The 57,671-nt window shown below is 68.4% G+C and carries 46 protein-coding genes and 5 tRNA genes (1 of these 51 running past the window's edge); 29 read left to right on the top strand and 22 right to left on the bottom strand.

Annotated features, from left to right (window positions below; genetic code table 11):
- The 6 genes from HNQ52_RS13385 to HNQ52_RS13360 form a co-directional block, all read right to left on the bottom strand.
- On the bottom strand, positions 1-375 hold the 5' end (the start) of the coding sequence (locus HNQ52_RS13385; RefSeq protein ID WP_183961680.1) for an FAD:protein FMN transferase. 543 nt of this gene lie to the left of the window's left edge; 375 of the gene's 918 nt are visible here — the first part of the coding sequence; its start codon is at positions 373-375; its stop codon lies off the left edge, out of view.
- 336 nt (positions 376-711) lie between these two features.
- Positions 712-1,518, bottom strand: a complete 807-nt coding sequence (locus HNQ52_RS13380; protein ID WP_183961679.1) for a DUF4198 domain-containing protein — start codon at positions 1,516-1,518, stop codon at positions 712-714.
- Positions 1,519-1,567: 49 nt separating this feature from the next.
- Complete coding sequence (locus HNQ52_RS13375; RefSeq protein WP_183961678.1) at positions 1,568-2,134, bottom strand: DUF2271 domain-containing protein; 567 nt, start codon at positions 2,132-2,134, stop codon at positions 1,568-1,570.
- 22 nt (positions 2,135-2,156) lie between these two features.
- On the bottom strand, positions 2,157-2,792 hold the full coding sequence (locus HNQ52_RS13370) for a PepSY-associated TM helix domain-containing protein (RefSeq protein WP_183961677.1): 636 nt from the start codon (positions 2,790-2,792) through the stop codon (positions 2,157-2,159).
- A 16-nt stretch (positions 2,793-2,808) separates the two neighbouring features.
- Positions 2,809-3,498: a Fe2+-dependent dioxygenase gene (locus tag HNQ52_RS13365; protein ID WP_183961676.1), complete on the bottom strand. Its 690-nt coding sequence runs from the start codon at positions 3,496-3,498 to the stop codon at positions 2,809-2,811.
- 102 nt (positions 3,499-3,600) lie between these two features.
- The gene (locus HNQ52_RS13360) at positions 3,601-5,901 is read right to left on the bottom strand and encodes a TonB-dependent receptor (RefSeq protein ID WP_183961675.1); all 2,301 of its coding nucleotides are present in this window, start codon (positions 5,899-5,901) and stop codon (positions 3,601-3,603) included.
- 270 nt (positions 5,902-6,171) lie between these two features.
- Between HNQ52_RS13360 and HNQ52_RS13355 the strand changes: the two genes are divergently transcribed.
- Positions 6,172-7,938 carry a BamA/TamA family outer membrane protein gene (locus HNQ52_RS13355; RefSeq protein WP_183961674.1) on the top strand — a complete coding sequence of 589 codons (1,767 nt, stop codon included), beginning with the start codon at positions 6,172-6,174 and terminating at the stop codon, positions 7,936-7,938.
- Positions 7,935-11,720, top strand: a complete 3,786-nt coding sequence (locus HNQ52_RS17575) for a translocation/assembly module TamB domain-containing protein (protein WP_183961673.1) — start codon at positions 7,935-7,937, stop codon at positions 11,718-11,720. Before HNQ52_RS13355 ends, HNQ52_RS17575 begins: the two co-directional genes overlap by 4 nt.
- Positions 11,721-12,015: 295 nt before the next feature.
- Here HNQ52_RS17575 and HNQ52_RS13345 read toward each other — a convergent pair whose 3' ends face one another.
- The 3 genes from HNQ52_RS13345 to HNQ52_RS13335 all read right to left on the bottom strand — a co-directional run bounded on the left by HNQ52_RS13345 (position 12,016) and on the right by HNQ52_RS13335 (position 15,130).
- Positions 12,016-13,236: an RtcB family protein gene (locus HNQ52_RS13345; protein WP_183961672.1), complete on the bottom strand. Its 1,221-nt coding sequence runs from the start codon at positions 13,234-13,236 to the stop codon at positions 12,016-12,018.
- Between the two features lie 55 nt (positions 13,237-13,291).
- Positions 13,292-14,416 (bottom strand): slipin family protein, encoded by a 1,125-nt coding sequence (locus tag HNQ52_RS13340; protein WP_183961671.1) that lies wholly within the window; start codon positions 14,414-14,416, stop codon positions 13,292-13,294.
- A 645-nt stretch (positions 14,417-15,061) separates the two neighbouring features.
- Positions 15,062-15,130, bottom strand: a tRNA-His gene (locus HNQ52_RS13335).
- A 700-nt stretch (positions 15,131-15,830) separates the two neighbouring features.
- On the opposite strand from HNQ52_RS13335, the gene HNQ52_RS13330 reads away from it, so the two are divergent.
- The 6 genes from HNQ52_RS13330 (at position 15,831) to HNQ52_RS13310 (ending at position 21,629) form a co-directional block, all read left to right on the top strand.
- Complete coding sequence (locus tag HNQ52_RS13330) at positions 15,831-16,694, top strand: YbaY family lipoprotein (RefSeq protein WP_183961670.1); 864 nt, start codon at positions 15,831-15,833, stop codon at positions 16,692-16,694.
- Between the two features lie 573 nt (positions 16,695-17,267).
- Positions 17,268-18,221, top strand: coding sequence for a cytochrome c oxidase subunit II (gene coxB, locus HNQ52_RS13325; RefSeq protein WP_183961669.1), 954 nt, complete (start codon positions 17,268-17,270; stop codon positions 18,219-18,221).
- Positions 18,222-18,274: 53 nt separating this feature from the next.
- Positions 18,275-19,912, top strand: coding sequence for a cytochrome c oxidase subunit I (ctaD, locus tag HNQ52_RS13320; protein WP_183961668.1), 1,638 nt, complete (start codon positions 18,275-18,277; stop codon positions 19,910-19,912).
- 55 nt (positions 19,913-19,967) lie between these two features.
- A complete protein-coding gene (locus tag HNQ52_RS17480; RefSeq protein ID WP_281378038.1) occupies positions 19,968-20,099 on the top strand; it encodes a hypothetical protein in 132 nt (43 codons plus the stop codon).
- Positions 20,096-20,689: a cytochrome c oxidase assembly protein gene (locus HNQ52_RS13315; protein ID WP_183961667.1), complete on the top strand. Its 594-nt coding sequence runs from the start codon at positions 20,096-20,098 to the stop codon at positions 20,687-20,689. The genes HNQ52_RS17480 and HNQ52_RS13315 overlap by 4 nt, the downstream gene beginning before the upstream one ends.
- 64 nt (positions 20,690-20,753) lie before the next feature.
- Positions 20,754-21,629 carry a cytochrome c oxidase subunit 3 gene (locus HNQ52_RS13310; protein ID WP_183961666.1) on the top strand — a complete coding sequence of 292 codons (876 nt, stop codon included), beginning with the start codon at positions 20,754-20,756 and terminating at the stop codon, positions 21,627-21,629.
- 130 nt (positions 21,630-21,759) lie between these two features.
- Here the strand turns inward: HNQ52_RS13310 and HNQ52_RS13305 are convergent, their stop codons facing one another.
- Positions 21,760-21,969, bottom strand: a complete 210-nt coding sequence (locus HNQ52_RS13305; protein ID WP_183961665.1) for a twin transmembrane helix small protein — start codon at positions 21,967-21,969, stop codon at positions 21,760-21,762.
- A gap of 90 nt (positions 21,970-22,059) precedes the next feature.
- On the opposite strand from HNQ52_RS13305, the gene HNQ52_RS13300 reads away from it, so the two are divergent.
- The 5 genes from HNQ52_RS13300 to HNQ52_RS13280 all read left to right on the top strand — a co-directional run bounded on the left by HNQ52_RS13300 (position 22,060) and on the right by HNQ52_RS13280 (position 26,807).
- Positions 22,060-22,776: an SURF1 family protein gene (locus HNQ52_RS13300; protein ID WP_183961664.1), complete on the top strand. Its 717-nt coding sequence runs from the start codon at positions 22,060-22,062 to the stop codon at positions 22,774-22,776.
- A complete protein-coding gene (locus HNQ52_RS13295; protein WP_183961663.1) occupies positions 22,773-23,348 on the top strand; it encodes a hypothetical protein in 576 nt (191 codons plus the stop codon). Before HNQ52_RS13300 ends, HNQ52_RS13295 begins: the two co-directional genes overlap by 4 nt.
- Positions 23,349-23,448: 100 nt before the next feature.
- Positions 23,449-24,594: a COX15/CtaA family protein gene (locus tag HNQ52_RS13290; protein ID WP_246387840.1), complete on the top strand. Its 1,146-nt coding sequence runs from the start codon at positions 23,449-23,451 to the stop codon at positions 24,592-24,594.
- Positions 24,591-25,481 (top strand): heme o synthase, encoded by an 891-nt coding sequence (gene cyoE, locus HNQ52_RS13285; protein WP_183961661.1) that lies wholly within the window; start codon positions 24,591-24,593, stop codon positions 25,479-25,481. Before HNQ52_RS13290 ends, cyoE begins: the two co-directional genes overlap by 4 nt.
- Positions 25,482-25,628: 147 nt before the next feature.
- Positions 25,629-26,807: a Fic family protein gene (locus HNQ52_RS13280; RefSeq protein ID WP_221282091.1), complete on the top strand. Its 1,179-nt coding sequence runs from the start codon at positions 25,629-25,631 to the stop codon at positions 26,805-26,807.
- 24 nt (positions 26,808-26,831) lie between these two features.
- Here the strand turns inward: HNQ52_RS13280 and HNQ52_RS13275 are convergent, their stop codons facing one another.
- Positions 26,832-28,790 (bottom strand): S9 family peptidase, encoded by a 1,959-nt coding sequence (locus tag HNQ52_RS13275; RefSeq protein WP_183961660.1) that lies wholly within the window; start codon positions 28,788-28,790, stop codon positions 26,832-26,834.
- Positions 28,791-28,901: 111 nt separating this feature from the next.
- Between HNQ52_RS13275 and HNQ52_RS13270 the strand changes: the two genes are divergently transcribed.
- Positions 28,902-30,047, top strand: coding sequence for a dipeptidase (locus HNQ52_RS13270; RefSeq protein WP_183961659.1), 1,146 nt, complete (start codon positions 28,902-28,904; stop codon positions 30,045-30,047).
- A gap of 195 nt (positions 30,048-30,242) precedes the next feature.
- On the opposite strand, the gene dnaG is transcribed toward HNQ52_RS13270, so the two are convergent.
- The 4 genes from dnaG to hemA form a co-directional block, all read right to left on the bottom strand.
- On the bottom strand, positions 30,243-31,982 hold the full coding sequence (gene dnaG, locus HNQ52_RS13265) for a DNA primase (RefSeq protein WP_183961658.1): 1,740 nt from the start codon (positions 31,980-31,982) through the stop codon (positions 30,243-30,245).
- A 37-nt stretch (positions 31,983-32,019) separates the two neighbouring features.
- Positions 32,020-32,541, bottom strand: coding sequence for a molybdenum cofactor biosynthesis protein B (moaB, locus tag HNQ52_RS13260; protein WP_183961657.1), 522 nt, complete (start codon positions 32,539-32,541; stop codon positions 32,020-32,022).
- 377 nt (positions 32,542-32,918) lie between these two features.
- Positions 32,919-34,001: a peptide chain release factor 1 gene (prfA, locus tag HNQ52_RS13255; protein ID WP_183961656.1), complete on the bottom strand. Its 1,083-nt coding sequence runs from the start codon at positions 33,999-34,001 to the stop codon at positions 32,919-32,921.
- Positions 33,961-35,289, bottom strand: coding sequence for a glutamyl-tRNA reductase (gene hemA / locus HNQ52_RS13250; protein ID WP_183961655.1), 1,329 nt, complete (start codon positions 35,287-35,289; stop codon positions 33,961-33,963). The genes prfA and hemA overlap by 41 nt, the downstream gene beginning before the upstream one ends.
- An 82-nt stretch (positions 35,290-35,371) precedes the next feature.
- On the opposite strand from hemA, the gene HNQ52_RS13245 reads away from it, so the two are divergent.
- The 8 genes from HNQ52_RS13245 (at position 35,372) to ychF (ending at position 42,906) form a co-directional block, all read left to right on the top strand.
- Positions 35,372-37,018 carry a tetratricopeptide repeat protein gene (locus tag HNQ52_RS13245; protein ID WP_183961654.1) on the top strand — a complete coding sequence of 549 codons (1,647 nt, stop codon included), beginning with the start codon at positions 35,372-35,374 and terminating at the stop codon, positions 37,016-37,018.
- Positions 37,018-37,668, top strand: coding sequence for a lipoprotein insertase outer membrane protein LolB (gene lolB / locus HNQ52_RS13240; protein ID WP_281378043.1), 651 nt, complete (start codon positions 37,018-37,020; stop codon positions 37,666-37,668). The genes HNQ52_RS13245 and lolB overlap by 1 nt, the downstream gene beginning before the upstream one ends.
- Before the next feature lie 455 nt (positions 37,669-38,123).
- Positions 38,124-39,002: a 4-(cytidine 5'-diphospho)-2-C-methyl-D-erythritol kinase gene (gene ispE, locus HNQ52_RS13235; RefSeq protein ID WP_183961652.1), complete on the top strand. Its 879-nt coding sequence runs from the start codon at positions 38,124-38,126 to the stop codon at positions 39,000-39,002.
- Positions 39,003-39,060: 58 nt separating this feature from the next.
- Positions 39,061-39,135 (top strand) — tRNA-Gln (locus HNQ52_RS13230).
- A 90-nt stretch (positions 39,136-39,225) separates the two neighbouring features.
- Positions 39,226-40,212 carry a ribose-phosphate diphosphokinase gene (locus HNQ52_RS13225; protein ID WP_183961651.1) on the top strand — a complete coding sequence of 329 codons (987 nt, stop codon included), beginning with the start codon at positions 39,226-39,228 and terminating at the stop codon, positions 40,210-40,212.
- 170 nt (positions 40,213-40,382) lie between these two features.
- Positions 40,383-41,075: a 50S ribosomal protein L25/general stress protein Ctc gene (locus tag HNQ52_RS13220; RefSeq protein WP_183961650.1), complete on the top strand. Its 693-nt coding sequence runs from the start codon at positions 40,383-40,385 to the stop codon at positions 41,073-41,075.
- Between the two features lie 48 nt (positions 41,076-41,123).
- Entirely contained in the window at positions 41,124-41,705 is a 582-nt protein-coding gene (pth, locus tag HNQ52_RS13215) for an aminoacyl-tRNA hydrolase (RefSeq protein WP_183961649.1), read from the top strand.
- 112 nt (positions 41,706-41,817) lie between these two features.
- Positions 41,818-42,906 carry a redox-regulated ATPase YchF gene (ychF, locus tag HNQ52_RS13210; protein ID WP_183961648.1) on the top strand — a complete coding sequence of 363 codons (1,089 nt, stop codon included), beginning with the start codon at positions 41,818-41,820 and terminating at the stop codon, positions 42,904-42,906.
- A 48-nt stretch (positions 42,907-42,954) separates the two neighbouring features.
- On the opposite strand, the gene hsdR is transcribed toward ychF, so the two are convergent.
- The 7 genes from hsdR to HNQ52_RS13175 form a co-directional block, all read right to left on the bottom strand.
- Positions 42,955-45,303 carry an EcoAI/FtnUII family type I restriction enzme subunit R gene (gene hsdR, locus HNQ52_RS13205; RefSeq protein ID WP_183961875.1) on the bottom strand — a complete coding sequence of 783 codons (2,349 nt, stop codon included), beginning with the start codon at positions 45,301-45,303 and terminating at the stop codon, positions 42,955-42,957.
- Positions 45,296-45,595: a type II toxin-antitoxin system RelE/ParE family toxin gene (locus HNQ52_RS13200; RefSeq protein WP_183961647.1), complete on the bottom strand. Its 300-nt coding sequence runs from the start codon at positions 45,593-45,595 to the stop codon at positions 45,296-45,298. Before HNQ52_RS13200 ends, hsdR begins: the two co-directional genes overlap by 8 nt.
- Position 45,596: 1 nt before the next feature.
- Positions 45,597-45,881, bottom strand: a complete 285-nt coding sequence (locus HNQ52_RS13195) for a CopG family ribbon-helix-helix protein (protein WP_183961646.1) — start codon at positions 45,879-45,881, stop codon at positions 45,597-45,599.
- 206 nt (positions 45,882-46,087) lie between these two features.
- Positions 46,088-47,095 carry an Abi family protein gene (locus HNQ52_RS13190; protein WP_221282090.1) on the bottom strand — a complete coding sequence of 336 codons (1,008 nt, stop codon included), beginning with the start codon at positions 47,093-47,095 and terminating at the stop codon, positions 46,088-46,090.
- A gap of 4 nt (positions 47,096-47,099) precedes the next feature.
- The gene (locus tag HNQ52_RS13185) at positions 47,100-48,326 is read right to left on the bottom strand and encodes a restriction endonuclease subunit S (protein ID WP_343059371.1); all 1,227 of its coding nucleotides are present in this window, start codon (positions 48,324-48,326) and stop codon (positions 47,100-47,102) included.
- Positions 48,323-50,122, bottom strand: coding sequence for a class I SAM-dependent DNA methyltransferase (locus tag HNQ52_RS13180; RefSeq protein ID WP_246387838.1), 1,800 nt, complete (start codon positions 50,120-50,122; stop codon positions 48,323-48,325). The genes HNQ52_RS13185 and HNQ52_RS13180 overlap by 4 nt, the downstream gene beginning before the upstream one ends.
- Before the next feature lie 256 nt (positions 50,123-50,378).
- Positions 50,379-52,355 (bottom strand): glycosyl hydrolase family 18 protein, encoded by a 1,977-nt coding sequence (locus HNQ52_RS13175; protein WP_183961644.1) that lies wholly within the window; start codon positions 52,353-52,355, stop codon positions 50,379-50,381.
- Between the two features lie 223 nt (positions 52,356-52,578).
- Between HNQ52_RS13175 and HNQ52_RS13170 the strand changes: the two genes are divergently transcribed.
- The 7 genes from HNQ52_RS13170 to HNQ52_RS13140 form a co-directional block, all read left to right on the top strand.
- Positions 52,579-53,565, top strand: coding sequence for an OmpA family protein (locus HNQ52_RS13170; RefSeq protein WP_221282089.1), 987 nt, complete (start codon positions 52,579-52,581; stop codon positions 53,563-53,565).
- An 83-nt stretch (positions 53,566-53,648) separates the two neighbouring features.
- Complete coding sequence (locus HNQ52_RS13165; RefSeq protein ID WP_183961643.1) at positions 53,649-54,212, top strand: ECF-type sigma factor; 564 nt, start codon at positions 53,649-53,651, stop codon at positions 54,210-54,212.
- Between the two features lie 7 nt (positions 54,213-54,219).
- Positions 54,220-57,060 (top strand): tetratricopeptide repeat protein, encoded by a 2,841-nt coding sequence (locus HNQ52_RS13160; protein ID WP_183961642.1) that lies wholly within the window; start codon positions 54,220-54,222, stop codon positions 57,058-57,060.
- 93 nt (positions 57,061-57,153) lie between these two features.
- Positions 57,154-57,239, top strand: a tRNA-Tyr gene (locus HNQ52_RS13155).
- A 48-nt stretch (positions 57,240-57,287) separates the two neighbouring features.
- Positions 57,288-57,361, top strand: a tRNA-Gly gene (locus tag HNQ52_RS13150).
- A gap of 57 nt (positions 57,362-57,418) precedes the next feature.
- A tRNA-Thr gene (locus HNQ52_RS13145) sits at positions 57,419-57,494 on the top strand.
- 82 nt (positions 57,495-57,576) lie between these two features.
- A partial coding sequence (locus tag HNQ52_RS13140; RefSeq protein ID WP_038054197.1) for a GTP-binding protein occupies positions 57,577-57,671 on the top strand: 95 nt, incomplete at its 3' end.

The raw sequence follows: 57,671 nt of genomic DNA, 5'->3' as shown, positions 1-57,671 counted from the left end.
GGCGGCGTCGAGTTCGATGCGCCGCCAGCCCACGTGTGCGCTGGCCTGCGCGATCTGCGCCGGTGTCGGTGGCTGCGTGCGCGGTGCGCCGTCGGGCCCAAAGCCCCACAGATTGACGAGCGGGCCCACGGTGGGGTCGTAGGCGCCGTCGGTGTCCCGCGTGAGTTCGAGCGCGAAGGCGAGCACGGTGAAAAGATCGTCAGGCAGCGCGTGCCAGGTGTCGGCGTCGGCGCGATTGAAGCGGCTGAGGTTCGAGTCCGGTTCCCAGGTGCTCATCTGCGCGACGAGGCTGGCGAGTTCGGAGTCGATGCTGCTGCGGATCGGTGCCAGCTGCGGCGCGGGGGCGACGAGTTTCACCGTCCAGGTGGTGCCCATGGTGGTGCCGGAGAGGGTCTGGACCGGGGCAGGGGTGCTGCACGAGACGAGCAGAACGAACGCCAGTGCCCACCAGACGCACCCCCTTCCGCCTGCCGGCACCTTCCCCCGCTGCGCGGGAGAAGGGTTTCTTCGATCCAAGCCCGGGTACGCGGAGGGGTCGCGACACTCCCATGCGCTCACAGACACGTTCCTTCTCCCGCGCAGCGGGGGAAGGTGCCGGCAGGCGGAAGGGGGGGTGAGCGGCCCCAACTGCCGCTCGCACGCCCCGCCGTGCACGCCCAGCCGTCCCCTCCGCTCAAACGACCACCGCTGAACACGCTCCCCACGACGCGCTTACTGCGGCAACACCTCCAGCGTCACCGCATAACTCGCGCGGCGCTGTGTTGCCGGCGGCGTGCTCGCCTTGTCGTCCTGCAGCGACGCTTCCAGCCAGTACATGCCCGCCTCCGGCCAGGTCACGCTGAACTTGCCGTCGGCGTCGGTCGTCGCCTTGATTTCGTTCTGCGCGTCGCGGTAGCGGATGCCGCCGGGGATCACTTCGAGTTCCAGGCCCGCGGCGGGCGCACCGTCGATCAGCAATTGAAAGGTCGCGGTCTCGCCGGCGAACAGATCGTTCGGGTGCGTCACGGGCACCAGTTCCAGCCCCTTGTTGCTCGCCTTCAATGCGCCCGTGCTCGGTGCGCCGTTGGTCACGAAGGTTTCGATGCGGCCCGCGGACTGCGTGACCTGCAGGTTCTTCGCATCCTTCGGCACCTCGGTCTTGAAGCTCTCGGCGTTGCCGCGCCAGCGCCTGGGCTGGCCGTTGTCGTCCCAGCTCGCGAACAGGCCCGCGTTCACCACCGCGATGCGGTAGGTGCCGGCCTGCTGCAGCTGCACGTCGAACACGCTGCGGAACTTGCCGGTGGCGCCGTTCTGCGGCTGCACGACGCTGCCGTCGGGCGCGGTGATGACGGCGTTGTCCAGGCGCAGCGGCACGTGATTGAAGTAGAACAGGTCGTTCGACACCGCGGCGTCGACGGTGACCCACGGATCGTTGCCGGACAGGACCGTCTGCGACGGCAGCAGCCACGCCTTGTGGGCCTGTGCGGCGAAGGGAACGGCGAGCGCCAGCGCGAGCGCAGCGAGTTTGGTCGGCTTCATGAGGGGTCCTTGTCGGTATGGGAAGGGGGTGCGGCGCACCGCAGCGGGATCAGGGCGTCAGCGCCAGCGCGACGCGGCCGAATTCGGTCTTGCCTTGCACGTCGGACTGCGCGGCGTCCGTCGGCGGCCACGCAAACGGCAGCTTCAGCAGCTCGCGCCCGCCGACTTCGCGCGCGGCCTCGACCACCAGGCGATAGCTGCCGGGCGCGAGATCGGCGAGCTGCGGCGATGTGGAATCGAACGTCAGCGTGTGCGTGCCGACCGGACGCGTGGCGCCGGTGACGCCGTCCACCGGCAACGTCAGCGCGCGGCCGCTGCGGCGCCACCACTGGCGCAGGTCCGGCAGCCACTTGGTGCCGGCCTCGCCGCCGCCGTCGCCCGTCTCGGGTTTCTTGCCGTCCTTCTGCGGGCGCGGTTTGCCGCGTTCCTGCTGGTACCAGACCGACAGGTTGGCGGCGACGCTGCTGTCCTCGCGCTCGATCCACACCGCCACGTACGGGCGGTGGTACTCGGCCACGTCGAGCTGCGGCACTTCGATATCGACCTTGAGGCCGGCGGCGGCCGCGGGCAGTGCGGCGACGGACAGCAGGGCGGCGAACAGCAGCGAACGTTTCATCGAATGGTGACCTCGAAAAGAATCAGTGGATGAGCAGCAGCGCGAGCAGCGCCGGCACGACGACGCCGAGTCCGACCATCGGCCATGTCATCGCGCGCTGCCCGGCGTGCATCTGCAGCAGCACGAGGCCGGTGATGCAGAACACGAGACAGGCAACGGCGAACACGTCGATGAACCAGCTCCACGCCGGACCGGCGTTGCGGCCCTTGTGCAGATCGTTGAAGTAGGAAATCCAGCCGCGGTCGGTGGATTCCGATTCGACGGCGCCGCTCGCAAGATCGATCGCGAGCCAGCCGTCCCCGCCGGGACGCGGCAGCGAAAGATAGATTTCGTCGGGCGACCATTCGGCCTCGCGCGCGCCGGGACGCACATCGATGGTGTCGGCGAGCCAGCTGCGCACGCGTGGCGGCAGCGGCTCGCTGCCGTCGCTGTCGTCGGCCTGCGCGACGAGCGCGGCGAGCAGATCGCCCGGCAGTTGCGCGGTGCGCGTCTGCGTGTCCGGCGTCGCCGGAATCTGCGCGGCGTGGTTGAGCGTGATGCCGGTGATGCTGAACAGCAGCATGCCGACCAGGCACAGCGCCGAGCTGATCCAGTGCCACTGGTGCAGCGTGCGCAGCCAGAAGCCGCGGCGGCGGGCGGATGCCGTGCCCGGACTCATTGCGGCGACACGGCGGTCATGTGTCGGCCCAGCGCCGCAGCAGGTTGTGGTACACGCCGGTCAGGCGCACCAGCGCGGGGTGGTCGGGCGTGGCCTGGGTGAGCTGGCGGATCGAGAGATCCAGATCGAACATCGTGCGGCGTTGTCCGTCGTCGCGCAGCATGCTCTGCAGCCAGAAGAAACTCGCGATGCGCGCGCCGCGCGTCACCGGCGTGACCTGGTGCAGGCTGGTGCCGGGGTACAACACCATATGCCCGGCCGGCAGCTTCACGCGTTGCGTGCCGAAGGTGTCTTCGATGATCAGTTCGCCGCCGTCGTAGTCGTCCGGTGCGCTCAGGAACAGCGTGGCGGAAACATCGGTGCGCACAGGCTCGGGTCGCGGCCCGGCGCTGCGGTCGTACCGCACCGCGTTGTCGACGTGGAAGCCGAACGATTGCCCGCCGCGATAGCAGTTGAACAGCGGCGGGTAGATGCGCCGCGGCAGCGCGGCGGAAAAGAACGTGGAATTCTTCGCGAGTGCATCGAGCACCAGTGCGCCGAGCTCGCGTGCCACCGGCGAGTTCTCGGGCAGCTGCAGGTTGTCCTTGGTCTTCGCCGACTGGTAGCCGGCGGTGATGCGTCCGTCCGCCCAGTCCGCGCCATCGAGCTTGCTGCGGCACAGGGCCACCTGCTTGGGCGTCAGGATGTCGGGAATCTGCAGCAACATCGGGGGACTCGCGATAGGGCGGTGAAGGTGAATGGGGCGTGTTGCTCCCGGCGCGTCCCTGCGCCGGGTCCGATTGTGCAACGTGCCGGTGGGATGGCGAAATCAGAAGTTATAACTTGCCGTCAGCACCACCGAACGCGCTTCGCCCGGCGTCGACCAGCCGTTGTTGCGCGGACGGGTGTAGTACTCCTTGTCGAACAGGTTGGTGGCGTTGAGCTGCAGCGACAGCTGCTGCGTCGCGCGCCAGTTCACCATTGCGCGGTGCACGGTGTAACCCGGGGCCGTGACGAGCGGGCCATCGGGGTTGTCGGCGTTGTGCTGCGTCAGCCAGACCTTGCCGAGGTAGGTCACGCCGTACCCCACCTGCCACTGCGACGAAAGGTCGTACGTGGTCCAGAGGCTGGCGGAGTCTTCCGGGGTGTTGGTCAGGCGGTCGCCGCGCGCGAAGTCGCTGCCGAGTGCGGCGTCGTTGTCGGACACGCCCTGCAGCACTTCGCTTTCCAGGCGCGCGTAGTTGGCGTACACGTACCAGTTTTCGCTGATGCGGCCGACCGCGCCGAGCAGCAGGCCGTCGACGCGCGCGCTGCCGTCGAGCTGCTGTTCCTGCGACGGATTGTCGGGGTTGTTGTTGTCCTGCACCTTGTAGTTCTCGCGCTCGTTGCGGAACACGGCCGCGGTGAGCGACAGCGCGCCGTCGTACAGGTCCCACTTGGTGCCGAGCTCGGTGATGACGGCCGATTCGGGATCGACGTTGCAGGTGGTCGCGCTGCACGCGCCGTTGACCGACGCCTTCGACGGCGTTTCGGAGTTGCCGTACGAGAGGTAGATCGTGCCGTTCTCGGCCGGCTTGAAGACCAGGCCGCCGCGGTAGGACAGCAGGTCGTCGTTGTTCTGCGCCTCGACGCCCGGCGTGACCGTGCCGCCGTCGGCGGGGATCGCGATGGTGTCGCTGCGATGCGTGCCCTCGTTGCGCTCGTAACGCACGCCGAGGTTCAGGTGCAGCGCGTCGCTGAACTTCATCGTGTCCAGTGCGTACAGGGCGCGGTTGTCGAGTTCGCCGGCCTGCTTGGCGGTCTGGATGAAGTTGACCGGGCCGGTCCAGATCGAGTCCGGATCGTGCAGGTCCATCACCGGGTAGGGCACGGTGGTGCCGTCGGCGTTGCGCAGCGAGCTGCCCGACCGCAGGTCGTAGGTTTCGTGCGAGATCGAGAAACCGGTGACCAGATCGTGCTCGATGCCGCCGGTGCGGAAGGTCGAGAGGAAATCGGTCTGGTTGATCGCGATCTGGTTTTCCGAGTCGCGCGTGTTGCCGCGCGGGCCGCTGGGCTGGTACGTGCCCGGTGCGTCGCAGGTGCTTCCGTTCGCGGGATTGATGCCCGAATCGAGGCACCACGTGCCCTGCGGCGGGTTCACACGCGAGAACTGCGTCGTCGTCGACTGCCGCGTCACGTTGGAGACGGAGAAATTCTCGCTGAAGCTGTGGTTGATCTTCGCGGTGAACGCGTCGACCTCGATTTCCTGCGTGTCGATGTTGCGGTAGCCGAAGTAGTCCGACGGATCGACGCCGGGCAGCGGGCCGCCATTGCCGATGCCGGGGAAGTACGGCACGCCGTACTGCGGAATGTTGTCGTCTTCCTGGTGCAGGTAGGACAGGCTCACGACGGTGTCCGTGCCGAGGCCGAACGCCACCGACGGCGCAATGCCCCAGCGCTCGTTTTCCTCCACGTCGCGGCCGGGGATGTCATTCCGGTGCCACATCGCGTTGATGCGGAACGCGCTGTTCTCGCCGAAGGTGGTGTTGGAATCGACCGTGGCGCGGCCGTAACTGTCCGTGCCGGCGCCGAGCTGCGCACGGGTGAAGTCCTGGTCGTTCGCGACCTTGCTGACGAGGTTGATCGTGCCGCCCACCGCGCCGGCGCCCGAGTTCACGGAGTTCGCGCCGTTGATCACTTCCACCGTCTCGAGGTTGAAGGTGTCGCTGCGGGTGTACTGCGCGCTGTCGCGGATGCCGTCGACGGTGATGTCGTTGTTGGCCGAGAAACCGCGCAGGTTGATGCTGTCGCCGTAGCCGCCGCCGCCTTCGCCGGCGCCGAAGGTGATGCCCGGCAGGGTGCTGAGGATGTCGCGCAGGCCGAGCAGGTTCTGGCCTTCGATCACTTCGGTCGGCACCTGGGTGATGGACTGCGGCGTGTCGAGCAGCGGCTGGGTGTACTTGGGCGAGGCGGCCTTCGGCACGCTGCGGCCCTCGACGACCATCTCGTCGAGCGTCCGCGCGTCGGCGCGTGCCGGCGCTCCGGCGTCCGCCACCGCGGCAGCGTGCGACGGCGGTGCCATGAGGCACAGGGCGGACGAGACGGCGAGCGCGAGCAGCGCCGGACGGGGCAGGGAGGTGCACGATGTCATGACAGGATCTCGGAAAACGTAAGGACCGGGGAGTGGCTCGCGTCGATGCGCTGGCTGTTCTTGTGTAAACAAGAATCAATCTTATTCGCAGCCGTTGATTTGTGCAATGCGGCGATCGGCAGCACCCACGCTGGCCGGATCGTGGAAAGCAACCGCGCCGGCGCGAATGAGAACGTTCCTCGCGGCGCGCTGCGTTGCAACCTGCACGCCTCCAGTCGGTGTTCTGCCGGTATGCTGGGGCGCCCGTTGCCGCACACCCGCAAGGATCGCGTGATCGCACGTCGTGCCCCGCCCATCGCCACCGCGCTCTGGCTGCTGCTGGTCGCCACGCCGACGTGGGCGGAGGCGCTGCGTGGGGTGAATGTCACGGGCGTGGACGGCGACGAGCGCACCAACATCATCGGGTCGCTGTCGCTCAATCGCCTGTCGGACGCCGATCGCGCGAATCTCAGCGAGGCGCGCCTGTCGTACCTGCTGCGACAGGCGCCGGACGAAGCGCGGCTGGCGGTGGAGCCGTACGGCTACTACGACGCCCAGGTCGACACCGACGTGGTGCGCGCCGACGGCGGCATCACCGTGACCGTCAACGTGGTGCTCGGCGAGCCGGTGATCCTGCGCGAGACCGCCATCGAAATGAACGGCGCCGCGCAGGGCGACAACGAGGTGCAGCGGCCGATCGAGCGCTTCCGTCCGCGCATCGGCCAGACCTTCGATCACCGCCGCTACGAGGCAAGCAAGCTCGCCGTGCAGCGGCGCCTGCTCGAACGCGGGTATTTCGATGCCGAGCTGCAGCAGCATCGTGTCGAAGTTTCGCGTCAGCTGCGCGAGGCCGCGATCAGGCTCACCTGGGACAGCGGTGCGCGCTACCGCTTCGGCAAGACCACCTTCACCGGCTCGCAGATCCACACCGCGCTGATCGAACAGGCCGTGCCGTACGACGACGGCGAGTACTACCACCAGGACGCGCTGCTCAAGCTGCACCAGCGCCTGACCGATTTCGATTATTTCGGCTACATCGACGTGCGCCCCGACCTCGAGAACGCAGAGGGCGACCGGGTGCCGATCGCGGTGTCGCTGACGCCGGGCAAGCGCAGCGTCTACACCGCCGGCGTGAACTTCGGCACCGACTCGGGCGCCGGCATCGAGCTGGGCCTGGAGCGGCGCTGGGTCAACGACCGCGGCCACAAGCTCGAAGCCAATCTCGACGTGGCGCAGCGGCGCCGCAGTTTCGGCGTGGAATACCGCATCCCCGCGTTCGCGTGGGCCGAGGGCTGGTACGCGTTCGGCGCGAATCGGCGCGACGAGGAAAGCGACGTGACCAAGTCGCGCATCTCCGAGCTCGTCGCCTCGCGCACCGGCACGTACCGCGGCTGGCAGCTCGGCGTGGCGCTGCACGCGCGCAACGAGGACTTCGTGCTGGGCCTGGACCAACCCGAAGCGGACCGCATCCGCGGCGAGAGCAGGCTGGTCTATCCGGCGCTCTCGGCGCAGCGCGTGGTGGCCGACGATGCGTTGTATCCGACGCGCGGCTTCTCGTTGCGCGGCGAGTTCAAGACCGGTGCATCGGCGCTGGGATCGGAGACGAATTTTGCCCAGTTTGTCGTCGATGCGAAGCTGATCCGCAGCATCGGGCCGCGCAACCGCGTCCTGTTCCGCGGCCAGATCGGGCGCACGCTGACCGACGAGTTCGACGAGCTGCCGCCGTCGCTGCGGTTCTTCGCTGGCGGCGACCGCAGCATCCGCGGTTATGGCTATCAGGAAGTGGGGCCGCGCACCGACGACATCGCAACCGGCGGCAAGAATCTGCTGGTCGGCAGCGCCGAATACGAACGCATGTTCAGCCGCAGCTGGGGCGGCGCGGTGTTCGTCGATGCGGGCAACGCCTTCAACGATGTCAACGAGGGTGCGTACGTCGGCGCCGGCATCGGCGTGCGCTGGCGGTCGCCGGTGGGGCTGGTGCGTTTCGATCTGGCGCGCGGGCTCAAGGATCCGCAGGACGCGTTCCAGATCCATATCAACATCGGGCCGGATCTGTGAGTACGCCGGCGCAGATCGCCGCACCGCGTCGCGCGCGCTGGCCGCGCGTGCTGGCGTGGCTCGGCGGCGCGATCGTGCTGCTGGTGCTGCTCGGCGTGCTGCTGCTGTGGTGGTTGCTCGGCAGCGGCAGTGGGCGCGATTTCCTGCTTGCGCGCGTGGCGGCGACGCTGCCCGACGGCGCGCTGCAATACGGCGTGGCGGAAGGCAGCGTGGCCGGGCCGCTGGTGCTGCACGACGTGCGCTACAGGCAGGACGACGGCCTGCTGGTGGAGCTGCGCCGCGTCACGCTGGATCTGTCGCCGCGTGCGCTGGTCGGCCGGCGTCTGGTGATCGAACAATTGACACTGGAGGACGGCCGCGTGGTGCTGGCGCCGTCGGCCGACGAGACGACGCCGTCGTACGACCTCGTCCTCCCCGAATCCCTGCCGACCCTCGACCTGCCGCTGGCCGTGACGGTGGAGGCGCTCGACGTGCGACGCCTGCGCGTCGAACAGGCCGACGTGACCCTGCTCGATATCGCCCGCCTGCAACTGCAGGGCGCGCTCGAACAGGGACGCCTCGCGCTGCAGTCGCTCATCCTCGACAGCGACAGGCTCGGCATCGACGCGCGCGGCGATTTCGACAGCGAGCGCGGCTGGGCCAGCACGCTCGATGCCACCATCACGCTGCCGCGCGCGGACGCGGATCCGCTGCCGTTGGCGATCACGCTGCGCGGCGACCTCTCGGATCTGCACCTGAGCGCGCGCGGCGACGTGCCGCAGCCGGCGACCGTCGACCTGCGCCTCACCGGCGGCCTGCCGTCGCCGCAGTTCGCGCTGCGCGTGGTCGCACCGGAGATCGACGCGGCCTATCTCGGCCTCGACGGCGAGCCGGTGTCGGCCAACCTGCGCGCCGACGGCACGCTGCAGCGGGTGCAGATCGAGGGTGATGTCGCACAAGGAATGCAGGCGTTGCGCATTGCGCCGTCGACCGTGGGATATGCCGGCGGTGTGGCCGAGCTGGCGCCGCTGTCGCTGGAGCTGCTGTCCGGCAGCGTCGCTGCGCAGGGCACGGTCGACGTGCGCAGCACTGCCCCGAGCGTCGCACTCGACCTTGTCTGGCGCGACATCACGCTGCCGGCCGACACGCCCGAGGCCGTCGTGCGCACCGGCGGCAGTGCGCGCGTCGACGGCCCGCTCGCCGACTATGCGGTCACGCTCGACGGCGATCTTGCGCGTGGCGATGACGCCGCGACGATCGCCTTGCGCGGCCGCGGCACGCAGGAACGCATCGCGTTCGAATCGCTGGACGTGACGATGCCCGGCGGCGGCCTCGCCGCGAACGGCTCCGTGGCGTGGGCGCCGCAGGTGGCGTGGACGCTCGACGCCGAACTGCGCGACTTCGATCCCGCGTGGTTCGTTGCCGATTTTCCCGGCGCCATCGACGCCACGCTGCGCAGCGAAGGTCGCCTCGAAGACGCCGGCCCGGCGGCCACGCTGCAGGTAGCGACACTCGGCGGCACGCTGCGCGGACGCGCGCTCGCCGGCACGCTCGACGCCACGCTGCAGCCCGATGGCAGCGGCGAAGGCAAGGCCGACCTGCGCATCGGGCAGTCGCGCATCCGCGGCAACGGCCGCTGGGGCGAACGCATCGCCGCCGACCTCGAGCTGTTGCCGCTCAATCTCTCCGACGTGCTGCCCGACGCGCGCGGCCGCATCGAAGGCACGTTCACCGCCAGCGGCACGCAGGACGCACCGACGCTGGTCACCGATCTGGCCGTCACCGACCTCGTCATCGCCGACATTACGGCGGCGAGCGCCGATGTGCGTGCCCGCATCGACGCCTTGCAGCGCGGCAGCTTCAGCGTCGAAGCGGTGGGGCTGGACGCCGCTGGCCAGACCTTCGCCACGCTGTCGCTCTCGGGCGAAGGCACGCGCGAGCGCCACACGCTGACGCTTGCGCTCGACGGCGAACCCGCGCGCGCCAGCGTGGAGCTCGCGGGCGGCCTGATCGCGCCCGACGGGGGTGGCGCGCGCTGGCGCGGCCTGCTGAATGCGCTGACGCTGGAGCCGGCCGAACGCTCGCCTTGGCGCCTGCGCGCGCCGGCCGAGATCGCCTACGACAGCGGCGACGGCGCCATTCGCGTCACGCAGGCGTGTCTTGCGTCCGAGCCGTCGGCGCTGTGCGTGTCGGCCGACTGGCACGGCGCGGGTGGCAACGCCGATCTTTCGCTGCAGGCGTTTCCGCTGTCGGACCTCGATCCGTTCCTCGCCGACGCGCTCGGACACCCGGTCGCGGCATTCGGCGAAGTGAATGCCACCGCCCGCGCCACGCGTGCGGCGAACGGCGACATCGATGCCACCGCACAACTCGACATCGCACGCGCCGGCGTGCGCATGGACGCCGAGTCCGAACGCGAACTGATCGATCTGCAGAACCTGCAACTGCGCGCCACGCTCGACCCGCAACAACTCGTCGCCACCGTCACCGGCGGCGTCGGCAACGGCGGCCGCATCGACGCACGCCTGACCACGGCCACGCCGCTGGCCGACGACGGCGCGCTCGACGGCAATCTCACCCTGTCGCTGCCGGATCTCACCGTGCTCGAGCTTGTCACCGACCAGGTGGTGGCGCCGTCCGGCACGCTCGATGCCAACGTCGCCATCGCCGGCACGCGTGCGTCGCCGCAGATCGAAGGCCGTGCCAGCGTCGCAGGGTTCAGCGGCGAAGTGCCTGCCGCCGGCCTGCTGCTGAGCGACGGCGAACTCGTGTTGACCAGCGCCGGTGCGCGCGCAGCCACGCTGGCCGGCACGGTGAAGTCGGGCGACGGCACGCTGCGCATCGAAGGGCGCGTGGACGGCAACGCCGGCGCGGAAGAAACGGTGCGTGTTGCGCTGCAGGGCGAGAATCTCACCATCGTCAAGATTCCCGAGGCAGAGGCACGGGTGTCGCCCGATCTAACCATCGTCCTGGCCAACGAACAGCTCAGGCTGCGCGGCACGGTGACGGTGCCGTTTGCGCGCATCGATCTGGAACAGTTGCAGGGCACCACCAAGGCGTCGTCGGACGTCGTGGTGATCGACGCGCAGACCGACGAAGGCGCCGGGCTCGGCCTCGACAGCGACATCAGCATCGTGCTGGGCGACGACGTGCGCCTCAACGGCTTCGGCTTGAAGAGCAAGCTCGACGGCCAGCTCGCCGTGCGCGACCGGCCGGGGCGCGCGACGCTCGGCGCCGGCGCGATCCAGGTCGGCGGCGCCTACAAGGCGTACGGCCAGGACCTCACGATCACGCGCGGCCGCCTTTCGTTCGCATCGACGCCGATCGACAACCCCGCCATCGACCTGCGCGCCGAGCGCAAGATCGACGAGGTGACCGTCGGCGTGCAGGTGCGCGGCACCGCGCTGGCGCCGGAACTCACGCTGTGGTCGGAGCCGTCGATGGAGCAGGCCGAGCAATTGTCGTATCTGGTGCTCGGTCGCCCGCTGCGCTCGGCCTCCCAGGCCGACGGCGCCCAGCTGAGCCAGGCCGCGGCGGCGTTCGGCGGCAACTTCCTCGCCAAGCGGCTCGGCGCGCGCATGGGCCTGGATGAAGTGGGCGTGGCCGACAACCGCGCACTCGGCGGCGCCGCGCTGACGGTCGGCAAGTTCCTCTCGCCGCGGCTGTACGTAAGCTACGGCGTGGCGCTGTTCGGCAGCGGCCAGGTGGTGACCTTCAAATACATCCTGAGCCGGCTGTGGAGCGTGCAGATCGACTCGGGCACCGAGAACCGTGCTGCGTTGAATTACCGGCTGGAGCGCTGACGCAGCTCCTTTACCGAAGAAAAAGGTGCCGGGCGCCCAATGATGTTCCTTCTCCCCGCGGGAGAAGGTGCCGAAGGCGGATGAGGGACGGGCCTGGCATGCGCCCGAGGGTCTGTTCGAAGCGGGTTTTCTGCTTCGGGAATGTTCGGTCAGACCGGGGCGTCCGTCCCTCATCCGCCCTGCCGTTCGGCCGGCGGTAGCCGCCTCACCCTTCTCCCGCGGGGAGAAGGAAGGTTTCATGTGACGGTGTCGAGGATGGACACGGGCGCCGGTGTTGGGCGCCCGGTTCGAAGCATCACCCCTTGATGCACACCACTTGCCGCAGCGTATGCACGATCTCCACCAGATCCTGCTGCGCCGCCATCACCGCCTCGATCGGCTTGTACGCGGCCGGCGATTCGTCGACCACCGAGGCATCCTTGCGGCACTCCAAGTGCGCGGTGGCCTCGCGATGCTGCGCCAGCGTGATCTCCTGCCGCGCCCGCGTGCGGCTCATCACGCGTCCGGCACCGTGGCTGCAGCTGTGGAAGCTGTCCGCGTTGCCGAGGCCACGCACGATGTAGCTGCGCGTGCCCATGCTGCCCGGAATCATGCCGAGTTCGCCTTCACGCGCACTCACCGCGCCCTTGCGCGTGACGAGCAGCGATTCGCCACCATGCGTTTCGCGGTTGACGTAGTTGTGGTGGCAGTTCACCGCCATCTGCGTGAGCTGGAACTTCGGCAAGCGCTGGCGCATGTCGTGCAGCACGCGCGCCATCATCGCCTCGCGGTTGTGGCGCGCGTAGTCTTGCGCCCACGACACCGCCTCGACGTAGTCGTCGAACAGCGGCTCGCCCTCGAGGAAGAACGCGAGGTCCTTGTCCGGCAGTTGGAAACCGAGCACGCGCCGGCCGAGTTCCTCGCGCGCACGTTCGATGAAATACGTGCCGATGAGGTTGCCCGTCCCGCGCGAGCCCGAGTGCAGCATCACCCACACGGCATCGCTCTCGTCGAGGCAGAGCTCGATGAAGTGGTTGCCGCCGCCGAGCGTGCCGATCTGGCGATCGAGCTTGTCGGTGCGGATCTTCCGATGCTTCGCCTTGATCGCATCGAGGCGCTGCACCAGCCCGGACTGCGCAACACGCGTCTCGATGCTGTCGGGAATCTTGTGGTGCTCGCCGAAGCGGCCATTGCCCACCGGCACGCCGCGTTCGATGCTAGAACGCAGCTGCGCGAGGCTGTCCGGCAGGTCGTCCGCGCGCAGCGTGGTGCGCACCGCCGCCATGCCGCAGCCGATGTCGACGCCGACCGCGGCCGGGATGATCGCGCCGCGCGTCGGGATCACCGAGCCCACGGTCGCACCCTTGCCTAGATGCACGTCCGGCATCACCGCCACCCACGGGCCCACGAACGGGATGTCCGCGATGTTGCGCAATTGCTGGTGGGCTTCGGCTTCCAGCGGCACGCCCCGCACCCAGCCCTTGATCGGTGTGCGCGAACCTTCCGCATGCAGCAACTCGTAGTTGTTCGTGTCCATGTCCTTGCTTCCATCGAGGCCGCGCGCGGTGGTTCCGTCCGCCGCGCGCGGGGTGCTACTTCATCGTCACCAGCTGCTTCAGCACGCCGTCCAGGCCGCCGAACACGGTGAGCTTGTCGATCTTCTCGGTGACCTTTTCCAGCGCCTCCAGTTCCTTCAGCCGCATCAGCACCGGACTCTCCTCGATCAGCTTCGCGGTGTTGAGCAGGGAACGCGTGGCGTTCGCCTCCTCGCGACGGCGGATGACGTTGGCCTGCGCCGACTTCTCCGCCTGCACCACGCCGTTGAGGATCTCCTTCATCTCGCCCGGCAGGATCACGTCCTTGACGCCGACACCGAGCATGTCGATGCCGAACTCGCCGACGCGGCCGTGCACGTAGGCGTAGATGTCGGCGTCGAGCGAGGCCTTGTCGCCGAGCAGTTCGTCGAGCGTCTTCGCGGCCACGGCACGGCGCAGGCCGTACTGCAGTTCGCGGTAGACGTGGTCGACGAACTTCGCCACGCGCGTCTTCGCGGCCACCGGATCGACGACGCGCAGCGACGCGGCGAGGTTCACGCGCAGCGAGACCTTGTCGCGGGTCAGCAACTCCTGGCCCGAGACCTCGATCGACTGCACGCGCTGCTCGACGACCTCGGCCACCACGTTCTTCTGGAAGTTCCAGAAGGCGTAGGCGCCCGGCGCCAGCGAGCGCATCAGCTTGCCGTCGATGAACACGAGGCCCGTCGACTCCGCCGGCACGTGCACCGCCACGGCCACCTTCGACAGCGTGCCGAGCTGGCGCAGGCGCTGCATCACGTCCGCGCGCAGTTGCAGGCCCTCGTCCAGCACCATGCGCTCGACGCTCAACCGGCCGTCGCCGCGCCAGAAGATCTTGCGCGTGCCCGGCGCGAGCACGTCCTCGATGACGCCGTGCTGACGCACCAGACCGACTTCGTCGGCTCGCAGGTCGACGAGCAGGAACAGTTCGTCGAAGCGCACATCGCCGAGGCGGGCACGCAGCGTGTCGATGTCGCGGCCGGCGTATTCGGGATTCGCGATCGAATGCGTCAGCACGACGACCCGGTTGAACGGGTCGACGATGCGGTGCACGCGCGGGCCGAGCACGGCCTCGAACTGCTTGTTGCGATACACCAGGCCGCGCTCGCCGTCGCCGATCACGACCCTCTTGGTCCAGAACATGGTGGGTTCTCCTTGTGGCTCTGGTGGTTCGATCCGTTTGCGCTGAAGCCGCATGCGCCGGATCGATTCGCGCGTGCGGGGATGTCGTTGAGCCCCTCTCTCCGTGGGAGAGGGTTCGGTCGAAGCGTTGCAATGGCGTGCACTGCTGCGGTCGTGTTGCGTGAGTTGCCATTGCCATTTCAAGGAAGCAATAGCAGCGACTTGCTGGCACGAGGCGATTGCCGGCGTTTTGTTCGTCCCAGACCCTCTCCCCAACCCCTCTCCCACGGGAGAGGGGCGTTGGATGCGTTTGCGATGCGCGGGCGCACATCGCGGAATAGGTGGAAGCGCCCCTGGCGAAGCACGTCGCGGAGTCCAGGCGCGCGTTGGGGCGGAGGCCGGAACGCAGCCCGCGCGGTCACACGGGACGCTGCAGACCGGCCCGCGCCCTGCGAAGGCGAAGACCCGGCGATGGGTCCGCTGCATCGCTCGACACCACGCCGCGTTGCCGCTGCGGCGGGATGACGAAACGCCGCGCGGGGCGTTTCCGTGGAAGGGACTTGCGTCCCGTGGTCATGACGTGACAGGTCATGTGTCTTGGAGCGGGATTCGAACCCGCGACTTCAGAATCAACGTTCTGTGCTCTACCCGTCTGAGCTATCCAAACGCGGCGGGCCGAAGTCGAACCGGCGACCTCGGGACACGCCCGTGCTCTCACCGCTGAGCTACCGCCGCCTTGCACCGCACCGGTGTCCGGTTCCGGGCATACGCGACGGCAATGCCGTGCGCACCGGCCGGGCAACAAACCCGGGCCGCAGGGAGCCGTTCCTTGATGCGATGCATCGATGCCGGGTCGCGGCACCGATTCCTTGCACGCGGTCGCCTGTGCGCCCGCGTCGATTGTGGTGTTGTGCTCCATGACGAACGCGCAAAAAAAACGCCCCCGGATGTGCGTCCGAGGGCGTTCGTGCAGCCTCGGAGATCGGGTGACCGATCTCCGCGTGGCGGGCAGATCAGTCCGTGGTGATGGCGCCGTGTGCAGTCGTCCGCGTGACGCGGCGGCTGGCCGGTGCGTCGAGCGGGCTGGCGATGGCGAAGATGAAGCGGGACATGGATCGGCCTTGTGGAATGAGTGGAGACATCGCCGAAGGGTCGGCGAGGCGGCACAAATTAAAGTTTCGTTAAGAAGAATGCAAACACTTTCGCGCACCGGCAGACGAGCGGTCGATTGCGGGCGACGGTCGTGCCTGTTTCGCCCGCGAACCCACACATGCGCGACGAATGCCGTGCGCCATTCGTCACTTCGGGTGCTGCAACGTCTTTTTTACGCGCGTGGTTTATCCTTGCCGGCCCCGTGTCCGGGCGCCGCAGCCATCCGTCTGCGTGCCCGCGTCGCGCGGTGTTCCTTCATCCACCAACAGAAGAAGTCGTGATCATGGGTAAATCCTTGCCGTTGTCGCTGGTTGCCGCGTTCGCCCTGAGCGCGTGCGGTGGCGAAGCCCCGCCGTCCCCGAACTCCGCCGCGCCCGCAGCGGCGACGGCCTCCGTGCCGGCGCAGGCCGTGGCCGTGTCCGGTCCGTCGATCAGCGCCAATGTGTCGATCAAGGACGCGCCGAAGGTGGCGCCCGGCATTGCGCTGGAGCTCAAGCTCGTCGACGTGACCGATCCGGCCGCGCTGCCCGTGGTGGTGGCCGAGTCGACCCAGCCGGCGCCGGCGATGCCGGCCCAGGTGGCGCTGGGCTACGACCCGGCCAAGGTCGACCAGACCCGCGTCTACGCCCTGCAGGCCGCGCTGAAGGCCGAAACCTTCGTGCTCTACGGCACCCCGGCCCCGGTCCCCGTGCTGACCCAGGGCGCGCCGAGCAGCGGCGTCGCGCTGGAACTGGTGCGCGGCGGGCAGCCGGCCGCCGATGTTCCGCCGAACGAAAAGATGAAGGCCGATTTCCGCAAGCTCGAGGGCGAGATCGGCGCCCTGCGCCGGATCAAGGGCGAGCGACTGGAGGAGGAGATCTCGGTAGGCTGGGACGCCTTCGTCGACACCAGCGGCCAGATCCGCATGGCGCGCGAGCAGGTCGACTACGGCGACGCCGGCTCGGCCGAGTTCCGTTATGCCTACCAGGGTGGCAAGCCGTGGGTGGTGGAGCGCAAGCAGTCGGGCGTGACCACGCTCGTGGGCTGGAACGCCGATGGCCAGGTGGTCGTGAACGAGCAGGGCGATGCGCCGGCGTCGGACGAGGAGCTCGCCGCGCTGCAGAAGCGCGCTGCCGACCTGTACCAGACGGCCTCGGCCAAGCGCTGAGTTCCGCCGTCTGACGGTTGAAACGCGACCCCGCTCCGGCGGGGTCGCGTCGTTTGCGGGCATTGGAAGCGACGGGATCGGCCGAGACCCGTCAGCCTGCGTTCCTTCTCCCACCGGGAGAAGGTGGCGGCAGCCGGATGAGGGACGGGCGCCACGCCGTCCCGTGGCGATGATCAACCCGGCTACCGGGAACGTCGCTTCGACCGATGCGGCGATTGCATTCGATGCCCGTCCCTCATCCGCCCTGCGTTCGGCCGGCGATAGCCGCCTCGCCCTTCTCCCACGGGGAGAAGGAAAACTTCGGCTCGGCGCCTCGCGGGCGTTGTGTGTGGGCTGCAGTCGCACCAATCGCACCAGCGCTCGTCTTGCCCGCGCGCCCCCCCAACCACTATCATTCCGTGCTTTCCCGAATGGTCCGGATGGCGTCGCGCCTGCCTGTCGCAACCGCGACGGCCGACGCGGCAGGGCCGCTGCGCAGCGGACGTGCAGCCGGTCCGCTCGGGGGGCCGAGGTGGCGGCGTGCACCCGGATGCCAAATTCCGATTGTCTGGGGGCGCGCCCCCGAGGTAGAAAATGACCCACGCAGCTCGTTCGCTACGCATTGGACTCGGTCTTGCCGCACTGCTCGTCGCGAGCGTGGCGTTCGGCGCCGATCCGCAACCGTGGCAGCTCAACATGGCCCCGGGCGTCACCGAGACGTCGGTCGAAGTGCACTGGCTGCACAACCTCATCTTCGGCATCTGCGTGGTCATCGGCGTGCTGGTGTTCGGCGCGATGGGTTACGCGATGTTCGCGTTCCGCAAGTCGAAAGGTGCCGTGGCGGCGCAGTTCAGCCACAACACCACGGCCGAGATCATCTGGACCGTCATTCCGATCCTGCTGCTCATCGCGATGGCGTGGCCGGCGACGAAAACGCTGTTCAAGATGTACGACACCACCGAGTCCGAGATGACCGTCAAGGTCACCGGTTACCAGTGGATGTGGCGCTACGAGATCCTCAACTACCGCGGCCAGCCGGGCAACGTGAACTTCGTCAGCCGCCTGGACGCCAAGAGCAACGCGGCGCGCATCGTGGACTCGGGCATCGATCCGAAGTCGGTGGTCAACGCCGATGGCAAGAACGTCTACCTGCTCGATGTCGACAAGCCGCTCGTGCTGCCCACGGACACCAAGATCCGCTTCGTCATCACCGCCGACGACGTGATCCACGCGTGGTGGGTGCCGGCGCTGGGCTGGAAGCAGGACGCGATCCCGGGCATCGTCAACGAGGCCTGGACCAACATCAAGACGCCCGGCACGTACCGCGGGCAGTGCGCGGAGCTGTGCGGCAAGGACCACGGCTTCATGCCGATCGTGGTGAACGCGCTGCCGCGCGACCAGTTCGAGCAGTGGCTCGCGGCGCAGCAGCCGGCACCGGAAGCACCGGCCGCGCAGCCCGCGACCCCGGAGGCCACGCCGGTCGACGCCGCACCTGCCGCGGACGCGCAGGCCGCAGCGTCCGTCGTCCCCGCTTCCAGCAACGGCTGATCCGGCGCACCCGCCGCAGCCGCACGCCACAGAATCCGCAGAGGTACGCAACGATGGCCACCTACACCGCCCCCGATGTCGCGCACGGCGCCGCGCACGATGCGCACGACGACCACGGGCACAAGCAGACCTTCTTCCAGCGCTGGTTCCTGTCCACCAACCACAAGGACATCGGAACGCTGTACCTGATCTTCGCGTTCGTGATGTTCCTCATCGGCGGCGCGATGTCGGGCGTGATCCGCGCCGAGCTCACGGTGCCGGGCCTGCAGTTCGTGCATCCGGAGTTCTTCAACCAGATGACGACGATGCACGCGCTCGTCATGATCTTCGGCGGCGTGATGCCGGCCTTCGTGGGCCTGGCCAACTGGATGATCCCGCTGCAGATCGGCGCGCCGGACATGGCGCTGCCGCGCATGAACAACTGGTCGTTCTGGATCCTGCCGTTCGCGTTCTCGCTGCTGCTGCTGACGCTGTTCCTGCCGGGCGGCTCGCCCGCCGGCGGCTGGACGCTCTACCCGCCGCTGTCGCTGCAGGGCGGCTCCAACGTCGCGTTCGCCATCTTCGCCATCCACATGATGGGCATCAGCTCGATCATGGGCGCGATCAACGTCATCGCCACCATCCTCAACATGCGCGCGCCGGGGGTGGATCTGCTCAAGATGCCGATCTTCGTGTGGAGTTGGCTGATCACCGCCTTCCTGCTGATCGCGGTGATGCCGGTGCTCGCGGGCGCGGTGACGATGCTGCTGACCGACAAGTTCTTCGCCACCAGCTTCTTCAGCGCAGCCGGCGGCGGCGATCCGGTGATGTTCCAGCACATCTTCTGGTTCTTCGGACACCCGGAGGTCTACATCATGATCCTCCCGGCGTTCGGCATCGTCTCCGAAATCCTGCCCACGTTCTCGCGCAAGCCGCTGTTCGGTTACCAGGCGATGGTCTATGCGGTGGCCTCGATCGCGTTCCTGAGCTTCATCGTGTGGGCGCACCACATGTTCACGGTCGGCATGCCGCTCGGCGGCGAGCTGTTCTTCATGTACGCGACGATGCTGATCGCGGTGCCAACGGGCGTGAAGGTGTTCAACTGGGTCTCGACGATGTGGCAGGGCTCGCTGACGTTCGAGACGCCGATGCTGTGGGCGATCGCGTTCGTGATCCTGTTCACCATCGGCGGCTTCTCGGGCCTGATGCTCGCGATCGTGCCGGCGGATTTCCAGTACCACGACACCTACTTCGTGGTCGCGCATTTCCACTACGTGCTGGTGACCGGCGCGGTGTTCTCGATCATCGCCGCCACCTACTACTGGTGGCCGAAGTGGACCGGCAAGATGTATTCCGAGGGCCTGGGCAAGTTCCACTTCTGGTGGAGCGCGATCTTCGTCAACATCCTGTTCTTCCCGCAGCACTTCCTGGGCCTGGCCGGCATGCCCCGCCGCATTCCGGACTACAACGTCGCGTTCGCGGACTGGAACCTCATCAGCTCCATCGGCGCGTTCGGCATGCTCGCCTCGCCGCTGATCATGATGTACGTGCTGTGGCACTCGCTGAAGTTCGGCGCGCCGGCCCCGGCGCGCGCCTGGGAAGGCGCCAAGGGCCTGGAGTGGACGGTGCCGTCGCCGGCGCCGCATCACACCTTCAGCACGCCGCCCGTCATCCGGCCGGGCGACCTCGCCCACGACGACGTGACGCACTGATCGCGAAGCGCGGCGCCCCGTGCGCCGCGCGCGAACCGTCCCGCAGACACCAGCCATGCAGCCGACCCCGCCACGTTTCGATCCCCGCACGCGCCGCCGCAGCGTTCGCAACACCGCGATCGTGCTCGGCCTCGTGGCGGTCGCGATCTACGTGGCGTTCATCGCCTCGGGCGTGTTCGCCTCGTGAACACCGAGCGCGACACCGCGGCGGCAAAGGAGACCGGCTCGGTCGTGCGCCGCGCGCTCGTGGTCGCGGCCATCGCGTTCGTGTTCTGTTTTTCGCTGGTGCCGCTCTACCGCATCGCCTGCGAGCAGATCTTCGGCATCAAGCTCGGCGACGGGCCGGTGGGCGAGGCGAAGGCAGGCGGGTTCGCCGTCGATACCTCGCGCTGGGTCACGGTGGAATTCGATGCCGGCGTCAACTCCGGACTGCCGTGGGAATTCCGTCCCGCGGTGTCGCAGGTCAAGGTGCATCCCGGGCAGCCGACCGACGCGCTCTACTACGCACGCAACACGTCCGTGGTGCCGATCGTCGGGCAGGCCGTGCCGTCGGTGGCGCCGAGCACCGCGTCGAACTATTTCAACAAGACCGAATGTTTCTGCTTCACCGAGCAGCGCCTGGAGGCCGGCGAAGAACGTCCGATGCCGGTGCGTTTCGTCGTCGATCCCGATCTGCCGGCCGAAGTCTCCACGCTCACGCTGTCCTACACGTTCTACAACAACGAACTGGCCACCGCGCGCATCGCGAGCGAGGGCGTTGCCCACGTGACGCCGTGATCGTCCGCGTCGTCGCCCTGCACCTGCCGCATCACTGAATCGAATCGAAGTCCGGGAATCCGCCATGGCCCACACCACACCCGACGCCAACGTCTACTACGTTCCGCACCACAGCATCTGGCCGATCGTCGGTTCGGTGGGCCTGTTCACCACGATGGTGGGCGTGGCCAACTGGCTCAACGACCACAGCTGGGGCCAGCCGCTGTTCTATGCGGGCCTGGCGATCATGGTGTTCATGCTGTTCGGCTGGTTCCGCAGCGTGATCGGCGAATCGATCGCGGGGTTCTACAACCGCCAGGTCGACATCTCGTTCCGCATGGGCATGCTCTGGTTCATCTTCTCCGAGATCATGTTCTTCGCGGCGTTCTTCGGCGCGCTGTTCTACGCGCGCATGCTGTCGGTGCCGTGGCTCGGCGGCGCGGGCGACGGAATGATGACGCACAACCTGCTGTGGCAGGGCTTCGACGCGGCGTGGCCGACCAACGGCCCGTCCAATGTCGGTGGCGACTTCGAGACGATCCCGGCGTGGGGCCTGCCGCTGATCAACACGCTGCTGCTGCTGGCGTCCGGCGTGACGATCACCATCGCGCACCATGCCCTGCGCGCGGCCAACCGCACCCAGCTGCTGATCTGGCTCGGCGCGACCATCCTGCTCGGCGCGGTGTTCCTGTTCTTCCAGGCCGAGGAATACATCCACGCCTACCACGAACTGAACCTGACCCTGGGTTCGGGCGTCTACGGCTCGACCTTCTTCATGCTCACCGGCTTCCACGGCATGCACGTCACGCTCGGCGCGATCATGCTGACCGTGATCTGGTTCCGCTGTGCCAAGGGTCACTTCAGCAAGGACAACCACTTCGCATTCGAAGCGGTGGCGTGGTACTGGCACTTCGTCGACGTGGTGTGGCTCGGGCTGTTCCTGTTCGTCTACGTGCTCTGACAGCCGCGATTCGCGATTCGGGATTCGGGATTCGAACGGGCACAAGCTGCCACGCTCTCGCCGAATCACGAATCACGAATCACGAATCACGAATCACGAATCAGGCCCTCGGACCCGGTGCGTCCGTGGGCTAGCGTCCGAGATCGTGCGGCTGGATCACCCCGGTCCAGATGCCCAGCACCACCAGCAGGATCAGCACCACGCTCAGCGCGATGCGCTTGGTCAGCGCGTTCACGGTTCGGTTGGTCTGGCCCTTGTCCGTGATCATGTAGTACAGCCCGGCTCCGAGGTTGTAGAGGATCAGGACCAGGAAGGCGACGATGATGAGTTTCTGCAGCATGGATCGACCTTGCGCCAGCCGGCGCATGCGCCGCGAATTGCGGGACGAGGATTATCGCAGCTTCACCGTGCGTCGCGCGGGCATGGTCGGATGAAACGGCCGGGACGCCTCGGCTTTGCGCTTGCGGCGCTGGCGGGCATTGCGCTGTTCGCTGCGCTCGGCGCGTGGCAGTGGCAGCGCGGCACGCAGAAGCAGCACCTGCTGCTGGAAACGGCCGAGATGCTCGCCGCGCGCGAGGCGGTTCCGCTGGCCGATGCCGTCGCGCGGGAAACGCGCGCACTGCAGTGGACGAGCGGCAGCGTGCAGTTCGACGCGCGCGGGCCGCTGTTGCTCGACAACCAGCTGCGCGCCGGCCGCGCGGGCGTGCGGGCGTATCGGCTCGCGCTCGTCGACGGCAGCGCGACGCCGCTGCTGGTGGACCTGGGCTGGCTGCCGCTGCCGGCCGACCGTGCGTTGCCGACCATCGAACGGCCGGCGGGTCGGATCGAGGCACGCGGTCTGCTGGCGCCGCCGCCGTCGGCCGGCATCGCGCTGGGCACCGGCATCGCGCCCGCGGCGGACGGCTGGCTGCTGACGCGCATCGACATGCACGCCATCGCCGCGGCCACCGGCCTGGCCGTCCCGCCGGCGCCGCGCGTGCTTCGGCTCGATCCGGATCTTCCGCTCGGCTACGAGCGCGACCTGGACGTGCTGCAGAACACATTGCCACCGGAGCGGCATCGCGGGTACGCGGTGCAGTGGTGGGGTCTGGCCGTCACCGTGTTCGTGGTGTGGCTGGTGCTCGGATTTCGCAGGACACGCCGATGAACGTACCGCACCCAACGCCGATCGATCCCGTCCGCCGCCGCCGTTCGCGCCTCATGCTGGTGGGCGTGTTCGCGCTGTTCACGCTGCCGTTCTTCGCTGCCGCGCTGCTGCACCTGAGCGGCTGGAAACCCACCGACACGCGCAACCGCGGCGAGTTGCTCTCGCCGATGGTGCAGCTTGACGATCTGCAACTGGTGCGCGCCGACGGCACGCCGTACGCGTGGGCGCCGTACGATCGGCGCTGGCAGATCGCGGTGGTGGCCACGCCCGGCTGCGCGCAGGTCTGCGTCGATCTGATCGAGGGCCTGGACAAGGTCTGGCAGCTGCAGGGCCGGCGCGCCGATCGTCTCGATGTGTTGTGGTTCGGCGATGTGCCCGCGGGCGCGGTGCCGTTCCGCCGTTTCGTGCCGATGCAGCAGAACGTCGATCTTTCCGCGCGCCTGCCGGGGCTCGCGACGCAGGGGCGGCCCACGGCCTACCTCATCGATCCGAACGGCAACGTCGCATTGCGGTACGGTGCCGACTTCGATGTCGCCGACCTGCGCGAAGACACCGCGCGGATGCTGAAATGACCTGATGCCGCACGCGCGCACTGCGCGCACGACACGGTCGAAGACCACCGCGCCGCCTTCGGGCGTTCCCTCCTCCGCCTACACGAAGCACCATCCACCCATGCTCCCGCACCGTCTCTACAACAAGATCGCCTGGATCGCCGTGCTGCTCGCGCTGATCGTGATCGTGTTCGGCGCGTTCGTGCGCCTGTCCAATGCCGGACTGTCCTGCCCGGACTGGCCCACGTGCTACGGCCGCGCCACGTGGCCCGTGCACGAGGTGGACGTGGCGCACGCGAACGCCAACTACGAACGCCCGGTCGAAACCCACAAGACCTGGCGCGAGCAATTCCACCGCCACCTCGCGGCGACACTCGGGCTGCTGGTGCTCGCCCTCGCCGTGCTCGCCGCGCGCCGCGTGCCGCGCGGGCTTGCCGTGGTGCTCGGCGCAAGCGCGCTGGTGGCGATCGCCATCCCGGTCTACATGCGCGGCGAACACGTCTGGGCCAGCGTGCTGGCGGCCATCGGCGAAGGCCTGCTGGTCGCGTACGTGTTGCGGCCGGGCTCGCACGCGTCGCCGCGTGGCGATTTCACCCGGGCCTCGTCGCTGCTGCTGGCGGTGATCATCTTCCAGGCCCTGCTCGGCATGTGGACGGTGACGTGGCTGCTGAAGCCGGTGGTGGTGATGGCGCACCTGCTCGGCGGCATGACGACCTTTTCGCTGCTCGTGTTCGTTGCGTGCCGCGCCTCGCCCAATGCGGCGATCGCGCTCGCACCGGAAGTCCGGATCAAGCCGATGCTGACGATCGGGCTCGTGCTGGTCGCCATCCAGATCGCGCTCGGCGGCTGGGTGTCGGCCAACTATGCCGCGCTCGCCTGCGGCACGAATTTTCCGCATTGCCTGGGCTCGTGGACGCCGCCGACCGATTTCCGCGAAGCCTTCGTGCTGTGGCGCGGCATCGGGGTCGACTACGAAGGCGGCGTGCTGGACGCGCCGGCGCGGGTCGCGATCCACCTGACGCATCGCGTGTTCGCGCTCGTGGTCGCCGGACATCTGATCGCACTCGGCTTCAGGCTGCGTCGCATCCCGGAACTTGCCGGCTGGGGCAAGGCGATCTGGATCCTGCTCGGCGTGCAGGTATTGCTCGGCATCCTCAACGTGATCGAGGGCTTGCCGCTGAAGGTGGCCGTGGCGCACAACGCCGGCGCGGCGATCCTGCTGTTCGCGCTGGTGTCGCTGCTCGCGCGGATCCGCCAGCGCGCATGAGCGTCGGCATGCGCGACTACTGGGCGCTGACCAAGCCGCGCGTCGTCGCGCTGATCGTGTTCACCGCGATCATCGGCATGCTGCTGGCCGTGCCCGGCATCCCGCCGCTGCTGCCGGCGACGATGGGCTTCATCGGCATCTGGCTCGCGGCGGCATCGGCGGCCGCGATCAACCATCTGATCGACCAACGCATCGATGCGGTGATGGCGCGTACGTCGCACCGTCCGTTGCCGAGCGGCGCACTGAAGCCGATGCAGGTGCTGCTGTTCGCGATCGCGCTGGGCGTCGCATCGATGGCGATCCTGCTGGTCTTCACCAACCCGCTGACCGCTGCGCTCACCTTCGCGTCGCTGATCGGCTACGCCGTGGTGTACACCGCCTATCTCAAGCGCGCCACGCCGCAGAACATCGTCATCGGGGGCATCGCCGGCGCCGCGCCGCCGCTGCTGGGCTGGGCCGCCGTCACCGGCGAAGCGCATCCGCATGCCTGGCTGCTGGTGCTGATCATCTTCGTGTGGACGCCGCCGCATTTCTGGGCGCTCGCGATCTTCCGTCGCGAGGATTACGCGCGTGCGTTGATCCCGATGCTGCCGGTGGCGTACGGCGTGCAGTACACGCGCTGGCACGTGCTGTTCTACACCATCCTGCTGGTGCTGGTGACGCTGCTGCCGTGGCTCACCGGCATGAGCGGCGTGTTCTACCTCGGCGGCGCGCTGGTGCTGGGTGCGGGGTTCCTCTACTACGCGATCCGGCTGATGAACCCGCCGAGCGAGCGATTCGCGATGGACGTCTTCAGTTACTCGATCTGGTATCTGATGGTGCTGTTTGCATTTCTGCTAGTGGATCACTATCTGGCGCCGGTGGGCATTCCCGCATCCGCGGGCTGACCGCCGCGCGTTCCCGCTGTCGCGGAAGCAACATCACGAGATCGAAGATTAAAGATGTTTCTTCAGATCTATTCTAATAACATATTGTTTTTCAATTGATTCAGGGAAAAAATTCAGTATCATCGTTGCATCCTTTGCGGATCTTCCATGATGCCGTCCCGGTTCGTCCACCACGATCTCCGATTGCTCAACCCGTCCTTCACGTCGCCGCTGCTGGACGTGCTGACTGACCTTGAGCATCTGCGCAGGCTCGAATTGCGCGGCACCACGCCGCCGCAGGTCTTCACCGAACTCAAGCAGGTCTTCCATCTTCTCGAAAGCCTTGCGTCCGCCCGCATCGAGGGCAACCACACCACACTTGCCGACTATGTGGAAGCAAAGGTTGTCGATGCGCCGCAGCGCGGGGATCAGCTGCACGAAATCGACAACATCGATGCGGCGATGAACGATGTCGAATCCGCGCTAGGCCCCGGTGATGCGATCACAGAATCACTGCTGCGAGGTTTGCACGCGCGCACGGTCCAGGGCCTGGTGCGTGAAGGCGATCGCAATCCGGGTGCCTATCGGCCGGGCGAGGTGCTGATCGCGCAGGCGCAGCATCGACCACCGCCCGCGCTGCGCGTGGCCGGGTACATGGCCGAGCTCGTCGACTTCATCAACCGCGCCGACCCGCCGAAGTACGATCTGATGAAGGTCGCGCTCGCGCACCACCGGTTTGCCTGGGTGCATCCGTTCGGCAATGGCAACGGGCGCGTCGTGCGCCTGCTCACCTACGCACTGCTGAGAAAATTCGGATTTCGCGTCAGCCTGCAGGACGGCCCGGTAGGCCGACTGCTGAATCCCGCGGCCGTGTTCTGCGCAGACCGTGACCGCTACTACGCGATGCTCGCAATCGCCGACACAGGCACCGATACAGGCCTGGAGACCTGGTGCACCTATGTCCTCGCAGGCGTGCGCGACGAACTGGAAAAGGTCGATCGGCTCGCCGACTACGCGTACCTGAAGGGTCGCGTATTGCTCCCGGCGCTGGCACATGCAGGGGAGCGCCGCCTGGTGACCGCGGACGAGTTGCTCGTCCTGACAGCCGCCGTGCGCGCGGGCGTGATCAAGGCCGGCGATCTTGAAACGGTGTTGCCGGGACTGACCGGCAATCAGCGCACCTACCAGATCCGCAAACTCGTCGACGCCGGCATGCTGCAGCCGATTCGACCGAACGCGCGACAGTACACGATCGGTTTCAGCCACAACGTGCTGCTGCGCGGCGTGATCAGCGCGCTGACGGCGGAAGGCTTCATACCGGCGGCCTTGGTGGGGCGCCCGCAGTGAACCTGGCCTGCGGACGCAATGCGATCACTCTTCGTCGAGCAAATGCTTTTGCCAGAACAGCATCTGCGCCGCACCGAAATAATCGGCATTGGTCTTCTTCGCGAAGCCGTGGCCTTCGTCGCCGAAGAGCAGATACCAGACGTCGCCGCCGTTGCCGCGCACCTTCGACACGATCTGCTCGGCCTCCGATGCCGGCACGCGCGGGTCGTTGGCGCCTTGCGCGACGAACAGCGGTTTGGTGATCTTCTGCGCATTGTTGAGCGGTGCGATCGTCTCGTGGAAGGCGCGCATGGCCGGATCGCGTTCGTCGCCGTATTCGGCGCGACGCAGGTCGCGGCGGTAGCCCTGGGTGTTGGCGAGGAAGGTGTTGAAGCTGGAGATGCCGACGACGTCGATGCCGGCGCGCAGGCGGTCGTTGTAGTGCGTCATCGACGCCAGCACCATGTAGCCGCCGTAGCTGCCGCCGTAGACTCCGACGCGGTCGGCGTCGAGTTCCGGCCGCGTGGCGATCCAGTCGAGCAACGCGCCGATGTCCTTGACCGAATCCTCGCGTTTGTCGCCGTTGTCGAGTAGCAGGTAGTCCTTGCCGTAACCGGCCGAACCGCGCACGTTCGGCACCAGCACCGCAATCTTCTGCTCGTTGAGCAGGTACTGGATGCCGGGGTTGAACGCCGGAAGCGCCTGCGCTTCGGGGCCGCCGTGGATCTGCACCACCACCGGGAACGGACCGTCGCCGGGCGGACGGTAGTAGAACGCGGGGATGGTGCGCGGCTTGCCGTCCACGCGGTCGAAGGTCGGATAGCGCACCAGCGTGGGCGCGATGAAGCGCGTCGCATCGAGGCCGCCGACTTCGCTCTGCGTCCAGCGCTCGAGCGCGGCATCGGCGAGCGAGATGACGTAGACATCGCTGGGTGAGGTGGCGCCGTTGATCGTCACCGCGAGGCGCGTGCTGTCCGGCGAGAAGCCGACATTGCCGAGCACGCCGACCGGCAGCGTCGGCAAGGTCAGGGGTTCGAGACCGGGGAGCCTGCGCACGTGCAGTTTGCCGATGCCGTCCTCGTTGCTTGCGAACGCGAGCAGCGTGCCGTCGTCCGACAGCGCCACGTCGGTCACGTCCCACGGCACGTCGGCGCTGATCTGGCGCGGTGCGCCGCCTTTCGGATCGTGGTGGCGCAGCGTGCGGAACTGCGTGCCCTCGTCGGAGACGTAGAACACGCTGCCGTCGCGCGCGTACCGGAACGTGGTGAACGCGGCCTTGCCGCCGTCGACCGGGAACAGCCGCAGCTTGCCGGTGGCAACGTCCACCTCGCCCGGGTACGACTCGTTGATCGACACGTACTTGAGTACGAGCAGGCGGGTGCCGTCGTGCGAGAAATCCGCCGCGTACCACGCGCCGCCTTCGGTCACGACGGCGCGCGCCTTGCCGGTTGCGATGTCGCGCACCCAGATGTCGGTGTCGACACCGTTGCGCGCGGTGCTCGAATACGCGATCTGCTTGCCGTCGTGCGAAAACAGCGGGCGTTCGTTGCGGCTGGTGCCGCCGTCGGACAGCAGGGTCACGCTGCGGGAATCGAGGTCGTACCAGTGCAGCTGCCAGAATTCCGATCCGCCGACGTCCTGCGCGAACACGAAGCCGTTGCCGCCCTTGGCCGGCGCGCTCGCCACCTGCGTCACGGGCTCGGCGAAAAACGTCAGTTGCTCGCGCATGCCGAGCGGTGTGCGGACGCGATGCGCCTGGTTGGTCTCGGCGAATCGCGTGGTGACAAGCATGCTGCCGTCGCGCAGCCAGCCGGCGAAGCTCGCGCCGCGCGTGGCCTGGTACTGCGCGAGGCGCTGCGTGATCTGCGGGGGAATCGGCGGGATGTTTTCCGCGGTGCGGTTGCCGACCACCTCGCGCTTCACCTCCGGCGTGCCGACGGCGAGCGGTTGGGCAAGGGCGACGGTGGATGCCAGCAGGGTGGCTGCAATCAGCAAGGTACGCATCGGAGGCTCCGGCGGAAACGCGTCAGCACCGGAGCATAATGCAGACCGTGCGCGCAGGCGCCCGCGCACGACGAAACGAAGCGCGCCGATGCCATGCACGGGATGACGACGATGCCGACACTTCGAATCGACCGCCGCGGTTTTCTCGCCGTCGGCGCCGCTGCCATTGCCGCATGGAACACGCGCGCCGCGGCACTGTCGCCGCCGCCGACCGACTGGGCGCCGTACGTACGCAGCATCGCGATCGACGCCGCCGGCATGTTCGGGCGCTGGCCCGGCACGCCGGACGGCATGCTGTCCGATGTCGATGTCGCCGACGCGCGCGAATCCGGCCTCACCGCCGTGGTGCTGACGCTGGCGCCGAACGGCCGCTTCCGTTTCGGTGCGGACGCGTTCGAAACCACGGTGCGCAACATCGCGCACTGGGAGCGGCAGATCGCGGCGCGGCCGGACACGTTCCTGCGCATCGATCGCGCCGACGACATCGCGCGCGCCAGGCGCGAGAACAAGGTGGGCGTCATCTACGGCTTCCAGGAAAGCTCGCCGATCGGCGAGGATCTCGATCGCATCGACACGTTCCATGCACTCGGACTGCGCGTACTGCAGCTCACGCACAACCGCCGCAACCTCGTCGGCGACGGCTGCATGGAGCCGGGCGATGCGGGTCTGAGCGCGTTCGGCCGCGGCGTGATCGAACGCTGCAACACGCGTCGCGTGCTGGTGGATCTTGCCCACGGTGGCCGTCGCACCACGCGCGAAGCGATCGCGGCGTCGAAGGCGCCGGTGCTGATCGGCCACACCGGCTGCGCCGCACTCGCGGACCTGCCGCGCAACACCGCCGACGCCGAACTGCGCGCGCTGGCCGAGCGCGGCGGCGTCGTCGGCATCCTGTTCTGGCCGTTCCTGCGCGTCGACGGACAGCCGATGGCGAACGATCTGCTGTGGCACCTCGAACACGCCATCGACGTGTGCGGCGAGGACCATGTGGGCATCGGCAGCGACAATTCGATTTCGCCCGTGGCGATGACGCCGGAGTTCGTGAAGGACAACACCGAGTTCATGCAGATGCTGCTGGATGACGGCACGCTGGCGCCGGGGCGGTCGACGGAGCTCGTCACGTTCCTGCCGGATCTGAATCATGCGCGGCGGTACGAGACGATTGCGGCGATGCTGTCGTCGCGCGGGCACAGCGATGCGCGGATCGAGAAGATTCTCGGCGGGAATTTTGCGCGGGTGATGGGGGAAGTGTGGGGCTGAGTGTGCTGGTCTGAACGCACCCCCTTCCGCCTGCCGGCACCTTCCCCCGCTCTGCGGGAGAAGGACTCTTCGGATAGCGTTCGGACACTGGCATGCGTAGCCCTCGCTAATGACGTCGATCGGAGGAGCCCTTCTCCCGCGCAGCGGGGGAAGGTGCCGGCAGGCGGAAGGGGGTGTTTCTGCTGCAGGAAAACGCTATTTTCGCGACGTCACCTGCAGCTCCCGCCACTCCGCCTTCTCGTCCTCCGACAGCGCCCCCATGCCGCCCTCGCGCATGCGCAGGTTCAATTCCTCCACGCGCTGCTGCCGCGTCTGCCGCGTCAGCTGGTGCAGTGCATCGACGAACTCCACCCGCCACGCCGCGACATCGCCCGGCAACGACTGCGCGGCGAGCTTCTGCAGCGCGGATTCCTCCTCGCGACCGGCGAAGTGTTCGAGCAGCGCGCCGGTGTTGATGTCCGGGCGCGCACGCACCAGCGCGATCAGTTCCAGCAGCAGCGGCACGCCCGGCTGGCGCAGCGGTTCGAAGCCCGCCGTCGATTCCACCTCCAGCCCGAGCCCGGGCTGTTGCAGCAGCAACGAAATCGCGCTGCGCACGAGGCTGCGCTTCGGGGTGGCGGAGGTCCGCGCCGACGCCTGCGGCCGACCCGCGGGAAGGTGCGAGTCGGGCGCGCTCGCACGCGCGCCGACGCCGGTCAGTTCGGTGAGCCGCTGTCGCATGAGATCGCCGAACGCGCCATCGGGAATTTGCGCCAGCAGCGGTTTCGCGCGTTCGGCCAGGCGCGCCTTGCCGTCGAGCGTGGCGAGATTGATGTCCACGGCGAGCGAATCGAACAGGAACTGCGACAGCGGAGTCGCCTGCTGCAGGCGCGCATCGAAGCCGGCCGCGCCTTCGCTGCGCACGATGGTGTCCGGGTCTTCGCCATCGGGCAGGAACAGGAAGAACGCCTGGCGGCCGTCCTTCATGCGCGGCAGCACTGATTCGAGCGCGCGCCACGCGGCCTTGCGTCCGGCGTTGTCACCGTCGAAGCAGAAATACACGTCGGCCGCGTTGCGGAACAGCAGCTCGGCGTGGTCGGGCGTGGTCGCGGTGCCGAGCGTGGCCACGGCGGTGTCGACGCCGTACTGGAACAGCGACACCACGTCCATGTAGCCCTCGACCACGACCAGACGCGGAATCTTCGAATGCGCCTGCCGCACCTGCCACAGGCCGTAGAGCTCGCGTCCCTTGTGGAACAACGGCGTCTCGGGCGAGTTGAGGTACTTCGGCCCGTCGTCCTTCGCAAGCACGCGGCCGCCGAAGGCGATCACGCGGCCGCGGCGGTCGTGGATGGGAAACATCACGCGTTCGCGGAACTTGTCGTAGACGCGGCCGGAATCGCTTTTCGACAACATGCCGACGCGTTCGAGCGTGCGCAGCGCGGCCTCGTCGCGGCCGAGAGCGTTCTTCAGCGTGTCGAAGCCCTCGGGCGCCCAGCCGATCGCGAAACGCTCGCGGTTGGTCGCATCCACGCCGCGCCGGTCCAGATACGCCCGCGCCTTTGGCGTGGACGCAAGCTGTGCGCGGAAAAACGCGGCCGCGGCGTCCAGCGCCGCGTACATCGGGCGCGCTTCGTCGTTTTCGTTGTGCTGGCGCGTTTCGCGCGGCACCTCCATGCCGACGCGCTTGGCGAGTTCCTCGACCGCATCGAGGAATTCGAGCCGGTCGTATTCCATCAGGAACTTGAGCGCGGTGCCGTGCGCGCCGCAGCCGAAGCAGTGGTAGAACTGCTTGGTGGGCGACACGGTGAACGAGGGCGAGCGCTCGTCGTGGAACGGACAGCGCGCGCCGTATTCGCGGCCCGCGCGCTTGAGCGGCACGCGCGCGCCGATCAGTTCGACGATGTCGGTGCGGGCGAGGACATCGTCGATGAATGCGTCGGGGATGCGGGCCATCGGCGGATGATAGGGCGGAGCGCTGCCGCGCGCCGGCTCAGCGTTCGCGCAGGCGCGGCTTCAGGCCCGCGAGATTGCAGGGCCGGGTGCGGGCGTCGAGCTGATGCGCGATGAGTTTCTCCCAGCCGGTGCGGCATGCCGACGTGGAGCCGGGCAGGGCGAACAGGAAGGTGGCGTTGGCGAGGCCGGCGAACGCGCGCGACTGCAGCGTGGACGTGCCGATCTCGTCGAACGAGAGCACGCGGAACATCTCGCCGAAGCCCGGCATCTGCTTGTCGAGCAGCGGCAGCAGTGCCTCGGGCGTCGAGTCGCGGCCGGTGAAACCGGTGCCGCCGGTGACGAGGATGCCGTCGACGGCCTCGTCGGCGATCCACTGAGAGACCAGCGCGCGCAGTGCGTAGACGTTGTCGGGCAGGAGCGCACGCGCGAGCAGGTGATGGCCCGCGGCGGTGAGCGCTTCGGCGAGGTAGTCGCCGGAGCTGTCGTTGCCGGCGTGGCGCGTGTCGGAGACGGTGAGCACGCAGAGGTTGAGCGGGTGGAAGTCGGTGGCGGCGGTCATGCGGGGGCCTCGGGGAGGGAGCGGTCGGCGTCGGAGGTCGGAGAGCGCCCCCTTCCGCCCTTCGGGCACCTTCCCCCGCGTTGCGGGAGAAGGGACAAGCGGGTTGCGTTGGAAAGTTGCCGGCGGTGCGGGTGAAGGGAGAGCCGGGCGATGTGGGGCGTCGTCGGCGAGGCGGGAGGGGCGTGATCGCCTGCGCGAGTCAGCGTCTCGCTGCGGCAGGCGGTGCGGCGGTCGCCATTCCGCCCCGGCATGCATCGAAGCATCCCTCTCCCGCGCAGCGGGGGAGGGTGCCGGCAGGCGGGAGGGGGCTCGCCGCGACGAGCGACAACCATCGACCCGGTGCCCGGCCCCCCCCCAGACATGCACCTTCGTGCGACTCACGCCGCATCGCCGATCAGCTTCAGCTCATCCGCCTGGTGTTCGCGGCGCAACGTGTCGATCAACTCGGCCAGGTCGCCTTCCATCACTTCCGGGAGCCTGTACAGCGTGAGGTTGATGCGGTGGTCCGTGATCCGCCCCTGCGGGAAGTTGTAGGTGCGGATGCGCTGGCTGCGGTCGCCCGAGCCCACCTGCAGGCGGCGCGACTGCGCCTGCGCGGCGTCCTGCTTTGCGCGCTGTTCGTCGAGCAGGCGCGCCTTGAGCAATGACAGCGCGCGGGCGCGATTCTTGTGCTGCGAGCGCTCGTCCTGGCATTCGACCACGATGCCGGTGGGCAGATGCGTGATGCGGATCGCCGAGTCGGTCTTGTTGACGTGCTGGCCGCCGGCACCCGAGGCGCGGAAGGTATCGATCTTGAGGTCGCCGTCGCGCAGTTCGATCTCGTCGATCTCGTCGAGCTCGGGCAGGATGGCCACCGTCGCCGCCGAGGTGTGGATGCGGCCCTGCGATTCGGTGGCCGGCACGCGCTGCACGCGGTGCGTGCCCGATTCGAACTTCAGCTGCGCGTACGCGCCTGCGCCTTCGATGCGCGCGATGATTTCCTTGTAGCCGCCGTGTTCGCCCGGGCTGGCGCCGAGGATCTCGACCTGCCAGCGGCGCGCCTCGGCATAGCGCGCGTACATGCGGAACAGGTCGCCGGCGAAGATCGCGGCCTCGTCGCCGCCGGTGCCGGCGCGCACCTCCAGAAAGAGGTTGGCGTCGTCGCGCGGATCGCGCGGCAGCAGCAGGATGTTGAGTTCGTCGTCGAGGGTGGCGAGGGTGTCGCGCAGGGTTGCAATCTCGTCGTCGGCGAGGTCGCGCAGTTCCGGATCGTCGCGCATCGCCTCGGCGGCGGCGAGCGACTGCAGCGCCGCGTCGTAGTCGCGCAGCTTCCTCGTGGCCGGTTCGAGCTGGGCGTATTCGCGCGACAGGTCGCGGAAGCGCTTGGCGTCCGCGTTCGCGTCCGGCTCGGCCAGCAGGCGACCGACTTCCTCGTGGCGCTCAGCCAGCGCGTCGAGTTTGCGGCGGATGCTGGGTGTCATCGGTGTCCAGGCGGGGAGAAGGATCGCGCGCGTTGGGCGCATCGGCGTCGAACAGGCGCGCGGCGGCCTGCAGCAGGTCGCGGTCGCCGCGCAGCGCGGCGGCGCGCAGGTTGGCGCTCGGCGTGTGCAGCAGCTTGTTGGTGAGGGTATGGGCGAGAAATTCCAGCGCCTGCTGCGGCGATTTGCCCTGCGCCAGAAGGTCGGCGGCGCGCGCGAGCGTGGCATCGCGTTCGGCCTCGCTGTGCCGGCGCAGGCGCTTGAGCGTGTCCTGCTGGTCGGCCGCGCGCCACCACGCGAGATAGTGCTCCACCTGCAGCTCGATGATGGCTTCGGCCTGGTCCGCGGCCTCGCGCCGCGAGCGGCGGTTGTCGTCGATGACCTGTTCGAGGTCGTCGACGGTGTAGACGAAGACGTCGTCGAGGTCCGCGACGCTGGCCTCGATGTCGCGCGGCACGGCCAGGTCGAGCAGGAACATCGGCCGGTGCCGACGCGTGCGCAGCGCGCGCTGCACCGCATCGCGTCGCAGCACCGGCTCGCGGCTGGCGGTGGCGCAGATCACGATGTCGGCCTCGGCCAGATGGCGTTCCAGATCGTCGAGCGGCAGCGCGTAGCCGCCGAAGCGCGAGGCCAGCGTCTGTGCATGTTCGAGCGTGCGGTTGGCTACCAGCAGGCGCCGCACGTTCTGGTCCACCAGATGGCGCGCGGCAAGTTCGATGGTGTCGCCGGCACCGACCAGCAGCACCGTGGCCTCGTCGAGCGCGGTGAACACGCGCTGCGCGAGCCGCACCGCGGCAAACGCCACCGACACCGGATGCGCGCCGATGCGGGTGTCGGTGCGGGCGCGCTTGGCCACCGCGAAGGTCTGCTGGAACAGGCGATCGAGCGGCGTCTTCAGCGCACCGGCGCCGCGCGCGTGCTGGTAGGCCTCCTTCACCTGGCCGAGGATCTGCGGCTCGCCGAGCACCATCGAATCCAGGCCCGTCGCCACGCGGAACAGATGGCGCGCGGCGTCGCCGTCGCGATGGGTGTAGAGATAGGTCTCGAGCTGGCCCGGGCCCAGGCGGCTGCGTTGCGCGAGCCAGCGCGCGGGGACCGCCTCGGCACCGGCGTCGATGCGGCAGTAGATTTCGGTGCGGTTGCAGGTCGACAGCAGCGCGGCTTCGTGCACCCCGGGCTGGGCCAGCAGATCGCGCACGGCGGCGGGCATCGCGTCGGCGTCGATCGCAAGCGTTTCGCGCAGCGCGACCGGTGCGGTCTGGTGGTTCAAGCCGAGGGCGAGCAGGGTCATGGCGATGGGCTTGCGGTAGACTTCGAACGCCGGAACGCACCGGACTGCGCCGGATGCGCGAGCTGCGAACGATGGACTCCCGATGATGGTACGAACCTGCCTAGTTTACCTGCTGCTGGCGCTGGCCGCGTCGCACGCGGCCGCCCAGGCCGCCTCGCGCGACGATGCCGACCTGCTGCCGCTGCTGCAGGGCGAGTTCGCGCTGCAGGAGGGCGCCTCGCTCGATGCGGCGAAGTCGTATGTCGAGGCGGCCCGGGCATCGAAGGATCCGGCGCTCGCCGAACGTGCGCTGCAGGTCGCGTTGCTCGCCGACGACATCGACGCCGCCAAGGCCGCGCTCAGGCGCTGGCGGCAGCTCGCGCCGGATGCGCCCGGACTGCTGCCGGCGCAGGCGCGCCTGGCACTGAAGCAGGGCGACCGGCGCGACGCGCTGAAGCACCTCGGCGAGTTGCTGCAGCGCCCGGACGGCTGGCGCGCGGCGATTCCCGCGCTCGCGGCCAATGCCAGGCTGCCGATCACCGTCGACGTGCTCGGCGAGCTTGTGCGTGGCGATCGCCTTCCGGACCAGCTCGAGGCCTGGTTCGCCTTCGGCGGGCTCGCCTTGCGCCTGGAGCAGGCCGAGCTCGGCGCCGAACTTGCCCGCCGCGCCATCGAGCGCTTTCCGAACGAGCCACGTGCGTGGCTGTGGCAGGCGGAAAACGCCCAGCGTCGCGGCGACGCGGACGCCGCCCGCACCGCCGTCGCCAAGGCCCTGACCCTGGGGCCGATGGATCCGCCCACCCGCCTCGCTGCGGCCGCCCAGCTCGACGCCCTCGGCGATCCCGCCGGCGCCGCCGCCGCGCTCGCGCAGGGCGAACAGGACGATGCCACACTCGCCGGGCGCGCCGCCTACCTGTCGCGCGCCGAGGACGGCGGCGCCATCCAGGCGCTGTACGACGACATCGCCGCGCGAACCGACGCCCCCAGCCCGGCACGCCTGTACCTGCTCGGCCAACTCGCCGAACTGCTCAAGCTGCCCGAGCGCGCGCTGGAGTGGTACGGCCGCGTGCCCGGCGACGTGCAGCGCGACCAGGCCCAGCTGCGCATCGCCGTGCTGCTGGACCAGAAGGGCCTGCACGAGGATGCCGTCGCGCGGCTCAACGAACTGCAGGCCAGCGACAGCGAGTACGGCGATGTGGTCCGCGACGCCTACCTGCTCGAAGCCGAGCTCGCCCTGCAGCGCAACCAGCCGGCCGATGCGCTCGATGCCTACGGCCGCGGCCTGGGCATTTTCGAAGGCGATCCGGACCTGCTCTACGCCCGCGCGCTTGCCTACGAAAAGCTCGACCGCATCGACGACGCCGAATACGACCTGCGCCAGCTGATCGAGGAGGATCCGGACAACGCCGACTTCCTCAACGCACTCGGCTACACCCTCGCCGATCGCACCGACCGCCACGAGGAAGCGCTGGCCCTGATCCAGCGCGCACTGGAACTGCAGCCCGACGCGCCGGCCATCATCGACTCGATGGGCTGGGTGCTGCACCGCCTCGGCCGCAACGAGGAAGCGCTGCCGCACCTGCGCCGCGCGTTCGAACTGCAGCGCGATGCCGAGGTGGCCGCGCACCTGGGCGAGGTGCTGTGGGCGCTGGGGCAGAAGGACGAGGCGCGCTCGATCTGGCGGCTGGGACAGGAAATCGATCCGGACAACCGGGCGCTCAAACAGTCGCTCGGGAAGCTTCAGTCGTGATGTCCCCGAGGGCAGGTCGTGCGGGGCCGGTGCGTGCAGGGGCAGAACCCGGGATCCGGCGGCGTCATGTCCTGCTCGCCGCCCTGGTCGTGCTGCTGACCGCCTGCGGCACGGCTCCGCGGCGGGAGGCCGGTGGCGCGGACGGCAATGCGCTGGCGCGGCAGGCGGCGCGCGAGGCCACGCTCGTGGCCGACGACGCATGGTCGTTCAGCGGCCGCATCGCGGTCTCGAACGCGCAGGACGGCGGCAGCGGCCGCATCGACTGGGTGCAGACGGGCGACACCTACCGCATCGAACTGCGCGCGCCGGTCACGCGCCGCAGCTGGCGTCTGAGCGGCGAACACGGCTGGGCAAGGCTCGAAGGTCTGGATGGCGGTCCGTTCGAAGGCGACAGCGCGGAAGCGCTGCTGGCCGACCACGCCGGCTGGACGATCCCGCTGGCGGACCTCGCCGCATGGGTCCGCGGCGCGCGTGCGGCGGGTGCGTCGGACGTGGAATTCGCGCCCGACGGCCGCTTGTCCCGCCTGCGCCAGGCCGGCTGGGTCATCGACTACCGCGCGTGGTCCGACGACGCACCGCTGCTGCCGACGAAGGTCTTCGCCCAGCGCGGCGATGAACGCGTCCGCCTGCTGGTCGATCGCTGGAACTGACGTGTCGCCTGCGGGTCACCCTCGCACAGGCAACCATGCAAAGCCCCTCTCCCCCCGGGAGAGGGGTTGGGGAGAGGGTTCGGCCGAAGCAAGGCGCCAAAATCTGCCCCAAACCCATGTCAAGCCCAATGCAGGAAAGCCCCTCTCCCCGTGGGAGAGGGGTTGGGGAGAGGGTCCGGCCGAAGCGAGGCCCCCCGATTCGATCGGGGCAGGTGTAGCGCATTGCCCGCTTCGTCATTCCTCGGTGTCTTGCGGCAAAACGTGGCGCGGCCTCATACGCTCGGCCAGGCTCGCGCAAGGTTGTGCCGGCACGTTCGCCCCGAACCCTCACCCCAACCCCTCTCCCGCGGGGCGAGGGGCTGTTCGTGCATTGCCGCGGTTCGCGAAGCTGTCTGAGGCGTCGACGCCGTTTTCGACGTCGTGCGCTGCGCCTGCCGACCCCAAGGTCTGATCCGATGCCGTCCGACGCCCCGTCGCCGCCACACCGACCCGACGACTCCGCGTGGACCCACCACCCGGCCCCGGCCAAGCTCAACCTGTTCCTGCACATCACCGGTCGCCGTCCGGACGGCTACCACCTGCTGCAGACCGTGTTCCAGCTGCTCGACTGGGGCGACGACATCGCGCTGCGCGTGCGCGACGACGGTCGCATCGTGCGCACCGCCGGCCCGCACGACGTCCCGCCCGAGCATGACCTCACCGTGCGCGCCGCCCGCGCCCTGCAGGCCGCCACGGGCACCTCGCTTGGCGCCGACATCGCGATCACCAAGCGCATTCCGGCCGGTGGCGGCTTCGGCGGCGGCAGTTCGGACGCCGCGACCGTGCTCGTGATGCTGAACCGGCGCTGGAACACCGGGCTCGGGCCCGACGCGCTGGCCGCCATCGGCCTCGCGCTGGGCGCGGACGTGCCGGTGTTCGTGCACGGCCGCAGCGCCTGGGCCGAGGGCGTGGGCGAACGGCTGGTCCCGCTGGACCTGCCGCCACGCTGGTACCTGCTGGTCGACAGCGGCGTCCATGTTCCCACCGCAACGCTGTTCCAGGCGCCTGATTTGACCCGCGAAGCGCCGTCCGCGACAATATCCGACTTCGTTTCAGGCCATCTGCGCGGCAATGTCTTCGCGCCGGTGCTGCGTCGGCGCGATCCGCGCATCGCGGAGGCGCTCGACGCGCTCTCGGCGTTCGGCGAGGCGCAGGTGACCGGCACGGGCGGCGGCCTGTTCGTTGCCTTCGACAACCCCGTCGCGGCGCAGGCCGCGTGCGATGCGCTGGCGCCGCGCTGGCGCGTCCGGGTTGCGCGGGGCATCGATCGTTCGCCACTGCTGCAGGATGCATGAGGCGGGCGGATCGCGGCACGGCAGCAGGCTCCACGTCATACAGCAGCACCCATTCCACTGGGGCGTCGCCAAGCGGTAAGGCACCGGGTTTTGATCCCGGCATCCGCAGGTTCGAATCCTGCCGCCCCAGCCAGATGCACCGTCGCGCGCGCCCGGGCGTTCGCGATGCAACACGGGACCGGCACGGCGCCGGTCCTGCCGCAACAGTGTTCCAAGCACCGCGATGCCTGCCGGCATCACCAAGGTCAGCGACGTGGATACCGACAGCCTGCTCGTCTTCTCCGGCAACGCCAACCGCCCGCTCGCGCACGCGGTCTGCCGGGAGCTGGGCATCCGCATGGGCAAGGCGCTGGTCTCGCGCTTTTCCGATGGCGAGGTGCAGGTCGAGATCGAGGAAAACGTCCGCCAGCAGCAGGTGTTCGTGATCCAGCCGACCAGCGCGCCGACGGCCGAAAATTTCATGGAACTGCTGGTGCTGATCGACGCGCTCAAGCGCGCATCGGCCGGCAGCGTCACCGCGGTGGTGCCGTACTTCGGTTACGCGCGCCAGGACCGCCGTCCGCGCTCGGCGCGCGTGGCGATCACGGCCAAGGTGGCGGCCAAGATGTTCGATGCGGTGGGTGCCGACCGCGTGCTGACGGTGGACCTGCATGCCGAGCAGATCCAGGGCTTTTTCGACATGCCGGTCGACAACGTGTACGCGTCGCCGCTGCTGCTCGCCGACGTTTGGCGCGCGCAGGGCACGGACAACCTGATCGTGGTGTCGCCGGACGTCGGCGGCGTGGTGCGCGCGCGAGCCATCGCCAAGCGCCTCGACGACGCCGATCTCGCCATCATCGACAAGCGCCGCCCGAAGGCGAACGTGGCCACGGTCATGAACATCATCGGCGACGTCTCGGGCAAGACCTGCGTGCTGGTCGACGACATCGTCGACACCGCCGGCACCCTGTGCGCGGCGGGCGCGGCGCTGAAGGCGAACGGCGCGCTGCGCGTGGTCGCGTACTGCACCCACCCGGTGCTGTCCGGCCCCGCCATCGCGAATCTGGAGGCATCGCAGCTCGACGAACTGGTCGTCACCGACACCATCCCGCTGACCGACGCGGCCAAGGCCTGCAGCAAGATCCGCCAGCTCTCCGTGGCCGAACTGCTCGCCGAAACCATCCGGCGCATCGCCTTCGGCGAGTCGGTGAGTTCGTTGTACGTGGATTGACGCGGGATTCGCGATTCGGGATTGGTGATTCGTAGAAGCGTGCGCTGACTAATCCCGAATCCCGAATCACGAATCACGAATCACAAGGCTTCACCCCCGTCTCGTTTGGTCGCGAACGAGACATCCAAGCCGCCGCGAGGCGGTCATCCCAGCAACAGAAGGCAACAACCATGGCAACTCACGAAATCAAGGTCGCACGCCGCGACGATCAGGGCAAAGGTGCGAGCCGCCGCCTGCGTCGTCAGGACAAGGTGCCGGCCGTCGTCTACGGCGGAGATCTCGGGCCGGTCAGCATCGAGCTCGAACACAACGACGTCTGGCTCGCAAGCCAGCACGAGTGGTTCTACGCGGCCATCCTCGATCTGTCGCTCAACGGCGACGTGCAGAAAGTGCTGCTGCGCGACATGCAGCGCCACCCGGCCAAGCCGCGCATCATGCACCTGGACTTCCAGCGCGTGAACGAGAACCAGGCGCTGCGCGTCTCGGTGCCGCTGCACTTCCTCAACCAGGACACCTCGCCGGCCGGCAAGACCTCGGGCGTGGTCGTCATGCACGAGCTCAACGAAGTCGAAATCTCGTGCCTGCCGAAGGATCTGCCGGAGTTCATCGAAGTCGATCTCGCCCAGATCAAGGAAGGCGACGTGATCCACCTCTCCGAACTCAAGCTGCCCAAGGGCGTCGAGATTCCGGCCCTGAACTTCGGCAAGGAACACGACATCGCCGTCGTGATCGCGCGCCAGATCAAGGAAGAGGAAGAGCCCGAAGCCGAGGTCGCGGCCGAAGTGCCCGCCACCAAGCAGCCGGCGCCGAAGGCCGCGCCGGGCGCCGCCGCGCCCGCGGCCAAGCCCGCGCCGAAGAAGTGATGCAGCGCACCGCGCGCCGGGACCGGCGCGCGGTGCGATTGCTTGCCGATGGCAGGGCTTCGCCTGATCGTGGGCCTCGGCAATCCGGGGTCCGAACACGCACGGACCCGGCACAACGCCGGGTTCTGGTTTGCCGACGCGCTGGCCGAACGGCTCGGCGCGCGGTTCGGCATGGACAGCAAGCTGCACGGCGAGATCGCGAAGGCCACGATCGACGGCACGGCGGTCTGGCTGCTCAAGCCGGCCACCTACATGAATGCCAGCGGGCGCTCGATCGGCAGCGCGCTGCGCTACTGGAAGATCGAACCCGAGCAGATGCTCGTGGCGCACGACGAACTGGACCTGCCACCGGGCGTGGCGCGGCTCAAGTTCGACGGCGGTCACGGCGGCCAGAACGGCCTGCGCGACACGATGGCGCAGCTGTCGCACGGCCGGTTCCACCGCCTGCGCCTGGGCATCGGCCATCCGGGCCACAAGGACAAGGTTACGCCGTGGGTGCTCGGACGGCCCGGGCGCGACGACGAGATTTCCATCCTGCGCGCGATCGACGACGCGATGGACATGTTGCCGCTCGCGGTGCGGGGCGACTTCAACGAAGCGATGAAGGTGCTGCACACGCAGAAGGCGTGATTCGGGATTCGTGATCCGTGATTTGGAAAAGCGGCCGCGCCGCTCCGGATCCGGCTCCGCTCCTGCTTTGACGAATCACGAATCCCGAATCACGAATGACGGACATACCCCCATGGGCATCAAATGCGGCATCGTCGGTCTGCCGAACGTCGGCAAATCGACCCTCTTCAACGCGCTGACCCGCGCCGGCATCGCGGCGGCCAACTTCCCGTTCTGCACCATCGATCCGAACGTGGGCGTGGTGCCGGTGCCCGATCCGCGCCTTGCAGCGCTCGGCGACATCGTCAAGCCGCAGAAGATCATTCCCACGGCCGTGGAATTCGTCGATATCGCCGGGCTCGTGGCCGGTGCCAGCAAGGGCGAGGGCCTGGGCAACAAGTTCCTCGCCAATATCCGCGAAACCGATGCCATCGCGCACGTGGTGCGCTGTTTCGAGGGTGACGTGATCCACGTCAGCAACAAGGTCGATCCGATCGCGGACATCGAGACGATCGACACCGAACTGGCGCTGGCCGACCTCGAGTCGGTGGAGAAGGCGCTGAACCGCTACGAGCGCGCCGCCCGCACCGGCGACAAGGACGCCATCGTCCGCGCCGAGGTGCTCAAGCGCGTGCGCGAGCATCTGAATGCCGGCAAGCCCGCGCGTTCGATGGACCTGAGCGCCGACGACAAGGGCCTGCTGCGCGAGCTGTTCCTGCTCACGCTCAAGCCCGTGATGTACGTGGCCAACGTCAACGACGACGGCTTCGAGAACAACCCGCACCTGGACCGCGTGCGCGCACGCGCGATCGAGGAAGGCGCGGAAGTGGTGCCGGTGTGCGCGGCGATGGAAGAGGAAATGTCGCAGCTCGACGATGCCGACCGCGACGCGTTCCTCGCCGACATGGGCTTCGACGAACCGGGCCTCAATCGCGTGATCCGCGCCGGCTACAAGCTGCTCGGCCTGCAGACCTATTTCACCGCCGGCGTGAAGGAAGTGCGCGCCTGGACGGTGAAGAAAGGCGCCACCGCCCCGCAGGCCGCCGCGGTGATCCACACCGATTTCGAGAAGGGGTTCATCCGCGCTGAAACCATCGGCTACGACGATTACATCAAGTACCGCGGCGAGGCCGGCGCCAAGGAAGCGGGCCGGCTGCGGCTCGAAGGCAAGGAATACATCGTGCAGGAAGGCGACGTGCTGCACTTCCGCTTCAATGTGTAGAGTCAGGATCGGAACTCTAAATCGTCAGCGGCATGTGACTACCGCTTACTAGATCTGCCGGAACAGATGTCGCTGGATGTCGACGAACGCGCGACGGATTTGCGGGACATCGCCTAACAACCGTTTGGCATCATTCACGCCACCGTAGCGGATGCGCAGGAGATCACCGATGCGGGAACTGGCCAGTTCCCCGATGCCGTTGCGTTCGTAGTTGCCGAGCACGTACTCGAGGAAGGAGCGAATCTCGCGCTCGTAGCCGCCCAGCCCGGTGGCGCTTGCCGCGCGCACGCGCTGTGAGCGGGCCAGCGGCGCGAGGGTGAAGCGCACATAGGCCAGCACGTCAAAGATGTCGCTGTTCGGCGCGTCGATCAGCCGGCGCATGTCGTCCAGGCGTTCGGCGTCATAGCCGAGGTCGGTGAGGCGCTGGATGAAGGCCTCGCGGCGATCCGGGTCGCTCCAGATCGCGCGCAGCTCGTCCTCGTCCGCGACCAGCGCATCCAGATCGCCGAACAGCTGCTGCATGAACTCCTGGGCGGTGATCATCCGACCATCGGTGGACCAGTAGGTGGTGGCGGCGATATAGCGGATGCTGCGCTCGCGGCCATCGGAGAGCCTCACCACCACGCGTTCCGGCGCCGGAGGCTCGCCGACGCCGCCGGGCTGGCCATCCGGTTCGTCGCCCTCATCCCCGCGCGGCGCCCGTGGCGAGCGCGGCTCGCCGGGCGCTTCCGGCGGCAGCGGCTCGCCGTCCCACTCCGGGTCGTTGAAGTGCTCGTAGGCCTTCACGAAGTCGTAGATGGTGAAGTAGTCCTTGCCGTCGAAGATGCGCGTGCCGCGGCCGATGATCTGCTTGAACTCGATCATGGAGCGGATGGGCCGCAGCAACACGATGTTGCGGATGTTCAGCGCATCGACGCCGGTGGACAGCTTCTGCGACGTGGTGAGGATGGTCGGCAGGGTCTTCTCGTTGTCCTGGAACTCGCGCAGATGGCGCTCGCCGAGTTCGCCATCGTCGGCGGTGACGCGCTCGCAGTAGTGCGGGTCGGGGTGGTCCTTGATCTGGTTGATGAAGTTGCGCACCCGCGCGGCGTGCTCCTGCGTCGCGCAGAACACCAGGGTCTTCTGCCGCTGGTCGATCTGGTCCATGAACTCCTGCACCCGGCTCTGCTCGCGCTGGTCGATCACCAGGCGGGTGTTGAAGTCGGCTTCGGTATAGGTCCGCTCGCGATCGATCTCGCCGGCCAGCACCGTGTCGCCTTCGGACCAGGTGTATTCGTCCAGGGTCGAGGCCATCTGCCGCACCTTGAACGGCGTCAGGAAGCCATCGCCGATGCCTTCCTTCAGCGCGTAGCTGTAGACCGGCTCACCGAAGTAGGCATAGGTGTCGGCATTGACGTCGCGCTTGGGCGTGGCGGTCAGACCGAGCTGCACGGCCGGTTTGAAGTACTCGAGGATGCCGCGCCAGGTGCTTTCGTCGTGGGCGCCGCCGCGGTGGCATTCGTCGATGACGATGAAGTCGAAGAAGTCCGGCTCGTAGCCTTCGAAGGTGAACTGCGGCTCGCCGGCATCGCCCTCCGGCTCGCCGCCGCCGGTCATGAAGGTCTGGAAGATGGTGAAGAACACGCTGGCATTGCGCGGCGCGCCGCCGCGCCGGCGGATCTCTTCCGGCCGGATGCGGCACAGCGCATCCGGCGGAAAGGCGCTGAAGGCGTTGAAGGCCTGATCGGCCAGGATGTTGCGGTCGGCCAGGAACAGAATCCGCGGCCGGCGAACCGGGTCGCGGCTCAGGTTCCACTTCGCGTGGAACAGCTTCCAGGCAATCTGGAAGGCGATCGAGGTCTTGCCGGTGCCGGTGGCGAGCGTCAGCAGGATGCGCTCGCGCTGCTGGGCGATGGCCTCCAGCACCGCAGTGATCGCATTGTGCTGGTAGTAGCGCGGCTGCCACTTGCCGCCGCCGGTTTCGAAGGGCACCGCGCCGAAGCGCTCGCGCCAGTCGTTGCCCTCGGGAAAACAGCGAAGCCAGAGCTGCTCCGGCGACGGAAAGGGCAGGGCGATGTCACCCTCCGCGCCGGTATGCATGTCGATGCCGTACCAGCCGAGGCCGTTGGTGGCGTAGGCGAAGCGCGCCTTCAGGCGCACGGCATAGTCCTTGGCCTGACCTACGCCGGTGGTGTGGTCAAGGCCCGCGCGCTTGGCCTCGATCACCGCCAGCTTGCGTCCGCGATAGCTCAGCACGTAGTCCGCCGACAGCGCACTGCCGCGTTGACCGCCTCCGAGGATGCGCCCCGGGCAGATCAGCTCGCGGTGGACATGCGCGCCGTCCACCCCGCCCCAGCCGGCCTCGCGCAGAACGGGGTCGATGCGGTTGGCGCGGGTGTCGGCTTCGGTCTCATGCATCGTCGACATAGCCCCCTTCGCGTTGCGCGCGAATGGCCACCACGAACACGGTGTCCAGGGCGACGACATAGCGGTACAGCGCCACGTAGCCGCGCACCCCCTGGCCGATCACCAGTTCGCGCAGTTCGCCGCCCTGCGGGCGGCCGATCATGGGGTTGTCCACCAGCACATCGAAAGCGCTGACGATCTCGCCAAGGCGGTCCGCGATGTGCTCGGCCTCATGCTGCTCCAGGTGGCGGATGATGCGCTGCAGGTCATCCTGCACGCGGGGCAGGAATTCGACGCGGGCCACCCTACGTGGCGAGCTTGCGGGGCACCGGGCGTAGCGCTTGCTCGCCCCGCACTCGGGCCTTCAGGTAGCGGCGCATCTCCTCCCACGGAATGCTCTCGCCGGTTTCGAGGAACTCCGCCCAGCGACGCTCGGCCTCCTCATGGAAATCCGCGCGGCGCTCGGCCTGCTCGGCCTTCTCGGCAATGGCTTCGAGTATGAAGCTGTGCGGGCTTGTGCCCGCGCGCTCCGCTGCCTTGGCGACGCGGGCCTTGAGTTCCTCGGGCAGTCGGATGGTAGTGGTGCTCATGGCGGGCTCCCGGAGGGCGTTGCTGGGGAGAATGTAGCACGGGTGTGACACGTGCAGGTCTCCGCGACTCTTCGTCGATTGCGCTTGAGGCTGAAGGGCGACAGCCTCTCTCCACTCCAAGTGTTGGCGAAGCAGGGGGGATGCTGTTAACCTTAATTCCAACATGGCCCCCGCCTCTTGGTTCTCCGGAACTTACGCGGGGGTTCTTATTTTCCCGGGTCGGCTAGCCAGCGGCGCTCCCAGCCATTCGGGACTCCCATCGCGGCCACTGTCAGTTTTCGCTGTGATGTCTGAGCGGGGAATGCCGCCAAGTGGGCTGCCATACGTTGCGGCCATTGACTGCCGGGGCAGACCACCTCCACGAGGTGTCTCACGATTTCGAGGTACACGAAGGGCTTGGAGAGCAGGTATTTCTGGCCAGCGAAATCCGCGCACCAGTCAGGCGGATGAGTAGAGGGTATCTTGGGTTCCGAGACCATGTTCCGGTTCCACACCCGGCTGTGGTGCGCGACCAGGTTGCGCAGGTAGCTGAGCGCGCGCACCCAGCTGCTGAAGGCTTTCCAGTCGGTAATGCCGAAGCGCTGCGCTATCGCTTGCTGATCCGGGACCCGGGTCATGGCCAGCAGCTGCGATACCGCGCCGAAGTCCCAGACTTCAATTGCCACCCAGATGGGCAGGTCCGGCCCGTGCCGTTCATGGTAGTGCTTGACGAAGTCCTCCTTCGATCTCGCCACTAGGCCACCGTAGCGCCGTTGCCAGGCATCGAATGCCGTTTCCCCATCTCCGCCGAATCGGCGGTCGCGAAACGTTGGGTGGAACGCCTCGGCATGCAGGTGCGCAAACGTATCCGACTTGCCCAGCCGATAGGCCAGCTCCACCCGCAGTGATACTTCGATGCGCTCCAGTGCATCGGAGAGGAGCACCCGCAGCCGCCGATCGAACACGTACAGTCCGACTGCATCGGAAAAGCTGGTGTCCTGCACGAACTCATCGGTGCGCTGCGTCCGGATCGAACCGGTCTTCGCGTCCTGCACGTGCTTGAACACCCGGAATGGATACCAATAGGCACTCAAGCGGTAGTAGCCCACGCGACGAAGCCAGGTCAGCGCGGAGGCGTCATCCCCGATTCGCATGCCGCGGGAACGCAGCAGCTCCAGCTGCTCCTCGAAGGACTTCCAGGGGCGGTCGTATCGACTGTTGACGGTTGTGTTCATCAGCTCAGAGTAACTGACCGGAGAAGGCGGCTTGGAGTAGGGATTGGCGGAGATCGGCAATATCGCTGAGCTGGGCTTGGTAAGAGCGACAAAGGGCCTGGGTGTCGGCGAGAACGGCTTCCGACTTCCGCACGATATCGCGTTGCGTTTCCAGGTCAGGCACTAGGAATCGCAGGGCACGCAGATCCTTGATGTTGATCTGCATCAGCGCCGCGCCGTAGGTCTTTCCTGCAATTTGATTGCTGACCAGGCTGGAGCGGAACTGGAAGTAGGCGAAGTCGCGCAGCACTCGCGCTGGGTCGAAGCGGATTGGCACGATGCCGCGTGTGACGTTGGCGCCTGCCAGCTCCTGGGATGCCACGGAAACGATGCCCGTGCTTCCACGGACGCAGAGCAGAACTTCCCCGCCTTGGAGTGTCGTGCGCGAATAGCCGCGCGCTGCTGCGGGGTCGATGCGTTTCAAGCCAGCGAGGCCGATCTCGCGCTGAGTCAGATCGACAGGCCGAACGATGGGCAATCCACCGTCCACTTCGTCTCCCGGCTGGACGATTCCGTAAGACAGGCCGCAATCGGGATGCACGGCCTCCTGCAGTTCGACCGATGCAGACTGTGCCGCGATGGTGCTGAAGCTCGCATCCAACGCGTCCTGACGCAGTCTCTCCGCTGCCTCCAGGTTCGCTTCGGCATTGGCGCGGCCGCGGTTGAGGGCGGCGAAGGCCTGATCCAGCGCTGCGACGATGCGCTTCTGTTCGTCCAGCGGCGGGAAGGGGATCGTCGCTTTCCGGGCGCGCTCGATGGTGAACGTACCGACCGTCGCTCCTTCGCCTGCTTCGACTTGCGACAGCAATTCTTTGGAGAGGAAGGCGTATCGGACAAACTGGGGATCGAGATCGGCTTTGGGGCGAAGGAGTAGAACGCTTGCGTCCTTGTAATAGAACCGGTCTTCCTCCCTGACGACATAACACGCCCCCAGCGTGCCCACTGCCGATACCATGAGATCGCCACATTGGGGAGCGCCACCACTTTCGCAGAGAGACTGAAAGTGATCCTCCGAGATGAACAGATCGTTCTCCACGAAGCCATCCCGGGCTAACTTCACGATCTCACGCGCTCGATAGAATGGCACGCCTTGAGGTCGCCAGTCCGACTGCATGACGCGCTTGCTGGATCCGATCTGGAAGATGTCGCCCAAGGCAACTCTCCTCCAAGGGCAAACGTTCGATGCACTCACAGCATCTCTCTCACCTTTGCCAACAGTCGCGCCGACTCCGCATCCCGCGCCAGCATGTCGTCGATGATCTGCTGCGGGCTGCGCTGTGGCGCGGCCTCGGGGGCATGCGGGTTCTTGACTGAGAGGTCGCAGGTGGCGGCATCCACGTCAGCCACATCCAGCTTCCAGCTCTTCGGGCCGGTGCCCTTGGTCTTCTGCAGCGCGATGAACTCGGCGAGGTCGGCATCGTTCAGCGGGTTGGTCTTGCCCAAGGATCGGCCGGGGTCGAGCTGGTAGTACCAGATGCTGCGCGTGGGCGCGCCCTTGTCGAAGAACAGCACCACGGTCTTCACGCCGGCGCCCTGGAAGGTGCCGCCGGGGCAGTCGAGCACGGTGTGCAGGTTGCAGCTCGCGAGCAATTCGCGGCGCAGTTCGACGCTGGCGCTGTCGGTGTTGCTGAGGAAGGTGTTCTTGATCACCACCGCGCCGCGGCCGCCGGCCTTCAGCTTGCGGATGAAGTGCTGCAGGAACAGGTAGGCGGTTTCGGACGAGCGGATCGGGAAGTTCTGCTGCACCTCCGGCCGCTCGCCGCCGCCGAAGGGCGGGTTGGCCAGCACGATGTCGTGGCGATCCTTCTGCTGGATGTCCATGACGTTTTCGGACAGCGTGTTGGCGTGGCGGATGTTGGGCGCCTCGATGCCGTGCAGGATCATGTTCATCACGCCCAGCACGTAGGCCAGCGATTTCTTCTCCTGCCCATGGAAAGTGCGCCGCTGCAGGGTGTCCCAGTCCCTGGCCGAGAGATCGTCGCGGCGCAGGTGTTCCCAGGCTTCGCACAGAAAGCCGGCACTGCCGCAGGCGCCGTCGTAGATCGTCTCGCCGATCTTTGGCTGCACCACCTCGATCATCGCGCGGATCAGCGGGCGCGGAGTGTAGTACTCCCCACCGTTGCGGCCGGCATTGCCCATGCGCTTGATGCGCGTCTCGTACAGGTCGGACAGCTCGTGCTTGGCCTCGGAGCTGCCGAAGCTGAGCGTGTCGACGATCTGCAGCACGTCGCGCAGGGTGTAGCCGGAGCGGAAGCGGTTGGCGACCTCGGAGAAAATTTCGCCGATCTTGTACTGCAGGCTGTCGGCTTCGACGCGGCTGTCCTTGAACGACTTGAGGTGCGGAATCAGCTTGCCGTTGACGAACTCGATCAGGTCGCTGCCGGTGCGCGCGTTGGGGTCGGGCCTGCCCGCATCGGTCTTCGGCGCGGCCCAGTCCTGCCAGCGGTAGGGCTTGGTCAGAATCGGCGTGTAGGCCTTCCCCTGCAGCGTGGCCTCGTCGGCCCACTCGTGCTCCATGTCGTCGAGGTACTTGAGGAACAGCAGCCACGAGGTCTGCTCAGCGTAATCCAGCTCCGAGGCCAGGCCCTCGTCGTTGCGCATCGCCTTGTCGATGGCGTTGAAGGCCTGGCCGTAACCGGTCGAACCGCCGGTGCGAGGTGTTGCGGGCTTGTTCCTCACGGCGCTTACAGGCACTTCGGTAGGTGTTGCCATCTTCACCTTGCTGGTCGATGCAACCGAGCCGCCGCGCCCGCGCCCCACGACAATCCTTCCCTCACCGATGAGATGCGCCTTGACCCGCTGGTAAGTGCCGTCGGTCCAGCCCAAGGCGTTGCTCAAACTCCCGTTGCCGGCCGAGCCTCCCAGATCATCCAGGGCTTCGATGAAACGTTGGGCCTGCTTTTCCAAGGACATCGAGCGAATGCTCCGCCGTGCGGGAACCGGGCATCGATTGTCGCAGTCAGCGATAGTTGCGGATAGGCGGGTCATCAGGCGGCTTTCGCCGACAGTAGCGTCGCCCCCATTCTGTGTGCGGGGCCGTGTCATCGCCGGGAGCGATGTGTCCGACGGCACTGATTCACTGCGCCGTCGCTCGGCGCAAATTCAGTGCTCTGGCTGCGACCAGCATTCTGAGCAACGAGAAGTTACACGTCCGGCAACTACCGCCCGACCACCCAGTCGCCTGCCGGCACCTTTCCCGAGAAGCCGGGGTGTGGCCGGATACAGGCGTGCTGCGCGCGTTCTGCTACTCGAGAAACCCCTCCCGCACCGCATCGAGCAGCGGATCCCGCTGCCCCGCCGGCGCGTCGGGAAGGTGCCCTTGCCCGACGGTCCAGATGATGGTGCCGCCGAGGCCTTCGGCGTCGACGAACGCCGCTTTTTCCGCGATCGATGCGGCGTTTTCGTAGGTGACGAGGTTGCACTGCGAGGGCCCGGCCATCGCCGCCGAGCCGAGCCACGGCGCGCGTGCCACCGCGTCGTAGTGCGCCGTCATCGCCGGCGCGTAACTCGACACGATGTTGCGGTAACTCATCGCGCCGTCGCTGACCACGAAATTGCCCGGGACCACCGGCACCCGCGGCTGGCTCACGCCGCGGAAGCAGTTGCCGTAGAAACCGATGCCGATGCCGAGCTTTGCCGCCGGCACGCCCGCGCCACGGTAGTACGCCACGCTGCTTTCCACCGAACTCGGCGTATTGGCCGCCTCGCCGTACAGCGGCGAGGCGAACCAGCTGTGCCAACCCTCGTACGCTGCGGCCATTTCGTAGGTCATCACATTGACCTGGTCCAGCAGCGGCGCCGCCGCGGCGAGGAATGCGGCTTCGCCGACCGGGCGCGGATTCCACTCGATGTTGCTGTTGATCCACATCACCGGCATCGTCAGCAGCAGGCCGGGGCGCGCGCTGCGCAGCGCCTGCAGCAGCGCGAGCACGTCGGCGTGGTCCTGGGTGTCGAGCGGTTCCCAGTCGATGTCCAGGCCATCGGCACCGAAATCGTCGACCGCGTCGAGCAGGTTGGCGACGAAGGCCGCGCGCGTGCCGTCGTCCGCGGCGGCGCGCCAGCCGGCGATTTCCCCGGCGCCGCCGACCATGAGGATCGCCTTGCGACCGGCGGCCTGCGCCGCATCGATCGCCGACTGCGCCCAGAGCGGACCGTTGACGTTGTCGATGTCGAAGTGGCGAGCGAGCGTGCCGTCGGCGTTCGGGATCACGCGGCCCACCATCAGGTGCGTGATCGCATCGAAATCGATGTCGGCCACCGGGTAGAGGTTGCGCTCGTAGCCGACGTGGTAGCCACCCACCCAGCGCGTCGGCGCGGGCGCCGCGCCGCCTTCGAACCCGTCGCCCCACAGTGCGCCCGGCGGATCGACCGGGCCGGACGCATCGGCGGCAAAGAAACGCCACATCGCGCTGGCGGCCTGGTTCCATACCGCATGGCCCAGACCCGCGACGGCGCACCATTCGACCGGCTGCGCGCAGCCGGCGTAGGCCACGCACGGAGCCGGCGTCGTCGGCGTGGTCGTGGCCTCGCACTGCTGGGTGGCGGTGTGGTTGTCGCGGATGTTCTGGCCGGTGGCGTAGTCGACGCCGGGCGTCGCATCGTTCGTGCCCCAGACCAGCATCGCGCCGGGCAGGTCGCAGTCGACGCCGCCATTGCCGGTGTAGCCGAAGTCGTTCACGCCGGGCGCAACCTGCACCGGATAGAGCGAGCCCGAATGGATGCCGAGCTTGCGGACGACGGCGTCGCCCAGGCGGCAACCGAGCGCGTTGGCCATCGTCGCGCCGCCGCTGAAGCCCGCGAGGTAGACGCGGCCGGTGTCGAGGTCGAGCTCGGCATCGAGGGCGGCGATGAGGTCGGTGACGAACGTCGCTTCGCGCTGGCGGCCGGCATCGTTCCAGTACTCGAACGTGCCGCCGGCCGCGTCCGGATAGGCAAAGACGGCGGCGCCCGCGGCCGCGGCCTCCAGCGGCAGCGCGGCGCGCATGCCGGCGCCGGATCCGCCGTCGCCGTGCAGCGAAATCACCAGCGGCAGCGGACCGGCGGGTGCGGCCGTCGGTGTCGCCAGCAGGTAGTGGCGGGTCTGCCCGCCGGACACGAGCGAGCGTGCCTGGGCCTCGTAGGCCGGCCCGCCCGCGACGGCGGGCGAGGCCACGGACAGCGCAAGCGCGACGCCGAGCGTCGCGGCGAGGGCGGGAACGAACGGAACGACGACTGCACGCATGACGGACCTTGCTTGAGGGTCGGGGAGAAGCGGGTGTGCCGTCCCGGGCGCAGCACGATGCTAGCGCGGTCCGCGCCGCGCCGCATGCGTGCGCCCCGGAAGGCACGACGTCCGCATCCGACATGACGCAATTCGGCGTCCGAAGCTGACATGGACGTGTGCGATGTCAGCTTCGTGCACGGGATTGCGTAGCTGGCAGCAGTCCATCCCAAGGAGCACAACGATGAGCCGACCCGATCCGTGGAAACAGTGCATCGCGCTCGCCGCCGCGCTGGCGTTCGCCGCCGTCGCGGCCGCCGCCGACCATCCGCTGGTCGGACGTTATGCCGGGGCCGAGCCGGTGGGCGAGTTCCAGTCGGACTACGACGAGGTCGGGCTGATCGATGGTCCGATCGGCGGTCCCCGCGCGGCCGGCGCACCGGGCTGGATCACGCTCGAGGGCAAGACGTCGCTGCACTACTACAGCCTGCCGGCGGGCCGCTCCACGCTGGAAGTCCTGCGCAACTACGAGTCCAGCCTCGAGGCCAGGGGGTTTTCCATCGTCTTCACCTGCGCCACGTCCGATGGCAGCTGCTACGCGAACCGCAACAGCGGCACCGCGCCGTACGACTTCGGCAACGCCTTCGATGCATCGCCCGAACTGCCGCGCCTGAACGGCGACTTCATCCGCAACTACTTCGGCAACAACGCCCGCTACCTGCTGGCGAAGCTGGCGCGGCCACAGGGCGCGGTGTACGCCGGCATCGCCTTGTCCGAGCACGGCCGCGGCAACTACGCCTTCGTGCGCGTGGTGGAAACGGCCGAGGCGATGGACACGGACATGATCCGCTTCGTCGGCGCCGAGGAAATGCGCAGCACGCTCGCCGATGCGGGTCGCATCAGCCTGTACGGGGTGTTCTTCGACACCGATCGTGACGTCGTCAAACCCGATTCGGCGCGCACGATCGCCGAAATCGCCAGGCTGCTGCAGGCCGATCCGGCGCTGCGCGTGGCCGTGGTCGGCCACACCGACGCGCAGGGCAGCGCCGAACACAACCTCGACCTGTCCGAGCGCCGCGCACGCGCCGTGGTGCGTGCGCTGACCGCGCAGCACGGCATCGCCGCAGGCCGCCTGCAGGCGCGCGGCGCCGGCATGGCCGAGCCGGTCGCCTCGAACGACGACGAACAGGGGCGCGCGCGCAACCGTCGCGTCGAACTGGTGCGGCTGTAGTGCTGGCGCGTGGACGGGTGGCGGCCGCGCGTGGCCGGGCGCGGCTGGCAAGCGCGCGGCGGAGCGGCTACCTTCGCGTCGGCATGGGCGCGTCCGACGACACCATCGAGGGTTTGCTGCGGCGCTGGCGCGAGGGCGATGCGCACGCGCTCGAGCGCCTGTTGCCGCTGATTTATGCCGATCTGCGCCGCCTCGCCGCAAGCGTGCTGCGCGGCACGCCCGGGCACGCCACGCTGCAGACCACCGCGCTGGTGCACGAGGCGCTGCTGCGCGTGCTGGGCGTGCGCGCGGCCGATTTCGAAAGCCCCGCGCACCTGCTCAACGTGGCCGCACGCATGATGCGGCAGATCCTGGTGGACCGCGCCCGCGCCGCGGCGTCGCAGAAGCGCGGCGGCGGCTGGCATCGGGACGAATTCACCGACATGCTCGAACTGCCGATTCCCGACGGCACCGATCTCGATGCGCTCAACGAGGCGCTCACCGAGCTCGAATCGGCGCACGAACGCATGGCCCGCGTGGTGGAGCTGCGCTACTTCGTCGGGCTCACGGTGGCCGAGGTGGCGCAGACGCTCGGCGTCACCGAACGCACCGCGCACCGCGACTGGGCCGCTGCGCGCGAGTGGCTGCGCGAGCGCCTGACGGGCTGACGCCGTCATGGCCGCGCCGCCGCCGATCGACGAGCGCGAGCGCCGCGCGCTGCGCATCGCGCGCGACGCGCTGGACGCCGACGACATCGACCGCGACGCCTTCCTCGCCCGCCTCTGCGACGGCGACGCCGCCCTGCGCGCGCGCGTCGACGCGCTCCTGCAACGCATCGGCGCCAGCGAGGACGACGGCGCCGACGACGCGTCCGCGCCGCCCGGCGATGCCCTCGTCGGCACCCGCCTGGGCCCGTTCCGCGTGCGCGAACGTCTCGGCCGCGGCGGCATGGGTGTGGTCTACCGCGGCACCCGCGAGGACGCGGATTTCGTGCAGGACGTCGCACTCAAGCTGATCCGCCGCGGCTTCGACTTCGACGACGTGCACGCGCGCTTCCTGCGCGAGCGCCGCATCCTCGCGCGCCTCTCGCATCCCAACCTCGCACGCTTCATCGACGGCGGCGTGGCGCCGGACGGACGGCCCTGGTTCGCGCTCGACTACGTGCGCGGCGAGCCGATCACGCGCTGGTGCGACGCGCGCCGCCTCGGCCTGCGCGAGCGCGTGCGGCTGTTCCTCGACGTGTGCGCGGCGGTGCAGTACGCGCACGGGCAGCTGGTGATCCACCGCGATCTCAAGCCGGCCAACGTGCTGGTCGACGAGACCGGCGCGGTGCGCCTGCTCGACTTCGGCATCGCGCGCCTGCTCGGCGGCGACGAGGACGCGGCGCTGACCGCGGTCGGCGGGCGCTATGCGTTGACCCCCGAATACGCGGCGCCCGAGCAGTTCGGTGGTGGCGATGTCGGCGTGGGCGCGGACGTGTACTCGCTCGGCGTGATCCTGTTCGAGCTGCTTGCGGGCGCGCTGCCCGTGCCGGTGGAACGGCACGACGCCGGCGCGGCGGAGCGCAGCGTGCGCGAGACGCCGGCGCAGTCCCTGATGCATGCGCTCGCCGCCGATCCGGCGGCGCAGGAGGTCCGCCTGGCGCAGCGCGGCAGCAGCCTGCGCAGCTATCGCAAGCGCGTGCGCGGCGACCTGTCGCGCATCGTCGGCAAGGCGCTGGAAAAGGAACCGGCACGGCGCTACGGCTCGGTCGAGGCCTTCGCCTCCGATCTGTCGCGCTGGTTGGCGGGCGCACCGGTGCGGATCTCGGGCAACGGGCCCGGCTACCGCCTGGGCAAGTTCGTCGCGCGCAATCGGGTGGCGGTGGCGCTGTTCCTCGTGGCGAGTCTTGCGCTGGTGCTCGGCAGCATCGGCGTGTGGATGAGCTCGCGCGAGGCGGTGTTCGAGGCCGCGCGTGCCAATGCCGTCCAGGCCTACCTGACCGGGCTGTTCGAATCCGCCACGCCCGGCGGCGCCGTCGACGAGGTGCCCGACGTACGCGAACTGCTCGCCCGCGGCGGGGTCCGCGCCCGCACCGACTTCGCCGATCAGCCACGCCTGCGCGCGGACATGCTCGGCGTGCTCGGCCACATCCACCTGCGCCTGGGCCTGCACGACGAGGCCGAGCCGCTGCTGGCCGAGGCCATCGCACTGCGCCGCGCCGCACCGGACGAGGATCCGGGTCGCCTGGTCGACAACCTCGTCGATCTGGCCCGCGTCGCCCGTCTGCGCCAGCGCCTGCCCGACGCGCGCGTGCTCATTGACGAGGCCCTGGCGCGCGTGCCGCCGGGGGACGCCGTGCGGGAGGCCAATGTGCGCGGCCTGCGCGGCGTCGTCCTGGCGCTGGCCGGCGACACGGCGGAGGGAGAGGCCGACCTGCGCCGCGCCGTGGCGCTGAGCCGTGCCGTCGAGCAGCCGCCGGGGCTGCGCGTGGCCGGCGCGCTGACCAGCCTCGGATACGTGCTCGATCGGGCCAACCGCCTCGACGAGGCACTCGCGGTGCACGGCGAGGCGCTCGCCCTGCGTCGCGCCGCCTACGACGGCGTGCACGACGAGATCAGCCAGTCGCTCGGGAACATCGGCGAGGCACAGCGCCGGCTCGGCCGCCTCGACCAGGCCGAAGCCTCGCTGCGCGAAGCCGTGGCCATCGACGCACGCGTCTACGACAAGCCGCACAACACCCGCGCCTTGCGCCTCGCCACGCTGGCCGCCGTCGTCGGCGAGCGTGGCGACGTGGCCGGCGCCGAAGCGCTGATCCGGGAAAGCCTGCGGATCCGCGAACAGCTCTACGGCGCCGACGATCCGCGCGCCGCCCGCTCGCGCATCAATCTCGGTGTGGCGCTGGTGCAGCAGGGACGCAACGCCGACGCCCTGGACGTGCTCGACGTTGCGCAGCGCATTTTCGCCGGTGCCGAGGGCGACTGGCGGACCGAACTGGCCTACGTGCAGCAGAACCGCTCGCGCGTGCTGCGCAACCTCGGGCGCTTCGACGCCGCCACCGCCGCCAGTCGCCAATCCATCGCCCTGAGCACCGATCTGCAGGGCCCCGACGGCCCGGAAACGCTCAACGCCCAGGCCGGGCTCGGGCGTCTGCTGCTCGCCACCGGCCACGGCGACGACGCGCTCGCCCTGCTGCGCGACGTGCTCGCGCGCAGCCAGCGGACACTTCCGCCCGGCCACCCGCGTCTGGCCGACCGGCACACCGACGTGGCGGACGCCCTGCGTGCCCAAGGCCGCATCGACGAAGCCCGGGCCGAGTACGCCGCGGCGCTCGCCATCGCCGAACCCAGGCTCGGTCCCACGCACGACGCCACGCTGACCGTCCGCCTCGGCCTCGCCGCCACGGCGCGACAGGCGGGCGACGCGCCCGCACTGGCGCGCGAGCTCGCGTCCCTGCGCGCCGCCGTCGCCGGCCTGCCGCCCGGCGCGCCCCTGCGCGGCCGCATCGAACGCGCGCTCGCCGGGTCCGACGACTAGCCCCGGCGTCCGCCCGCCCGTTGCGGCGGAATGATCTGTCGTCGGCGCATTGACAACACCGCCCCGACGGTTGAGAATTGGCGGCTCTTTTCCGGAGGGATACCCAAGCGGCCAACGGGGGCAGACTGTAAATCTGCTGGCTCACGCCTTCGGTGGTTCGAATCCACCTCCCTCCACCAGAGAAATCAAGGCGCACTGCACCCGGGCTCCAGAGCGAAAGTTCCCGTGCGGGAGTAGTTCAACGGTAGAACCTCAGCCTTCCAAGCTGATGGTGCGGGTTCGATTCCCGTCTCCCGCTCCATCCCGGGCTGCCGCGCAGGCAACACGCGCCGGATCCGTCCGGCGCAGTCGGAATCATGCTCATCTAGCTCAGTCGGTAGAGCACTTCCTTGGTAAGGAAGAGGTCGCAGGTTCGATTCCTGTGATGAGCACCACATCGCAGCACCGCGAAACCAAGCACACCCGCCGGCCCGCGCCGGCGGGGATTTCGTCCAACAGCAACCGGAAGCACTCGTTATGGCCAAGGGCAAATTCGAACGCACCAAACCGCACGTGAACGTCGGCACGATCGGCCACGTGGATCACGGCAAGACGACGCTGACGGCGGCGCT

The sequence above is a fragment of the Chiayiivirga flava genome, assembly GCF_014202825.1.
Lineage (GTDB): Bacteria > Pseudomonadota > Gammaproteobacteria > Xanthomonadales > Xanthomonadaceae > Chiayiivirga > Chiayiivirga flava.
This window is presented reverse-complemented; position numbering and strand designations above follow the sequence as displayed.

Coding starts and splice junctions, on each gene's coding strand:
- HNQ52_RS13340 (WP_183961671.1), bottom strand. CDS start 14,416: ATGTTCTGGACCAAGAGGGTCGTGATCGGCGACGGCGAGCGCGGCCTG.
- HNQ52_RS13245 (WP_183961654.1), top strand. CDS start 35,372: ATGATGGTACGAACCTGCCTAGTTTACCTGCTGCTGGCGCTGGCCGCG.
- HNQ52_RS13190 (WP_221282090.1), bottom strand. CDS start 47,095: ATGAACACAACCGTCAACAGTCGATACGACCGCCCCTGGAAGTCCTTC.
- coxB (WP_183961669.1), top strand. CDS start 17,268: ATGACCCACGCAGCTCGTTCGCTACGCATTGGACTCGGTCTTGCCGCA.
- HNQ52_RS13275 (WP_183961660.1), bottom strand. CDS start 28,790: ATGCGTACCTTGCTGATTGCAGCCACCCTGCTGGCATCCACCGTCGCC.
- ctaD (WP_183961668.1), top strand. CDS start 18,275: ATGGCCACCTACACCGCCCCCGATGTCGCGCACGGCGCCGCGCACGAT.
- HNQ52_RS13220 (WP_183961650.1), top strand. CDS start 40,383: ATGGCAACTCACGAAATCAAGGTCGCACGCCGCGACGATCAGGGCAAA.
- HNQ52_RS13270 (WP_183961659.1), top strand. CDS start 28,902: ATGCCGACACTTCGAATCGACCGCCGCGGTTTTCTCGCCGTCGGCGCC.
- HNQ52_RS13295 (WP_183961663.1), top strand. CDS start 22,773: ATGAACGTACCGCACCCAACGCCGATCGATCCCGTCCGCCGCCGCCGT.
- HNQ52_RS17480 (WP_281378038.1), top strand. CDS start 19,968: ATGCAGCCGACCCCGCCACGTTTCGATCCCCGCACGCGCCGCCGCAGC.
- HNQ52_RS13380 (WP_183961679.1), bottom strand. CDS start 1,518: ATGAAGCCGACCAAACTCGCTGCGCTCGCGCTGGCGCTCGCCGTTCCC.
- HNQ52_RS13160 (WP_183961642.1), top strand. CDS start 54,220: ATGGCCGCGCCGCCGCCGATCGACGAGCGCGAGCGCCGCGCGCTGCGC.
- HNQ52_RS13170 (WP_221282089.1), top strand. CDS start 52,579: ATGAGCCGACCCGATCCGTGGAAACAGTGCATCGCGCTCGCCGCCGCG.
- HNQ52_RS13280 (WP_221282091.1), top strand. CDS start 25,629: ATGATGCCGTCCCGGTTCGTCCACCACGATCTCCGATTGCTCAACCCG.
- moaB (WP_183961657.1), bottom strand. CDS start 32,541: ATGACCGCCGCCACCGACTTCCACCCGCTCAACCTCTGCGTGCTCACC.
- HNQ52_RS13375 (WP_183961678.1), bottom strand. CDS start 2,134: ATGAAACGTTCGCTGCTGTTCGCCGCCCTGCTGTCCGTCGCCGCACTG.
- dnaG (WP_183961658.1), bottom strand. CDS start 31,982: ATGGCCCGCATCCCCGACGCATTCATCGACGATGTCCTCGCCCGCACC.
- HNQ52_RS13180 (WP_246387838.1), bottom strand. CDS start 50,122: ATGACCCGCCTATCCGCAACTATCGCTGACTGCGACAATCGATGCCCG.
- HNQ52_RS13290 (WP_246387840.1), top strand. CDS start 23,449: ATGCTCCCGCACCGTCTCTACAACAAGATCGCCTGGATCGCCGTGCTG.
- HNQ52_RS13330 (WP_183961670.1), top strand. CDS start 15,831: ATGGGTAAATCCTTGCCGTTGTCGCTGGTTGCCGCGTTCGCCCTGAGC.
- prfA (WP_183961656.1), bottom strand. CDS start 34,001: ATGACACCCAGCATCCGCCGCAAACTCGACGCGCTGGCTGAGCGCCAC.
- HNQ52_RS13345 (WP_183961672.1), bottom strand. CDS start 13,236: ATGGACACGAACAACTACGAGTTGCTGCATGCGGAAGGTTCGCGCACA.
- HNQ52_RS13175 (WP_183961644.1), bottom strand. CDS start 52,355: ATGCGTGCAGTCGTCGTTCCGTTCGTTCCCGCCCTCGCCGCGACGCTC.
- lolB (WP_281378043.1), top strand. CDS start 37,018: ATGTCCCCGAGGGCAGGTCGTGCGGGGCCGGTGCGTGCAGGGGCAGAA.
- ychF (WP_183961648.1), top strand. CDS start 41,818: ATGGGCATCAAATGCGGCATCGTCGGTCTGCCGAACGTCGGCAAATCG.
- HNQ52_RS13310 (WP_183961666.1), top strand. CDS start 20,754: ATGGCCCACACCACACCCGACGCCAACGTCTACTACGTTCCGCACCAC.
- cyoE (WP_183961661.1), top strand. CDS start 24,591: ATGAGCGTCGGCATGCGCGACTACTGGGCGCTGACCAAGCCGCGCGTC.
- HNQ52_RS13165 (WP_183961643.1), top strand. CDS start 53,649: ATGGGCGCGTCCGACGACACCATCGAGGGTTTGCTGCGGCGCTGGCGC.
- HNQ52_RS13300 (WP_183961664.1), top strand. CDS start 22,060: ATGAAACGGCCGGGACGCCTCGGCTTTGCGCTTGCGGCGCTGGCGGGC.
- HNQ52_RS13365 (WP_183961676.1), bottom strand. CDS start 3,498: ATGTTGCTGCAGATTCCCGACATCCTGACGCCCAAGCAGGTGGCCCTG.
- hemA (WP_183961655.1), bottom strand. CDS start 35,289: ATGACCCTGCTCGCCCTCGGCTTGAACCACCAGACCGCACCGGTCGCG.
- HNQ52_RS13370 (WP_183961677.1), bottom strand. CDS start 2,792: ATGAGTCCGGGCACGGCATCCGCCCGCCGCCGCGGCTTCTGGCTGCGC.
- pth (WP_183961649.1), top strand. CDS start 41,124: ATGGCAGGGCTTCGCCTGATCGTGGGCCTCGGCAATCCGGGGTCCGAA.
- hsdR (WP_183961875.1), bottom strand. CDS start 45,303: ATGCATGAGACCGAAGCCGACACCCGCGCCAACCGCATCGACCCCGTT.
- HNQ52_RS13360 (WP_183961675.1), bottom strand. CDS start 5,901: ATGACATCGTGCACCTCCCTGCCCCGTCCGGCGCTGCTCGCGCTCGCC.
- HNQ52_RS13305 (WP_183961665.1), bottom strand. CDS start 21,969: ATGCTGCAGAAACTCATCATCGTCGCCTTCCTGGTCCTGATCCTCTAC.
- HNQ52_RS13195 (WP_183961646.1), bottom strand. CDS start 45,881: ATGAGCACCACTACCATCCGACTGCCCGAGGAACTCAAGGCCCGCGTC.
- HNQ52_RS13225 (WP_183961651.1), top strand. CDS start 39,226: ATGCCTGCCGGCATCACCAAGGTCAGCGACGTGGATACCGACAGCCTG.
- ispE (WP_183961652.1), top strand. CDS start 38,124: ATGCCGTCCGACGCCCCGTCGCCGCCACACCGACCCGACGACTCCGCG.